This is a genomic window from Catellatospora chokoriensis (genome assembly GCF_011297315.1).
Classification (GTDB): Bacteria; Actinomycetota; Actinomycetes; order Mycobacteriales; family Micromonosporaceae; genus Catellatospora; species Catellatospora citrea.
Genome location: NZ_JAAOTI010000001.1, coordinates 283,739 through 340,465, shown reverse-complemented (window position 1 = coordinate 340,465; position 56,727 = coordinate 283,739). Strand labels below are relative to the sequence as shown.

General features: G+C 73.0%; 51 protein-coding genes (2 of these 51 only partly in view). 19 read left to right on the top strand and 32 right to left on the bottom strand.

The window, feature by feature from the left end:
• On the bottom strand, positions 1-738 hold the 5' portion of the coding sequence (locus tag HAV39_RS01500; RefSeq protein WP_191837317.1) for a LysR family transcriptional regulator. It extends 162 nt beyond the left edge of the window; only the first 738 of its 900 coding nucleotides appear in the window; the start codon lies at positions 736-738; its stop codon lies off the left edge, out of view.
• A gap of 70 nt (positions 739-808) precedes the next feature.
• Here HAV39_RS01500 and HAV39_RS01495 point away from each other — a divergent pair, with 70 nt between their 5' ends.
• Entirely contained in the window at positions 809-1,681 is an 873-nt protein-coding gene (locus HAV39_RS01495; RefSeq protein ID WP_191837316.1) for a 4-hydroxy-tetrahydrodipicolinate synthase family protein, read from the top strand.
• Between the two features lie 106 nt (positions 1,682-1,787).
• Here the strand turns inward: HAV39_RS01495 and HAV39_RS01490 are convergent, their stop codons facing one another.
• Positions 1,788-2,225: a DUF4265 domain-containing protein gene (locus tag HAV39_RS01490; RefSeq protein ID WP_191837315.1), complete on the bottom strand. Its 438-nt coding sequence runs from the start codon at positions 2,223-2,225 to the stop codon at positions 1,788-1,790.
• A gap of 156 nt (positions 2,226-2,381) precedes the next feature.
• Between HAV39_RS01490 and HAV39_RS01485 the strand changes: the two genes are divergently transcribed.
• Together HAV39_RS01485 and HAV39_RS01480 are read left to right on the top strand one after the other, a co-directional pair.
• Positions 2,382-4,280 (top strand): M4 family metallopeptidase, encoded by a 1,899-nt coding sequence (locus HAV39_RS01485; RefSeq protein WP_191837314.1) that lies wholly within the window; start codon positions 2,382-2,384, stop codon positions 4,278-4,280.
• An 85-nt stretch (positions 4,281-4,365) separates the two neighbouring features.
• On the top strand, positions 4,366-4,803 hold the full coding sequence (locus HAV39_RS01480; RefSeq protein ID WP_191837313.1) for a Calx-beta domain-containing protein: 438 nt from the start codon (positions 4,366-4,368) through the stop codon (positions 4,801-4,803).
• An 11-nt stretch (positions 4,804-4,814) separates the two neighbouring features.
• Here the strand turns inward: HAV39_RS01480 and HAV39_RS01475 are convergent, their stop codons facing one another.
• The 7 genes from HAV39_RS01475 to HAV39_RS01445 all read right to left on the bottom strand — a co-directional run bounded on the left by HAV39_RS01475 (position 4,815) and on the right by HAV39_RS01445 (position 18,479).
• Positions 4,815-7,946 carry an AfsR/SARP family transcriptional regulator gene (locus tag HAV39_RS01475; protein ID WP_203736467.1) on the bottom strand — a complete coding sequence of 1,044 codons (3,132 nt, stop codon included), beginning with the start codon at positions 7,944-7,946 and terminating at the stop codon, positions 4,815-4,817.
• 151 nt (positions 7,947-8,097) lie between these two features.
• On the bottom strand, positions 8,098-8,370 hold the full coding sequence (locus HAV39_RS01470) for a hypothetical protein (protein WP_191837312.1): 273 nt from the start codon (positions 8,368-8,370) through the stop codon (positions 8,098-8,100).
• 135 nt (positions 8,371-8,505) lie between these two features.
• Positions 8,506-8,922 (bottom strand): permease-like cell division protein FtsX, encoded by a 417-nt coding sequence (locus HAV39_RS01465; RefSeq protein ID WP_191837311.1) that lies wholly within the window; start codon positions 8,920-8,922, stop codon positions 8,506-8,508.
• 179 nt (positions 8,923-9,101) lie between these two features.
• A complete protein-coding gene (locus tag HAV39_RS01460; RefSeq protein WP_191837310.1) occupies positions 9,102-11,420 on the bottom strand; it encodes a HelD family protein in 2,319 nt (772 codons plus the stop codon).
• A gap of 116 nt (positions 11,421-11,536) precedes the next feature.
• Positions 11,537-12,277: a VOC family protein gene (locus HAV39_RS01455; RefSeq protein ID WP_191837309.1), complete on the bottom strand. Its 741-nt coding sequence runs from the start codon at positions 12,275-12,277 to the stop codon at positions 11,537-11,539.
• 132 nt (positions 12,278-12,409) lie between these two features.
• On the bottom strand, positions 12,410-13,444 hold the full coding sequence (locus tag HAV39_RS01450) for a hypothetical protein (RefSeq protein ID WP_191837308.1): 1,035 nt from the start codon (positions 13,442-13,444) through the stop codon (positions 12,410-12,412).
• 106 nt (positions 13,445-13,550) lie between these two features.
• Positions 13,551-18,479, bottom strand: a complete 4,929-nt coding sequence (locus HAV39_RS01445; RefSeq protein ID WP_191837307.1) for a ThuA domain-containing protein — start codon at positions 18,477-18,479, stop codon at positions 13,551-13,553.
• 264 nt (positions 18,480-18,743) lie between these two features.
• On the opposite strand from HAV39_RS01445, the gene HAV39_RS01440 reads away from it, so the two are divergent.
• Positions 18,744-19,607, top strand: a complete 864-nt coding sequence (locus HAV39_RS01440; RefSeq protein WP_203736469.1) for an amidohydrolase family protein — start codon at positions 18,744-18,746, stop codon at positions 19,605-19,607.
• Positions 19,608-19,662: 55 nt separating this feature from the next.
• Here the strand turns inward: HAV39_RS01440 and HAV39_RS01435 are convergent, their stop codons facing one another.
• Complete coding sequence (locus HAV39_RS01435; RefSeq protein ID WP_191837306.1) at positions 19,663-21,000, bottom strand: glycosyltransferase family 4 protein; 1,338 nt, start codon at positions 20,998-21,000, stop codon at positions 19,663-19,665.
• A 181-nt stretch (positions 21,001-21,181) separates the two neighbouring features.
• Between HAV39_RS01435 and HAV39_RS01430 the strand changes: the two genes are divergently transcribed.
• A complete protein-coding gene (locus tag HAV39_RS01430) occupies positions 21,182-22,729 on the top strand; it encodes a glycosyltransferase family 2 protein (protein ID WP_191837305.1) in 1,548 nt (515 codons plus the stop codon).
• 235 nt (positions 22,730-22,964) lie between these two features.
• The gene (locus HAV39_RS01425; RefSeq protein ID WP_191837304.1) at positions 22,965-23,714 is read left to right on the top strand and encodes a phosphotransferase; all 750 of its coding nucleotides are present in this window, start codon (positions 22,965-22,967) and stop codon (positions 23,712-23,714) included.
• 26 nt (positions 23,715-23,740) lie between these two features.
• Here the strand turns inward: HAV39_RS01425 and HAV39_RS01420 are convergent, their stop codons facing one another.
• Entirely contained in the window at positions 23,741-24,223 is a 483-nt protein-coding gene (locus HAV39_RS01420) for a hypothetical protein (RefSeq protein ID WP_191837303.1), read from the bottom strand.
• Positions 24,224-24,255: 32 nt separating this feature from the next.
• A complete protein-coding gene (locus HAV39_RS01415; RefSeq protein ID WP_191837302.1) occupies positions 24,256-25,203 on the bottom strand; it encodes an NAD-dependent epimerase/dehydratase family protein in 948 nt (315 codons plus the stop codon).
• A gap of 95 nt (positions 25,204-25,298) precedes the next feature.
• Between HAV39_RS01415 and HAV39_RS01410 the strand changes: the two genes are divergently transcribed.
• The 3 genes from HAV39_RS01410 (at position 25,299) to HAV39_RS01400 (ending at position 28,869) form a co-directional block, all read left to right on the top strand.
• The gene (locus HAV39_RS01410; protein ID WP_191837301.1) at positions 25,299-25,952 is read left to right on the top strand and encodes a PadR family transcriptional regulator; all 654 of its coding nucleotides are present in this window, start codon (positions 25,299-25,301) and stop codon (positions 25,950-25,952) included.
• Between the two features lie 187 nt (positions 25,953-26,139).
• On the top strand, positions 26,140-27,351 hold the full coding sequence (locus HAV39_RS01405) for an FAD-dependent monooxygenase (protein ID WP_191837300.1): 1,212 nt from the start codon (positions 26,140-26,142) through the stop codon (positions 27,349-27,351).
• 459 nt (positions 27,352-27,810) lie between these two features.
• The gene (locus tag HAV39_RS01400) at positions 27,811-28,869 is read left to right on the top strand and encodes a glycoside hydrolase family protein (protein WP_239120806.1); all 1,059 of its coding nucleotides are present in this window, start codon (positions 27,811-27,813) and stop codon (positions 28,867-28,869) included.
• A gap of 13 nt (positions 28,870-28,882) precedes the next feature.
• Here the strand turns inward: HAV39_RS01400 and HAV39_RS01395 are convergent, their stop codons facing one another.
• The 6 genes from HAV39_RS01395 to HAV39_RS01370 form a co-directional block, all read right to left on the bottom strand.
• A complete protein-coding gene (locus HAV39_RS01395) occupies positions 28,883-30,130 on the bottom strand; it encodes a pyridoxal phosphate-dependent aminotransferase (protein ID WP_239120807.1) in 1,248 nt (415 codons plus the stop codon).
• A 152-nt stretch (positions 30,131-30,282) separates the two neighbouring features.
• Positions 30,283-30,570 carry a DUF3040 domain-containing protein gene (locus HAV39_RS01390; protein ID WP_191837299.1) on the bottom strand — a complete coding sequence of 96 codons (288 nt, stop codon included), beginning with the start codon at positions 30,568-30,570 and terminating at the stop codon, positions 30,283-30,285.
• A gap of 109 nt (positions 30,571-30,679) precedes the next feature.
• Entirely contained in the window at positions 30,680-31,279 is a 600-nt protein-coding gene (locus HAV39_RS01385; protein WP_191837298.1) for a phosphoribosylanthranilate isomerase, read from the bottom strand.
• A 12-nt stretch (positions 31,280-31,291) separates the two neighbouring features.
• Positions 31,292-32,122: an alpha/beta fold hydrolase gene (locus HAV39_RS01380; protein ID WP_191837297.1), complete on the bottom strand. Its 831-nt coding sequence runs from the start codon at positions 32,120-32,122 to the stop codon at positions 31,292-31,294.
• Between the two features lie 60 nt (positions 32,123-32,182).
• On the bottom strand, positions 32,183-32,986 hold the full coding sequence (locus tag HAV39_RS01375; RefSeq protein ID WP_191837532.1) for an ABC transporter permease: 804 nt from the start codon (positions 32,984-32,986) through the stop codon (positions 32,183-32,185).
• Between the two features lie 127 nt (positions 32,987-33,113).
• Entirely contained in the window at positions 33,114-34,472 is a 1,359-nt protein-coding gene (locus tag HAV39_RS01370) for a metal-dependent hydrolase family protein (protein ID WP_191837296.1), read from the bottom strand.
• Between the two features lie 107 nt (positions 34,473-34,579).
• Between HAV39_RS01370 and HAV39_RS01365 the strand changes: the two genes are divergently transcribed.
• Together HAV39_RS01365 and HAV39_RS01360 are read left to right on the top strand one after the other, a co-directional pair.
• Positions 34,580-34,999 (top strand): DUF4259 domain-containing protein, encoded by a 420-nt coding sequence (locus HAV39_RS01365; protein WP_191837295.1) that lies wholly within the window; start codon positions 34,580-34,582, stop codon positions 34,997-34,999.
• Positions 35,000-35,038: 39 nt separating this feature from the next.
• Entirely contained in the window at positions 35,039-35,932 is an 894-nt protein-coding gene (locus tag HAV39_RS01360; RefSeq protein WP_191837294.1) for a phosphotransferase family protein, read from the top strand.
• A 74-nt stretch (positions 35,933-36,006) separates the two neighbouring features.
• On the opposite strand, the gene HAV39_RS01355 is transcribed toward HAV39_RS01360, so the two are convergent.
• Positions 36,007-37,236 (bottom strand): SGNH/GDSL hydrolase family protein, encoded by a 1,230-nt coding sequence (locus HAV39_RS01355; protein WP_191837531.1) that lies wholly within the window; start codon positions 37,234-37,236, stop codon positions 36,007-36,009.
• Between the two features lie 183 nt (positions 37,237-37,419).
• Here HAV39_RS01355 and hemC point away from each other — a divergent pair, with 183 nt between their 5' ends.
• Positions 37,420-38,343: a hydroxymethylbilane synthase gene (gene hemC / locus HAV39_RS01350; RefSeq protein ID WP_203736475.1), complete on the top strand. Its 924-nt coding sequence runs from the start codon at positions 37,420-37,422 to the stop codon at positions 38,341-38,343.
• 145 nt (positions 38,344-38,488) lie between these two features.
• Here the strand turns inward: hemC and HAV39_RS01345 are convergent, their stop codons facing one another.
• Positions 38,489-39,421 (bottom strand): aminoglycoside phosphotransferase/kinase family protein, encoded by a 933-nt coding sequence (locus HAV39_RS01345; protein WP_191837292.1) that lies wholly within the window; start codon positions 39,419-39,421, stop codon positions 38,489-38,491.
• A gap of 42 nt (positions 39,422-39,463) precedes the next feature.
• Complete coding sequence (locus tag HAV39_RS01340; protein ID WP_191837291.1) at positions 39,464-39,934, bottom strand: GNAT family N-acetyltransferase; 471 nt, start codon at positions 39,932-39,934, stop codon at positions 39,464-39,466.
• A gap of 57 nt (positions 39,935-39,991) precedes the next feature.
• Between HAV39_RS01340 and HAV39_RS01335 the strand changes: the two genes are divergently transcribed.
• The gene (locus HAV39_RS01335) at positions 39,992-40,165 is read left to right on the top strand and encodes a nucleotidyltransferase domain-containing protein (protein ID WP_191837290.1); all 174 of its coding nucleotides are present in this window, start codon (positions 39,992-39,994) and stop codon (positions 40,163-40,165) included.
• A gap of 97 nt (positions 40,166-40,262) precedes the next feature.
• Here HAV39_RS01335 and HAV39_RS01330 read toward each other — a convergent pair whose 3' ends face one another.
• Together HAV39_RS01330 and HAV39_RS01325 are read right to left on the bottom strand one after the other, a co-directional pair.
• Complete coding sequence (locus HAV39_RS01330; RefSeq protein ID WP_191837289.1) at positions 40,263-40,667, bottom strand: SRPBCC family protein; 405 nt, start codon at positions 40,665-40,667, stop codon at positions 40,263-40,265.
• Complete coding sequence (locus HAV39_RS01325; RefSeq protein ID WP_191837288.1) at positions 40,664-40,975, bottom strand: metalloregulator ArsR/SmtB family transcription factor; 312 nt, start codon at positions 40,973-40,975, stop codon at positions 40,664-40,666. Before HAV39_RS01325 ends, HAV39_RS01330 begins: the two co-directional genes overlap by 4 nt.
• Before the next feature lie 125 nt (positions 40,976-41,100).
• Between HAV39_RS01325 and HAV39_RS01320 the strand changes: the two genes are divergently transcribed.
• The 3 genes from HAV39_RS01320 to HAV39_RS01310 all read left to right on the top strand — a co-directional run bounded on the left by HAV39_RS01320 (position 41,101) and on the right by HAV39_RS01310 (position 45,375).
• Positions 41,101-43,479: a glycoside hydrolase family 3 C-terminal domain-containing protein gene (locus tag HAV39_RS01320; protein WP_191837287.1), complete on the top strand. Its 2,379-nt coding sequence runs from the start codon at positions 41,101-41,103 to the stop codon at positions 43,477-43,479.
• Positions 43,476-44,465 carry a LacI family DNA-binding transcriptional regulator gene (locus tag HAV39_RS01315; protein WP_191837286.1) on the top strand — a complete coding sequence of 330 codons (990 nt, stop codon included), beginning with the start codon at positions 43,476-43,478 and terminating at the stop codon, positions 44,463-44,465. The genes HAV39_RS01320 and HAV39_RS01315 overlap by 4 nt, the downstream gene beginning before the upstream one ends.
• 277 nt (positions 44,466-44,742) lie before the next feature.
• Positions 44,743-45,375, top strand: a complete 633-nt coding sequence (locus HAV39_RS01310) for an HNH endonuclease family protein (protein ID WP_120320616.1) — start codon at positions 44,743-44,745, stop codon at positions 45,373-45,375.
• Between the two features lie 76 nt (positions 45,376-45,451).
• Here HAV39_RS01310 and HAV39_RS01305 read toward each other — a convergent pair whose 3' ends face one another.
• The 3 genes from HAV39_RS01305 to HAV39_RS01295 all read right to left on the bottom strand — a co-directional run bounded on the left by HAV39_RS01305 (position 45,452) and on the right by HAV39_RS01295 (position 46,812).
• The gene (locus HAV39_RS01305; RefSeq protein ID WP_191837285.1) at positions 45,452-45,973 is read right to left on the bottom strand and encodes a hypothetical protein; all 522 of its coding nucleotides are present in this window, start codon (positions 45,971-45,973) and stop codon (positions 45,452-45,454) included.
• A 107-nt stretch (positions 45,974-46,080) separates the two neighbouring features.
• Positions 46,081-46,599 carry an SET domain-containing protein gene (locus tag HAV39_RS01300; protein ID WP_203736480.1) on the bottom strand — a complete coding sequence of 173 codons (519 nt, stop codon included), beginning with the start codon at positions 46,597-46,599 and terminating at the stop codon, positions 46,081-46,083.
• A 24-nt stretch (positions 46,600-46,623) separates the two neighbouring features.
• On the bottom strand, positions 46,624-46,812 hold the full coding sequence (locus HAV39_RS01295; RefSeq protein WP_191837283.1) for a hypothetical protein: 189 nt from the start codon (positions 46,810-46,812) through the stop codon (positions 46,624-46,626).
• 287 nt (positions 46,813-47,099) lie between these two features.
• On the opposite strand from HAV39_RS01295, the gene HAV39_RS01290 reads away from it, so the two are divergent.
• Entirely contained in the window at positions 47,100-48,386 is a 1,287-nt protein-coding gene (locus HAV39_RS01290) for an enolase C-terminal domain-like protein (protein ID WP_239120808.1), read from the top strand.
• Entirely contained in the window at positions 48,383-49,435 is a 1,053-nt protein-coding gene (locus HAV39_RS01285) for a Gfo/Idh/MocA family protein (RefSeq protein WP_203736482.1), read from the top strand. Before HAV39_RS01290 ends, HAV39_RS01285 begins: the two co-directional genes overlap by 4 nt.
• A 6-nt stretch (positions 49,436-49,441) precedes the next feature.
• Here HAV39_RS01285 and HAV39_RS01280 read toward each other — a convergent pair whose 3' ends face one another.
• The 3 genes from HAV39_RS01280 to HAV39_RS01270 all read right to left on the bottom strand — a co-directional run bounded on the left by HAV39_RS01280 (position 49,442) and on the right by HAV39_RS01270 (position 52,906).
• Complete coding sequence (locus HAV39_RS01280; protein WP_191837281.1) at positions 49,442-50,338, bottom strand: RNA polymerase sigma-70 factor; 897 nt, start codon at positions 50,336-50,338, stop codon at positions 49,442-49,444.
• A 12-nt stretch (positions 50,339-50,350) separates the two neighbouring features.
• A complete protein-coding gene (locus HAV39_RS01275; protein ID WP_191837280.1) occupies positions 50,351-51,550 on the bottom strand; it encodes an NAD(P)/FAD-dependent oxidoreductase in 1,200 nt (399 codons plus the stop codon).
• Between the two features lie 288 nt (positions 51,551-51,838).
• A complete protein-coding gene (locus tag HAV39_RS01270) occupies positions 51,839-52,906 on the bottom strand; it encodes a glycerophosphodiester phosphodiesterase family protein (protein ID WP_191837279.1) in 1,068 nt (355 codons plus the stop codon).
• 233 nt (positions 52,907-53,139) lie between these two features.
• On the opposite strand from HAV39_RS01270, the gene HAV39_RS01265 reads away from it, so the two are divergent.
• On the top strand, positions 53,140-53,856 hold the full coding sequence (locus tag HAV39_RS01265) for a hypothetical protein (protein WP_191837278.1): 717 nt from the start codon (positions 53,140-53,142) through the stop codon (positions 53,854-53,856).
• Here HAV39_RS01265 and HAV39_RS01260 read toward each other — a convergent pair.
• The 3 genes in view from HAV39_RS01260 to HAV39_RS01250 are tightly spaced (at most 57 nt apart) and all read right to left on the bottom strand, a layout consistent with a single transcriptional unit that may run on beyond the window.
• Positions 53,846-54,652, bottom strand: coding sequence for an ABC transporter ATP-binding protein (locus HAV39_RS01260; RefSeq protein ID WP_191837277.1), 807 nt, complete (start codon positions 54,650-54,652; stop codon positions 53,846-53,848). The genes HAV39_RS01265 and HAV39_RS01260 overlap by 11 nt on opposite strands.
• Positions 54,653-54,709: 57 nt before the next feature.
• Positions 54,710-55,840: a FecCD family ABC transporter permease gene (locus tag HAV39_RS01255; protein ID WP_203736484.1), complete on the bottom strand. Its 1,131-nt coding sequence runs from the start codon at positions 55,838-55,840 to the stop codon at positions 54,710-54,712.
• A gap of 5 nt (positions 55,841-55,845) precedes the next feature.
• Positions 55,846-56,727 carry the 3' portion of a FecCD family ABC transporter permease gene (locus HAV39_RS01250; RefSeq protein ID WP_191837276.1) on the bottom strand. The gene runs 150 nt beyond the window's last position, so the window shows 882 of its 1,032 coding nt (coding positions 151-1,032); the start codon falls outside the window, past its right edge — the gene reads right to left on this strand; the stop codon is at positions 55,846-55,848.

The window sequence follows — 56,727 nt, the reverse complement described above, 5'->3', positions numbered from 1 at the left end:
GAGCTGCGGCACCAGCGCCACGCCCTGCCCGGCCGCGACCAGCGCCAGCACGGCGGTGAAGTCGTCGGCGTGGTGACGCGCCCGCAGCGGGTGCCCCGCGGCCTGGCAGACGCGGATCGCGACGGTGTGGCACAGCGTGCCCGGCGTGCCGACGATCCAGTCGGCGTCGCGGGCCGCGTGCACCGGGTCGTCGCCGACCGGGAAGTCGTCGGGCACCGCGAGGTACACCGTCTCGTCGAGCAGCGGGGTGGAGTCGACGGTCGGGTCGGGCGCGACCGGGGCGAGGTCGTAGTCGTGCAGCAGCGCCACGTCGAGGCGGCGTTCGCGCAGCGCGTCGGGCATCGCGACCGGGTCCAGCTCGGTGACCGTCAGGTCCAGCGCGGGATGGTCGCGGGCGAGCGCGACCAGCGCGGCGGGCAGCAGCGTGCGCACCGCGGTCGGGAACGCGCCGATGCGCACCGTGCCGTGCAGGCCGGTGCGGGCCGCGGCCAGCGTCGCCGACGCGGCCTCCAGCGCGGCGAGCACGGTCTCGGTGTGGCGTACCAGCGCGGTGCCGGCCGGGGTGAGGGTGACCCCGCGGCCGGTGCGTTCGATCAGCGGCACGCCGGCCTCGCGTTGCAGCGTGGCCAGCTGCTGCGAGACCGCGGACGGGGAGTAGGTGTGCGCCTCGGCGACCGCCGCGATCGTGCCCAGCCGGGCCAGGTCGCGCAGCAGCCGGAGCCTGCGGACATCAAGCATCAGGTCAGCTTACGGGTTGCGTCAGGAACCGGAACTGGTCCTTCCGGAAGGGTTTCGGCAGCATGAAGGCATGACTTCGTTGCATGGCCTGTACATCCCGCTGGTCACCCCGTTCGACGCCGACGGCTCGGTCGCCCTCGCCGCGCTGGAGCGGCTCGCCCACCAGGTGCTCGACGACGGGGCGACCGGCCTCGTGGCGCTCGGCACCACCGGCGAGCCCGGCTCGCTCACCGAGTCCGAGAGGCAGTCCGTGGTCGACACCGCCGCCCGGGTGTGTCGGGAGCGGTCGGCCCCGCTGATCGTCGGCGCGGCCACCGCCGAGGCGCTCGCCGGCCTGGCCGCGATCCCGGAGGCCGTGGCGGCGCTGACCGTCGTGCCGCCGTTCGTGCGCCCCGGCGAGGCGGGTGTGCTCGCCCACTTCACCCGGCTCGCCGCGGCGAGCCCGGTGCCGCTGGTCGTCTACGACATCCCGTACCGCACCGGGCAGTACCTGACCGCGGGCGCGCTGCGCGGGCTGGCCGCGATCCCGAACGTGGCCGGGGTGAAGTACGCCGGGGGCGGCATCAACGACGACACCGTGGCGCTGATGGCCGACCCGCCGGCAGGCTTCGCCGTGCTCGGCGGCGACGACACGTTCATCTCGCCGCTGCTGGCGCTGGGCGCGCACGGCGGCATCCTGTCCTCGGCGCACCTGGCCACCGCCCAGTTCGCCGAGCTGATCCGGCTGTGGCAGGCCGGTGACGCGACCCGGGCCCGGGCGCTCGGGCACCGGCTAGCGCCACTGTCCAAGGCGCTGTTCGCCGAGCCCAACCCCACGGTGGTCAAGGCCGCGCTGCACGCGCAGGGCCGCATCCCGACCCCGGCGGTACGCCTCCCGCTGCTCGACGCCCACCCCGACAGCACCGCCGCAGCGCTCAAGCAGCTCGCCGAGGTCGGCGGCTGACCCCTCGACGATCACGTCCTGCAGTTTCGGGGAAACTGCACGAACAACTGCAGCAGTGCCTGCAGTTTCCCCGAAACTGCAGGCACCGTTCCGGTCCGGGCTTGGGTCAGGGTGTGCCGAACTGCCATTCCATGCCGGGGATGTGCTGGCCGGCCTCGGCCATGATCGCCTCGATGTGCTCCCGGCCCGCTGAGGACGGGACGGTGGCGACGGCGAACTGCCGCTGCGGCGGGGCCTCGACGTAACCGCCGACGGACTCGAAGGCCTTGGCCAGCCACGCCATGGCGTGCTCGTCGAGCGGCGGGTCGGCGTACACCTGCACGGCCTCGTTCGGGCCGCGGCGCACCACCTGGAAGCCGCTCGCCTGCAGCACCAGCACGTCCCCGGCGGCCGCCCCCGTCACCAGGCCGGGGCTGCCGAGCAGCTCCGCCAGCCCGCCCGGCAGCGCCTTGGCGGGCAGCACCTCGGTGATGAGCTGGCCGTCCGGCTCCACGGTGGTGAGCCGGACGTGGCCGACCTGGTCGGAGTCGCTTGCCTCGGTCATGGCGAGGATCATGCCAGCCGCCCCGCGCGGAGGTAACCCCCGATCGCTGCAGCTTCCTGCACCCGAGCGGACCTGCCGCACAACCCTTCCACAACCGCGTGACAGCCGCGCCCGCGTATCCCTGTGGCCATGGCTGACAGGGAAGGGAAGGTCGTCATGAGACGGATCTCCATGGCGCTCGCGGCGGTGCTGCTGTGCGGCGGCGCCGTCGCGCTGACCGCGCCGGCGCAGGCCGCCGGATCGCCCGAGGACGCGGCGATCGCCCGCGCGCAGGAGCTGATCAGGCTCAACCCCGCGGCGGTACGGGCCGCCGACGGTGACCGCTACGAGGTGATCCGGGCCGCGGTCACCCGGACCGGCTCCGCGCACGTCCGGTTCAACCGGCTGTTCCAGGGCCTGCCGGTGGTGGGCGGGGACTTCGTGGTGCACGTGGCGCCGGACGGAGCCCTCGACGGGGTGTCCGTGTCGCTGGACGCGCCGGTCGCCGCGGCGACCGAGCCGAAGGTCACCGCGGCTCAGGCCGTGACCACGGCCCGGGACGCCCTGCGGGCGACCGAGGTCGGCACGCCGCAGCTGATCGTCGACGGGGTCGGCGGCACGGGCCGGCTGGCCTGGCGGCTGCCGGTGACGGTCGCGACCGGGGAGGCGGAGGCGGTCGTCGACGCCGTCGAGCCCCGGGTGCTGCGCACCCAGGCGCTGGAACACACGGCCACCGGCACCGGGCACAGCGTGTACGGCGGACAGGTGCCGCTGAACACCACCCAGACGATCTTCGACTACAAGATGATCGACCCGCTGCGCGGCAACTCGAAGACCTGCGACATGCAGCACACCACGGCGGGGCCGTGCGTGACCTTCGCCGACGTCAACAACATCTGGGGCAACGGCGACCCGGCACACAACCAGAGCGCGGCCGTGGACGTGCACTACGGCTCGGCCAACACCTGGGACTTCTACCTCAACGTGCTGGGCAGGCACGGCATCTTCGACGACGGCGTCGGCACCACCTCGCAGGTCCACCGCGGCGTCGACTGGGCCAACGCCAGCTGGAGCTCGACGCAGAAGGTGATGCGCTACGGCGACGGCAGCAACGGACTGCGGCCGCTGGTGTCGCTGGACGTGGTCGCGCACGAGATGTCGCACGGCGTCACCCAGGCCGTCGGCGGCCTGATCTATAGCGGGGAGTCCGGCGGCCTCAACGAGGGCACCAGCGACATCCTCGGCACGATGGCCGAGTTCTACGCGAACAACGCCGTGGACACGCCGGACTACCTGCTCGGCGAGGAGATCGACATCTTCGGCACCGGCGATCCGCTGCGCTACATGTACCAGCCGTCGCTGGACGGGATCTCCAAGGACTGCTGGTACAACGGCATCGCCAACCTGGACCCGCACTTCTCCTCCGGTGTGGCCAACCACTTCTTCTTCCTGGCGGCTGAGGGCAGCGGGAACACGCCGTACGGCGCCAGCCCCACCTGCAACGGCTCGTCCGTCGTCGGTATCGGCCGCGACCGCGCCACGCAGATCTGGTACCACGCGCTGGCCAACTACTTCACCAGCGACGAGACGTTCGCCGAGGCCCGCGCGGACACCCTCGCCGCCACCGCGGACCTCTACGGCAAGTGCGGCAGCACCTACCGGACCGTGGCGATGGCGTGGGCGGCGGTCGGCGTCGGCACCTACAGCTACCCGTGGAAGCTGTGCATCCCCAAGTGGAACCTGGTCTGGGAGGAGTGGCCGCAGCCGCCGATCCTGGACCCGGGCCCGATCAAGTGGATCACCAAGGTCCAGGAGAAGGGCACCCTCGAGGTCGCCGAGGTGGCCGTCAACCTGACCCACCCGCGCCGCGGTGACCTGCGCCTGGAGCTGGTCTCCCCGGCCGGCCGGTCCTACCTGCTCAAGGCCCCCGACGCCAAGGACCGCGCCGCGGACCTGGCCGACGTCTACCAGGTGCGCCTGGGCGGGGTCGCCGAGGCCGGGGAGTGGACGCTCGTCGTCGAGGACGTCGTCAAGGGCGAGCAGAGCCACCTGCGCGGCTGGAGCCTGCTCTACTAGCCCCGCTCGTGCCTGGCCGCCGGTCGCAGGGCCGGTGGCCAGGCACACAACCTTTCCACAACCCGGCCCGCCTACCGTGCGGGCCATGACTCGTATCGCACGCTGGCTCAGCGCTTCAGCCCTGGCTCTCCTCGCGACGATCGTGCTGCTGCCGCAGCCCGCGTCCGCAGCCGCCGGCAACCTGCCATGCGGATCGGACTGTCTGGCGCAGAGCCTGGACGCGGTCTGCTGGGAGAAGGAATGGTGCGCCGTCAAGGTCGTGGTGAAGGGCACCGTGCCGGCGGCGGGTTTCGTGCTGTCGTACCGCACCGCTGACGGGACCGCGTCCGCCCCCGGCGATTATGTCGCGGTGCCCTCCGGGGAGTTGTCGGTGACCGGGGAGGGCGTCACCCAGCTGCGGGTGTTCGTCGCAGGCGACGCGGTGCGGGAACGGGACGAGACCTTCGCCGTCGAGTTCGTCGACCGGGAGGGCCGCGTGCTCGGCACGTCCACGGTCACCGTCCGCGACCCCGCCGCGTACTAGGGCCGCGCCGGTCAGGCGAAGGTGTCGGCCAGCGCCTCTGCTTCGGCAGGGGCGTTGGCCTTGCGGAACAGGTCGACGGCGAGCTGCCACTGCGTACGGGCCTCGGCGGGGTCGCCGCCACGGCGGGCGAGTTCGCCGAGGTCCCGGGCGATGCAGGCGGCCTCGAAGTGGTCGGGTGCGCGGCTGCGCAGGGCCTGCGCCAGGCGCAGGTAGCCGGCGGCGGCCACCGGGTCGTCGCGTTCCAGGTGGGTCCGGCCGAGGTTGGCCAGCGCGGTCGCCTCCAGGTGCCGGTCGGCGATCTCCCGGCTGAGTTCCAGGGCCTGGCCGAACTCGTCCAGCGCCGCCCGGTGGTCGCCGCCGCGCAGGTGCACGGTGCCGATGGTGTTGCGGGTGTCGGCCTCGTGGCGGCGGTCGCCGCGGTGACGGCGTACGGCCAGGGCCTGGCGCAGGTGGTCCAGCGCGGCGTCCAGGTCGCCCAGCGCCGCGTGGGCCTGGCCCAGGCCGCTCAGCGCCGCCGCCTCCAGCCGGGCGTTGCCCAGCTCCCGGGCGGCGGGCAGGGCCCGGGCCAGGTACTCCAGGCTCAGCTCGGCCCGTCCCATCCGGACGTACGCGTCGCCGATGTTGTTGAGACCCAGCGCCACCCCGAGCGCGCTGCCGATCGACGTGTGCAGGGCCAGCGCCTGCTGGTACGCCTCCACGGCCTCGTCGTGGCGGCGCAGCCCGGCGTTGGCCACGGCGATGTTGTTGTGCACATGGCCCTCGCCGCGCGTGTCGCCGCACCGGCGGGTCAGTGCCAGCGCATGCTGCAGCACGTCGAGCGCCTCGTCGAAGCGCCGCGTCATGATCAGGGCGACGCCCAGACCGCTGCGCATCAGCCCCTCCGCGCCGGGATCCCCGCAGCGGGCCGCGGCGGCGACACCCAGGCGGCACAGCTCGACCCGGTCCGCCCAGTGCCCGCGCGAGTCGAAGAACCCGGTCAGCAGGTAGGTCAGCTGCCAGGCCGCGGTGTGGTGCCCGTGCTCGGCGGCGTGCCGGACGACCGCCAGCATGCCCGCCCGTTCACCGTCGAGGAACGCCAAAGCGGCGACCGGGTCGTCAGCGAACGGCAGCTGCGCCGGCGGGTGTGCGGGCGCGGCCCGGACCCGGTCGCGGCCCGGGTCGACGAGCCGGTTCGCGGCGTCGGCGACGGCCAGGTGCCAGTCCACGATGCGGGCTAGGGTCTCGTCGCGGGCCGCGGCGGTCTCGTCGGCGGCCGCGCACTCGCGGGCGTAGAGGCGCAGCAGGTCGTGGCAGCGGTAACGGTCCGGGGCGACCTCGCCGACCAGATGCGCCGACACCAGCTCGGCGAGCACCCGCCGCGCCGCGGGCAGGGTCAGGTCGGCGGCCGCGGCCGCCAGGTGCCCGGTGAACGTGGCGCCCGGGTGCAGGCCGAGCAGCCGGAACAGCCGCGCCGCCGGGGCGGGCAGCGCCCGGTACGCCGAGCCGAACACGGTGCGCACACTGCGGCTGTCGCCGGGCACGGACAGCTCGTCGAGCCGGTCGTCGTCGACCAGCTCCGCGGTCAGCTCGGCCAGGGTGCGGCCGGGACGGGCGGCGAGCTTCGCGGCGGCGATGCGCAGCGCCAGCGGCATCCCGCCGCACAGCCCGGCCAGCTCGACCGCGGCGGCGGGCTCGCGGTCCACCCTGGCCCGGCCGAGCACCTGCGCCAGCAGCGCGACCGCCGCGTGCCGGTCGAGGGCGTCCAGCGCCACCGCGTGCACCGCGTGGTGCACGGCCAGCGCGGTCGGCCGGCTGCGGCTGGTGACCAGCAGCAGGCTCGCCGCGGTCGGCGGCACCAGCGGCAGCACCTGGTCCGGCCCGGCCGCGTTGTCGAGCACCACCAGCATCCGACGCTCGCTCAGCAGCGTCCGGTAGAGCGCGGCCCGGGCGGGCAGCTCGGCGGGGATGCGCCCGGCCGGCACGCCCAGGCTGGCCAGCACCTGTGCCAGCGCCTGCGTGGGCGGCAGCGCGGTGGCCGGGTCGTGCCCGCCGAGGTCGACGTACAGCTGGCCGTCGGGGAACCGGGGCACGACGGTGTGCGCCCACCGGACGGCGAGCGCGGTCTTGCCCATGCCGCCCGGACCGGCCACGAAGCCGATGCGCGGCTGCGGCCCGTCCTGCGCCAGCAGCCGGTCCAGCGCGGACAGCTCCTCGTCGCGGCCGATGAAGTGCCCCGCGGGCGCGGGCAGCTCGGCCGGCACCGGCTCGGCGTTCGGCGCGGCCTGCCCGACGAGCGCGGACGCAGGGGTGTGCCCGGCGAGCTCCGACGTCGCGGGTGGATCCGCGACCGCCGGCGTGGCCGGGTGCAGCGCCGGGTCCTCGCGCAGGATCGCGGTGTGCAGCCGTTGCAGATCGGGCCCCGGGTCGGTGCCGAGCTCGTCGGCGAGGTGGGCGCGCAGCCGCCGGTACGCGTCGAGTGCCTCCGCCGGCCGCCCGCACCGGTACAGCGCCAGCATGGACAGCCCGACCAGGCGCTCGCGGTGCGGGTGGCCGACCAGCAGCCGCTCCAGCTCGCCGACGGCGGTGCGGTGGCGGCCGAGCCGCAGCTCGGCCTCCCACAGGTCCTCCTCGGCGCACAACCGCACCTCGTTGAGCCGCGCCGCCTCCGCGGCGGCCCAGCCGGTGGGCTCGCCGTCGGCCAGCGCGTCGCCGCGCCACAGCGCGAGCCCTTCGCGCAGCTCGCGGGCCGCGGCCTCGGGGACGCTGTCACCGAGGTGGCGGCGGGCCGAGGCCACCTTGGACTCGAACAGGTGGGCGTCGACCTCGAGCGCGGGGATGTCGAGCAGGTATCCGGCGTGCCGGGTGTGCAGCGCCGCGGGCAGGCCGCAGGCGTCCAGCGCCTGGCGTACCCGGGCGATGTGGCTGTGCAGCGTCTTCACCGCGGTGCGGGGCGGGTCCCAGCCCCAGAGCGCGTCGATGAGGCGGGACTGGTGCACGACGGTGCCGGCGTGCACGGCCAGCACCGCGAGCAGGGCCCGCTGGCGCGCGCCGGACAGCACGGCCGGGCCGTCGAGCCCGGCCGCCTCGATGGGCCCGAGGATGCGCACCCCGGCGTGGCACGCGTGCGGGGGTGCGGTCGCCGGGCGGGCGCCGGTGGCGTTCATCGCCGACTCCCTTCCGACGCGACGCCGTCCGGGCAGGGCGTGACGTCACGTCGCCCCCAGGTTGGCAAAGCATCCGCCGGATGGGCTCCGGTCTGTCGCCATACCGTCGGTTGGGGAGGGGATCGGAGGCCCTGTCGGGGGTGGACGCCGGTCAGGCGGTCCAGCCGAGCCAGGCCTCCCCGGCGCTGACGAACCCGAGCCAGACGGACACCGCCACGACCGGGACCAGCGGCACCAGGAACGGCCGGGTGCGCCACAGCCGGATCGCGACCACCAGCAGCGCGGTCCAGATCACCATCAGCACGATCAGTCCCCACAACGGCGTGACCAGGCCGCTGGAGAGATAGAAGGGGAACAGGACGAGCTGCGCGAGGATGCCGAGCGCCCCTACGACCTTGGCCGGGACAGAGGGCGAGTCCGCCATGGTGACCTCCACGATGGCCGCGGACCTGCGCCGCGCCCACCGGCAGCGTCGCAGAAGACGGCAAGGCTGTACATTCGCCACCCGGCGGGCGGCCCGCGTCGGCCCGGCACGCCGATGGTCGCAGGGTCGGGGCGGTCAGCCCGGCGGCGGGGAGTCGGCGTCGCGGCCGACGTGGTCGAGTCCTGCCAGGGGCTGGGCCGCCGCCACGAAACCGTCGACGTCGGCTCCCGCGGCGAGCGTCGCCGTGAAGGACTCGGGCAGGTCGGCGGCGCTGATCGAGCCGACCAGCTCGGCCGAGTCGCGGTAGGCCTCCCGGAACCTGGCCAGCGCCTGCTCGCGGCTCTCGAACGTGAACGAGGCGACCTCCGGCCGGGTCCGCAGCCATGACTCGATCGCGGTGCGCTGCGGCGCGGTCGCGTCCATGGCCAGCTCCAGACGGACCACGGTCGCCTGCGGGGCGGGTCGCGGCACGGGGGCCTGGCCCGCGGGCGCGCCACAGCCCGTCGCCGCGAGCAGGGCGACGACGACGAGCGCTACCCAGCGCGATCCCATCGTCGCAGTCTACGGCCCACGGACCGTCCACATCGACCCATCTCACTAACCCGCACCCGCCAAGCGGGACCGGACAGAAGGAAGGGCACCTTCACAACGCTCCGCGTTGTGGAAGGTGCCCTTCCTGACCTGGCCCGGACGGGCTCGGCCGCGGGATGACGGACCCGCGGCGACGCGGGTCAGAGGTCCAGGTCGCCGTGGTGCAGCACGGTCAGGCGCTGGGTGGGGCGGGTGATCGCCACGTACAGGTCGCTGTGCCCGCGCGGGGACTCGGCCACGATGCCGCCCGGGTCGGCGATGACGACCGCGTCGAACTCGAGCCCCTTTGCCTGGCGTACGGTCAGCACCACCACCGGATCGGTCAGCTCGGTCTGCTCGCCGACCCGCGCCTGCGGCAGCGCGGCGGTGACCACCGCGCCCAGCTCGTCGATCCGGCCCGCCGGCACGAGCACGCCGAGCGTGCCGTCGCCCAGCGCGGCGACCTCGCGGCGCACCTCTTCGGCCAGCCGTGCCGCCAGCTCCGCCGGGCCGACCTCCGTCAGCTGCGGAGCCTGGCCGGTGTGGCGCACCGAACGCGGCGGCTCCAGCATCGGGTCGATCGACTTGAGCACCTGCCCGGCCAGGTCCATGATCTCGGCGGGCGTGCGGTAGTTGACCGTGAGCTGGGTCTGCCGCCAGCGGTCGGCGACGTACGGATGCAGCACCGCGTCCCAGGAGGAGGTGCCGGCCGGGTCGCCGGTCTGGGCGACGTCGCCGACGATGGTCATCGACCGGCTCGGGCAGCGGCGCATCAGCAGCCGCCAGGCCATCGGCGACAGCTCCTGCGCCTCGTCCACGATGACGTGCCCGAACGCCCAGCGGCGGTCGGCGGCGGCCCGCTCCGCGGCGGTCAGCCGCCGCTCGTCCTCCTGCCGCTCGCCGAGTTCCAGCGCGCCGAGCACATCGGCGGCGGTCAGGATCTCCGGGTCGAGCTCGTCCTCCAGGTCGATGGAGCGGGAGCCGTGCAGGATCTCCAGCGCGCCCTCGGCGTACGCCAGCCGCTGCCGCCGCCGGCGCTCGGCCAGCTCCTCGGCGTCACGGTCGTCCTCGCCCAGCAGCTCGGCGGCCTCGTCGAGCAGCGGCGCGTCGGCCGGGGTCCACCCGGCGTCGCGGCTGCGGCGCAGCAGGGCCCGCTCGGCGTCGGTGAGCACGGCCGCGGCCGTGGCGAGGCGCGCCTCGCTCGCGTACAGGTCGGACAGCAGCCGCTGCGGGGTCAGCACCGGCCACAGCCAGTCCAGCACCGTCTGCACGTTCGGGTCGGCCTGCAGCTCCCGGCGCAGCTCGGCGAGGTCCGCCTCGTCGAGCAGCTGCGGGTCGCCGGGGGCGTCGTCGCCGCCGAGCGGGTCGTCGGCGTACGGGTCGGTGCCGATCCGGTCGGCGAGCTGCATCGACAGCGCGTGGATCATCTCGACGTCGAACAGCGGCCGGGCCAGGTTGTGCGGCTTGCCGCTGCGCCGGGCCACCTCGCGGGCGGCCTCACAGGCGGCCCGGTCGAGGACCAGGGGTTCCCGGTCGAACTCGACCTCCACCGTGTCGTCGGGCACCTGCTGCCGGTCGCGCACCGCTGCGGCCAGCACCTCGGCCATCACGGCGCGGCCCTTGACCTCGGCGGTCTCGTCGGGCTCGACGCCGGTGGCGGTGACGCCGGGGAACAGCCCGCCGACCGTGCGCAGCACCACGCCGGTCTCGGCCAGCGACGGCAGCACCTGCGAGATGTACTTCAGGAACGTGGTGTTCGGGCCGACCACGAGCACCGCCCGCGTGGACAGCTCCTTGCGGTACGTGTACAGCAGGTACGCCGCGCGGTGCAGCGCGACCGCGGTCTTGCCGGTGCCGGGGCCGCCCTGCACCACCATGATGCCGTTGAGGTCGGCGCGGATGATGTGGTCCTGCTCGGCCTGGATGGTCTCGACGATGTCGCGCATGCGGCCGGTGCGGCCCGCGTCCATCGCGGCGAACAGCGCGGCCTCGCTGGTCAACCCCTCGTGGTGGGGCGCGGTCGCGGCGGCGTCGGCCAGGTCGAGCACCTCGTCGTCGAGCGCGGTGACGGTGCGCTCGGCGGTGCGGATGTGCCGGCGACGCCGCACGCCCTGCGGCGAGGCGGCCGTGGCCAGGTAGAACGGCCGGGACGCGGGCGCGCGCCAGTCCACCAGCAGCGGCTCGTACTCGGCGGTCTCGTCGAAGATGCCGATGCGCCCGATGTAGCGCGCGCCCTCCTCGACCAGGTCGAGCCGGCCGAAGCAGAGGCCGCTCTCGACCGCGCCCAGGGAGGCCCGCTGTTCGGTGTAGAGGGCGACCGTCGACTCGCGCTGCGAGCGTTCCTGCTGGGTGCCGCCCGTCTGCAGCAGCGCCTGCGACAGCCGGTGCTCGGCCTGCTCGCGCAGGTTGTCGAGGCGGCGGTAGAGGTCGGTGACGTACTCCTGCTCGCGGTGAATCTCGTCGGCGGCGTCGCTTGACAAACCTGGCTCCTTCGTGTCTATACTGAAGCCCGAACGGACGCATTCAGCGTGCCGTTCTTTTTTGTGCTCGAATCGCCAAAGATACCGCACCGGCGAGCCACGGCGCAGCCGGGTGATCACTTTCCGGGCAGGCCGCCCGTCTGCGGGTCACGCGCGGTCAGGCAGTAGACGCCCCCGGCCGGGTCGCTCATGACGACCCAGCGCGCGCCGTCTGCCACGTGGGTCGCCCCGCACTTGACGTGCCAGGCCCGCACGCCCTCGACGTCCGAGCAGGCCAGGTCCAGGTGCGCCGAGGTCGGCCGCTCCTGCTGGAGCCGCTGGATCAGGATGCGCACCGGCAGTTCGGCGGGCGGCGCTACGACGTGGAACTCCGGCCGCGAGCCGAACGAGGAGTCCCAGCCGGTCAGCTCGCCCCAGAAGGCCACCTCGGCGTCGTAGCCGGCCGGGCCGACGTCGATGCAGACCTGGTCCAGGCGGCTGAGCGCGCCGTCGGGCGTGGTGTGCGCCATCGGGCGGCGGAACTCGTCATGCCAGGGCACCGCGCAGAACAGCAGCCCGCCGGGCGAGCGCAGCACCTGGTGGCCCAGGTCGGCGACGTGTGTCGCGCCCAGCTCCACCGCGCGGGCCGCCAGCGCCGCCGGGTCGTCGACGCTCAGATCGAGGTGCGCGCCGCCGCCCTCGTGCACGGCCTGGAGCTTGACGCACGCGTCGGCGCCGATCGGCAGCAGCGTCGCGAACTCGCCGTGCTCGCCCCGGCGCGCGGTCAGGTGCGTGCCGGTCACCCGGGACCAGAACGACGCCGCCTCGGTGAACACGTCAGCGGGCCGGTCGATGAACGCGTACGTCCAGCGGATCACTTCAACTCCTCGCCGTGTCGATCTGCCGAGCGTATAGGCGTGGCAGGCTGCGGGAGCCGCACGACGCGGCGGAGTCCGTCACGAGCACCCGCATCGATGGTAAGGCCGCGGCGGGCGCCGGGCGCCGGCAGATCACCCGGCTGCGGCGGGGCTCCCCGGCGGTCCGGCCTGGACGGCGCGCAGCGCCCCGGGCAGCGCGGTCACGGCCAGGGTGAGCAGCGACATCGCGACCCCGAGCACCGTCACCAGCAGGGGCGCCGAGATGTCGGTGTCCGCGCCGTTGACCGGAGGGTTGCCGGCCAGGCTGGTCAGCACGCTTCCCACGACCATGCCGCCGATGATCAGCACGGCGAACGAGGCGACGGCGCAGACGGCGCCGAGCACGGTCATGCCGACCAGCCCGGCGACGCTGCGGACCCGCGGTGCCGCCACCGCGACCAGCGCCGCGACGACGGCGATCAGCAGGGCGTACGAGTAGACGAACCGGTACTCGCCGACCGCGACGAACACGCCGGCCGCGACGGCGACCAGCCCGAAGCCGAGCGTGGCACCAGCCCGTGCCGCAGGTCGGCCGACCGTGGTGGCCGCGAGCACGGCGAACAGCACCGACACCACGATCTTGAGCGCGGTCAGCTCGGCCTCGGCCCGGATCTGCGCCGGCGTGGTCTGCTCGACCCAGGGGGTGACGACGAGCAGCGAGGTCACCGCGAGCAGCGCCAGGGTGCCGGCCACCACGTGCCGGACCGCAGGGCCGCCGGTGTCCGCACGGGACAGGCGGGACGCGAGGAACGCGGCGGTGGCGACGTATGCCGTGGCGGCGCTCGCCAGCACGATCGCCGTGCCGGTGCCGTGCACGTCGAACCGGTCGAGCAGCACGTCGGCGGTGAGCCAGCCGCCCGCGGCGACGACCGCCGTGGCGACGGCGCGTGATGCCGTCCGGCAGAGCACGAGAATCCCGGCGACCGCCAGCAGGATGGCAAGGTGGCGCAGCTCGCGGGGCCAGTAGGTGTTGTTCTCGGCGGTCTGCTGCACCGCCACGCCGGCCTCGTCGTACCACACGCCGGAAGGCTCCATGATCGGCTGGTAAACCGCGGAGCTGATGGCCCACGTCACGGCCCCGACCAGACCGGCCAGCCCGCCCACGGCGGCACGCCAGGAGATACGCATCGTCACATCGTGAACCATCCGAGAGCGGAAGGAAACCACTCCCGGACAGCGACGACCGTGCCGGTGGCGCCGGGCAGCCCGCCCAGCGCCACCGGCACGGACGGGGCTAGCTCATCACCCCGATGACCTGGAAGTCCGACAGCTGAGCCGCGGGCCAACCGGTGTTCGCGGTGAAGGTCAGCCGGACGTGGCGGGCCGTCGTGTTCGCGGGCAGGGTGATCGTCACCGTGTTGCCCGCCGGGTTGAACTGGTACGCCGCCGAGCCCACGATCGTGCTGAACGTGGACCCGTCGGCGCTGCCCAGCACCGACAGCGTCTGGGTGCGCGCACCCCACGCCGACGGCAGCTTCAGCACGATCGAGCTGAGCGAGGCGCTGCCGCCCAGATCCACCGTGATCGACTGCGGGAACGTGTTGTTGGGGCTCTCCCAGTACGAGTTGGCGTCACCGTCGACCGCGTTGCCCGGCACGTAGTTCTGCACGTGCCCGGCGGTCACCGGCCTGCCCAGCGCCAGATTGGAGCTGGTCGCTGTGGTCCCGGTGCCGGTCAGCCCGACCGACAGCGACGGGTTGGACGCGCTGCTGGCCACGGTCAGCGTGCCGGTCTTCGTTCCCGCCGAGGTGGGCGCGAAGGCGACCGTGACCGTGCAGCTCGCCCCCGGTGCCAGGGCCGACCCGCAGCCGTTGGCCGACAGGCTGAACCCGGTGCCGGACACCGCCACCGACGAGATCGAGGCGGTGGTGCCGCCGGTGTTGCTGATCTGCGTCGTACGGGTGATCGTGCTGCCGACGTTCGTGTTCGGGAACGCGATCGACGTCGGGTTGGCCGCCAGCGTCGCCGGGGTCTGCACGGTGGTGCCGGTGCCGGTCAGGCCGACCGTCAGCGACGGGTTGCTGGCGTTGCTGGTCACGGTCAGCGTGCCGGTCTTCGCCCCGGCCGAGGTCGGGCTGAAGGTGACCGTGACCGTGCAGGACGCCCCGGCGTTCAGGGTGCCGACGCAGCCGCTCGCGGCGAACTGGCTCGACGCGGACACCGCCGAGATGACCGCCGCGGTGCCGCCGGTGTTGGTGATGGTCACCGCCGAGCCGCCGCTGGTCGTACCCACGTTCTGGTTGCCGAAGGCGACCGAGGTGGGGTTCGCGGCCAGCGTCGCCGGGCCGGGCTGCCCGCCGCCGCCGAAGATCTGCAGCTCGGCGACCTGCCCGGCGGGCCAGCCGGTGTTCGCGGTGATGGTCACCCGCAGGTAGCGCACCGAGGCCGCGGTGAACGCGGCGGTCGCCGTGTTGCCGGTGGCCGGGTCGAACAGGTAGCCCGCCGACGCCTTCAGCGTGCTGAAGTTGGTCCCGTCGGTGCTACCGGTGATCGACAGCGTCTGGGTGCGGGCACCCCACGCCGACGGCGGCGGCAGCTTGAGCGTCACCGAGCCGACCTGCTTGGCACTGCCCAGGTCGGCCTGCAGCCACTGCGGGAACGCGTTGTTGCTGGACTCCCAGTAGCTGCCGGTGTTGTCGTCGTTGGCGGCCGAGGCGGGGAACCCGCCGTTGCTGCTGCTGGCCGACATCGCCGCGCCGATCGCGAGGTTGGTGGTGCTGCTGACCCCGGTGCCGGTCAGCGCGGCCGTCAGCGGTGACGCGGTGGTCGAGTTGGCCACCGACAGGGTGCCGTTCTGCGCGCCGGCCGAGGTCGGCGCGAAGCGCACGCTCACCGTGCAGGACGCCCCGGCGGCCAGCGAGCTGCCGCAGGTGTTCGTCTGGGTGTACTGGCCGGAGACGGTGATCGCGCTGATGCTCGCCGCCGCCGTGCCCGGGTTGCTGACCGTGACGGTCTGCGCCGCCGAGGTGGTGCCGACGTTCGCCGAGCCGAAGGCCAGACTGCCGGGGGTGATCTGCAGCTGCGACCCGTCGGCCACGCCCTGGCCGACGAAGTCGACCCAGTTCACGTTGAAGATCGAACCCTGGCCGGTGTCGCCGACCGGGTTCTTCGCGACCAGGTAGAGCGGGCCGGTGGTGGTGCTCGCCGACAGGGTGGCGGTGGCATCGACATAGGTCTGCCAGCCGCCCGTGCCGCCGAAGGTGGCGGTGCCGACCAGCGGGCCGTCCGGCGCCCCGGTGCGGACCTCGATCCGGCCGCCGGCGCCGGGGGAGGCGACCCGGAAGCGCGCCGAGGTGATGTTGCGCAGGTTCACCGGGGTGTACGACCAGTAGTCGCCGTCCTCGATGAAGCCGATGTTCTGGAAGCCGCCCGCGGTGTCCGTGGTCGCCTCCCGCTGCACGCCCGGGTCGCCGCCGCCGATCGCGCCCGGCGCCCGGCCGGTGCTGTTGAAGAACTCGGCCTGCTTGTGCTTGGGCTGCAGCTTGATCGTGGCCCGGCCGGTCTGCGGCGCGGCGCCGCCCCCGCCCAGGTCGGTGTAGCTGGCCTCGATCACGGCGAAGATGTCCGCGTCGTCACCGTGGCCGGTGCCCATCGAGGTCTGGATCACCCCGGTGCACCCGGTGTACCCCTGCAGTGGGTGCGCGTGCGCGTCGTGACCCAGGTAGTACTGCACGTTGACCCGCGAGCAGTTGATCGTGCCGTCCTCCGGGTCGGTCACCGTCACGGTGAAGCGCACCTGGTCGCCCCAGGCGAACAAGCCGCCGTCGGCCGGGGCGGTCAGCGTGACCGTCGGAGCGGTGTTGCCCACGGTGATCGGCACGTTGGCCACCGCGGTACGCCCGCCGGGGTCACGCACGGTGAGCTGGGCGTTGAAGTTGCCCGCCGTCGAGTACGTGTGCGACGGGTTGGCCGCGGTCGACGTGCCGCCGTCGCCGAACGTCCACGCGTACGTGATCGGCTGCCCCGCCGGGTCGCGCGACCCGGCGCTGGAGAACTGCACCGTGAGCGGCACCCCGCCCGAGGTCGGGTTGCCCGAGGCGACCGCGATCGGGTTCTGGTCCCCGGCGATGTAGTCGATCCGGTAGACGCCCGAGTCGGCGTTGTTGCCGCCGAAGCCGGTGCCCCACTCGATCAGGTACATCGCGCCGTCCGGCCCGAACTCCAGGTCCATCGGCCGCAGGAAGCTCATCGAGCCGAACAGCTGGTTGATGTCGACCAGCGACCGGCCGTTCGGGGTGACCTGCATCGTGTACAGCTTGTTCTGGTTCCACTCCCCGAAGATCGCCTTGCCGTCGAAGTACTGCGGCCACTTGCGGTCCGACGTCGAGGCGGCGTTGTACCGGTAGACCGGCCCGCCCATCGGCGCGCCGCCGCCGCCGATCTCCGGGAACAGCGGGTTGCCGCCGTAGTCGTAGTCGACCGTGGCGGGCTGCGCGGCCGGCAGGTTGGTCAGGCCGGTGTTGTTCGGCGAGTTGTTCACCGGAGCCGCGCAGCTGTACTTCGCGCCCGACGGCCCGGACGGGAACGTGTAGTCGTTGTACGCGTAGTTCGCGCCGATGCAGTACGGCCAGCCGTAGTTGCCCGCCTGCCCGACGATGTTCCACTCCACGGTGCCCTCGGGACCGCGGTTGGGGTCGGTCGCGCCCGCGTCGGGGCCGTAGTCGGCGACGTACAGCGTGTTGGTCGCCGGGTCGGTGCCGATCCGGAACGGGTTGCGAAAGCCCATCGCGTAGATCTCGGGCCGGGTCAGCGCGGTGCCCGGCGGGAACAGGTTGCCGCTCGGGATGGTGTACGTCCCGTCGGCCTGCGGCCTGATCCGCAGCACCTTGCCGCGCAGGTCGTTGGTGTTGCCCGAGCTCTTCTGCGAGTCGAAGTCGGACCGGCCCGACCGCTCGTCCAGCGGCGCGAAGCCGTTGGACTCGAACGGGTTGGTGTTGTCGCCGGTCGCCAGGTAGAGGTTGCCCGCCGCGTCGAAGGTCATCGAGCCGCCCGCGTGGCAGCAGGTGTTGCGCTGCGTGGCGACCTGGACCAGCACCTTCTCGGTCGACGTGCTGATCGTGTCACCGGAGACGGTGAACCGCGACAGCTGGTTGCGGGCCGAGCCGGTGGTGGGGGAGTAGTACAGGTAGATGAAGCCGTTGCTCGCGAACCCGGGGTCCAGGCGCATGCCGAGCAGGCCGTCCTCGTTGCCGGTGAACACCGGCAGGGTCAGCGCCGTCACCGTGGTGCCCGTGCTCGGCTTGATGATCTGCACGCGGCCGTCGCGCTCGATGTAGAAGACCCGGCCGTCGGCGGCCACGTCCAGTTCCATCGGGTTGCTGGTGTTGCTGTCCAGGGCGACCTTCTGGAAGCTGGCCGTGCTGGTGGCGGTGCAGTCGCCCGCGACCTGGCCCGCGGCCGTGCGGATGCCGCCGAGCAGGTGGTTGAGGAAGTTCGCGTCGCTGTACGCCGCCGCGGTGTGCCCGAGCGCGGTGTACCAGGACCGGCCCCCGTCGTACGGCTTGCACCAGGCGACCGGGTGGTCCGCGCCCATCGCGGAGCTGCCGGGGGTGTAGCTGCGCTCGTCGAGGCTCGCCAGCACGTGCGCATTCGTCCGAGGATTCGTCTGGAACGAGTACCACTCGTCGAACCGCGACCACAGCGGCGGCAGGCCCGCCGTGGACGGGTGCGCCGGGTCCTCGACCTTCACCGTGGCGGTCTGCTCGGCCGGGTGGCTGGAGAAGTACGCGCCGACCAGGCTGCCGTACCAGGACCAGCCGTATTCGGTGTCGGAGGCGGCGTGCACGCCCGCGAAGCCGCCGCCCGCGCGGATGTAGCGCTCGAAGGCGGCCTGCTGGGTGGCGTCGAGCACGTCGCCGGTGGTCGACAGGAACACCACCGCGGCGTATTTGGCCAGGTTGGTGTCGTTGAACGCGGTGGCGTCCTCGGTGGCGTCGACGGTGAAGCCGTTGGCGGTGCCGAGGTTGCGGATGGCGGTGACGCCGGTCGGGATCGAGTCGTGGCGGAACCCGGCGGTCTTGGAGAAGACCAGCACGGAGAACGGGGCCGCGTCGGCGCGCTGCGGCACGGCGAGCAGGCCCGCGGCCGCGGCCAGCACGACTACGGCCAGCAGGCGCAACAGCCTGGACAGGGGTGGATGCAGGGTCGATGACGCGAGGGGCATGGACGGTCTCCTCGTCGGGGACGGACGGCGGAAACCCCTGGCGCGGGTGAGCGGCCCCGGAGGGGAGCGGTGCGGCGGAGCAGGGTGCGGCAGAGCCGTTGCGGCGCATGGATTGCACCGATGTTTCGGGGCAGTCACAAATTTGCACCCATGACGCTGATGCTGTCAACGCATGGCGCAAAATTTGCACGTGCCACGTCGAGATCCTGGAGTAACCGCGCGTGTCCGCCGGGTCCGCGGCGATCCGGCCGATACCGTCGGCCGGTGAGGCCGATCATGGACTGCAACGTGCATCTGTGGGATCAGCGCGACGACCCGGTGGGCTGGCTCGCCGACCGCACCGCGGTGCGGGACCTGCTCGGCAACTACGACTCGCTGCCCGAGGTCTACACGCTGGCCGACTACCGCGCCGAGACCGCCGCGCACCCGGTGAACGGCGTGGTCTGGTCCGACGCGGGCAGCGCGGACCCGCTGCACGCCGCAGCCTGGGTCCAGCGCCAGGCCGACGCCGCCGACCTGGACGTGCTGCTGGTGACCCTGGGCGACCCCGCCTCGCCGGGCTGGCCCGCGTTCCTGCGCTCCTTCGCCGAGCTGCCCGCCGCCACCGGGGTGCGCATCCGGCTCGTCAGCGGGCTGGGCGGCGGCACGGCCCTGGCCGGGGACGCCCTGGCCAACCTGCGGCTGCTGGCCGAGCACAACCTCACGCTCACCGTCGAGGCCGCCGCCGACCAGCTCGGCGAGGTCGCGCGGCTGGCCCGCGAGCTGCCCCGGGTCCGCGTGGTGCTGGACCACTTCGGCTGGCCCGCCGACCTCACCACCGCCGGTTCACGCGCGCACGCGGCGCGGCTGGCCGAGGTGGCCGCCGCGCCGAACACCGCCACCCGCATCGACGCGCTCGGCACCGTGTTCGGCGACTGGACCGCCGACCGGGTGCGCCCCTGGCTGCTGGCGGCCGTGGACGCGTTCGGCCCGAGCCGGTGCATGCTCGGCTCGGACCTGCCCATCGAGCGGCTGCGCGGCGGCTTCGACCACCTCTACGACGCCTACGAGCAGGTCTTCGCCGAGTGCACCGAACCCGAACGCGGCGACCTGTGGCACGGCACGGCCCGCCGCTGGTACGGCGACTGAGACACGACACGGGCGGCGTCCCCGAGGGAGCGCCGCCCGTGTCGCGTGATCTCGGTCAGTGGCCGGGCAGCAGCGAGGAGTAGACGCGCTCCAGCACGTCGGCCTGGTGCTGCCAGGTCCAGCCGTCGAGCAGGCCGGGCTTGTCGTAGACGGCCCGGTAGCGCTCCGGGTCGGCGAGCACGGCCTTCGCGGCCCGGACGAAGTCGGCCACGTCGTCGGCGCGGAACACCTCGCCCTGGCCGGAGCTGCGCACGGTCGCGGCGAGGGTGCGCACGTCACTGCCCACGATCGGCAGGCGGGCGTGGGAGTACTCGAAGAACTTGGTCGCCAGCGACATCTCGTGGTTGAGGTGGTGGCGGATCGGCATGACGCCGAGGTCGGCCGTGGCCAGCAGCGGCACGACCAGGTCGTGCTGGACGTAGCCCATCAGGTGGATCCGGTCGGCGACGCCCAGCTCGGCGGCCCGCGCCTTGAGTGTCGTCGCGTACGGCCCGTCCGGCTGGTTGATGATCATCGCGACGTGCAGGCCGGGCAGCTGGGGCAGCCCTTCGACGACCAGGCCCAGGCCGCGCTGCGGCGACGCCGCCCCGCTGTAGACCATCAGCGGCACGTCCGGGCCGATGCCGCACAGCTCGCGCAGCGTCGGGGCGTCGGCCGGGCCGGGATCGTGGCTGACCTCGGGCGCGTTGAGCACCACCGCAGGGGTCACCGGCAGCTTGTGGTCGCGCTGCAGCCGGGCCGCGATCTCGTCGGACACGGTGATCACCGCGTCGGCGACCGGGGCGTACTCGCGCTCGTAGGCCAGGTGCGCGGGCAGCCAGCGGGCGTGGTCGCGATACGGGATCACGCCGGGCAGGTACTCGTGCGCGTCCCAGACCAGCTTGACGTCGCGTCCCCGGGCCCGGCCGCGCTGCACCGCGCGGGCCCCCACACCCAGCATCCGGAAGTCGTTGGCGTGCACGAGGTCGGGATCGAGCTCGTCGATGACCTTGCCGAACGCGGCCTCGAAGCTCCACAGCTGCGGCTCCAGCCGCCGCCAGGACCTGTCGCCGAGCTTGCGCTGCCAGTACCAGACCAGGGCCACGTCGACCGGGCGGCGGGCGTGCTTGACCGCACCGGGCATCGCCGTCCGCACGCGGCGCAGCGCCGCCTTGGCACCCCCGCCACCGCCGACACCGCCGGTGCCCGCGCCGCCGCCGACCACGACCAGCCGCACCAGCGCGCCGCCGAGCTGCCACTCCTGCGGCTCGTTCGTCGGGGAGCGGCCGATCAGCGTCACGTCCCAGCCCGCCTCGGCCGCGGAGATCGCCTGCTTCTGCACCCGCGAGTCGCCGTGGACCCCGGTGTCGACGATCATGACCACACGACCACGGCCGCGACGTTCGACTCCCATGGTCCGCCTCTCTGGGTGATGCCGGTGCCTGGGCGGATCGCAGCCTACTGGACCGCCGGCGCGCGTCCGCTCCTGATCTACGCGTGCTGCCGGCTTATTGTTACCGTAGTCGCCAGCAAGCCGCACCCGGGTGTCTCCCACGCCGACCCCGGCACCCCTGCCGAGAGCTGGAGGCACATACGTGACCCCTGTCGACGTGAGTGTCATCGTCCCGGTCTACAACACGATGCCCTATCTCCGGCGCTGCATGGACTCGCTGGTGGGGCAGACCCTCGGGCTGAACCGCATGGAGATCATCGCGGTGGACGACGGCTCGACCGACGGCAGCGCCGCGGAGCTGGCCCGCTTCGCCGACCGTTACCCCGGCAGCGTCAAGGTGGTCCGCCAGCCCAACTCGGGCGGCCCGGCCGGCCCCTGCAACCACGGCCTGCGGCTGGCCACCGGCCGGTTCGTCTTCTTCGTCGGCGCCGATGACTACCTGGGCCCCGAGGCGCTGGAGCGTTTGGTCGACGCCGCCGACCGGTACGGCTCCGAGGTCGTGCTCGGCAAGACCGTCGGCGTCAACAGCCGCTTCATCTACCAGCAGGTCTTCGCCCGCAACGAGGCGGACATCAGCTTCGCCGGGTCCGGGCTGCCCTGGTCGCTGGCCAACATCAAGCTGTTCTCCCGCGACCTGATCGAGCGGCACGGCATCCGCTACCCCGAGGACATGCCGATCGGCAGCGACTTCCCGTTCACGCTGGAGGCCTGCTTCCGGGCCGCGCGCATCTCCGTCGTCGCCGACTACGACTGCTACTACGCGGTGCGCCGGCTCAACGCCCAGAACGTCACCCACCTCAGCAACGCCGCCGACCGGCTCTACTGCATGCGCCGCCTGATGGAGTTCACCGTCGGGCTGATGCCGCCCGGCAAGGACCGCGACGCCGTGCTGTCCCGGCTGTTCGCGCTCGAGGTCGCCGTCGTGCTGCGCGACGACCTGATCAATGTCGACCGCTCCGTGCAGGAGGCGGTGCACGCCTGCGTACGCGAGCTCGCCGACCGGCACCTGACCGCCGAGACCGGCGCGGAGCTGGAGGTCGAGACCCGGCTGCGCATCGGCGTCGTGCAGGCCGGCGACGTCGACGACCTGCTCGCCGTGATCCGCCAGGACGTGCAGCACGGCATCGCCCCGATCGTCGTCGAGGGCGACCGCTGGTACGCGGCCTACCCCGGATTCCGTACCCCCGGCTCGTCGATGCCGGACGAGGTCTTCGAGGTCACCGCGCAGGCGGCCGGCTGGGCCGCGAAGCTCGACGCCACCCAGGCGGTGTGGCGGCGCCGCGCCGACGGCGCGACGGTGCTGGCCATCTCCGCCCGCAGCCCGCTGCCGGACCTGGCCGCGCAGGGCGAGATCCGGGTCCAGGCCGAGGACCTGACCGCACCGGTCCAAGTCACCGAGAGCCGCCCGGCGACCGTGGTGCAGGCCGAGTTCGCCGTCGCCGACGTGGTCAACGCCAGCGCCGTCAGCGGGCAGCGCCGCTCGGTGCGGGTGAGCGTGCACGCCCGCGGGCAGGAAGGCTCCGCGCCGCTCCGTGCCGCCGGCCTGCGCCTGCCGCGGCCCCTCATCTGGCGTCGCGGCCTGCGGGTGTACGCGATCACCCCGGCCAAGGACCCGTCCGGCCGCCTCATGATCTCCGTCGTCCCGATGACCCCCGGCCGCATCCTGGCCCGCCTCACCCGCCGCCGCTGACCGCCCACGTCACCCGCCACGCCTAGCGTGCGCCGCGTCGGGCGTGCGCCGCGTCGGGCGTGCGCGACCCCGTCAAGATCGTCCGACTTGCCGGGCAATCGGGCGTATCTTGAGCGCGCATTCGCCCATCCGCCTGGCAAGTCGCGCGATCTTGACGGGGCGGTGCGGTGCGCGGGCGCGTCGGGCGGCCGGGAATGCGCTTGCGGTCGTCGGAGGCGCTGCCGAGGATCATGGTGTGCGGGAGAGCGAAGAGGCGCTGGTCGGGAACGTGACCGCGGGTGTGGTGCGGGTCGGGGAGACGGTGCGGCGGCCTGCCGGGCCGTGGACGGCGGGCGTGGACGCGTTCCTGTGGCACCTGGAGCGAGCGGGGTTCACCGGCGCGCCCCGGGCACTCGGCCGTGACGAGCAGGGCCGCCAGATGCTGGAGTACGTGTCAGGTGAGATCAGCGACGCGACCGGGACCTTTACGGTCGCGGAGCTGGCCGAGATCGGCCGGATGCAACGCGAGCTGCACGACGCGGCGGCGGCCTTCGTCCCCGATCCCGGGACCCGGTGGGAGACGCCGATCCCGCCCGACCGGGCCGAGCTGGTCTGCCACAACGACGTCGCGCCGTGGAACCTGGTGCGCGCCGACCGCGGCTGGGTGCTGATCGACTGGGACGGGGCGGCGCCGAGCTCACGGCTGTGGGACCTGGCGTACGCGGCGCAGAGCATGGCCGGCATGAGCCCGCGCCGCGACCCGGCGGAGTCGGCCGCCCGGCTGCGCGCCTACACCGACGGCTACGGCCTCGACCCCGCACAGGGCCCGGAACTGGCCGTGCTGCTCGGCCGCCGGGCGCGGGCCATGTACGACCTGCTGGAGACCGGAGCCCGGGAGGACCGGCAACCCTGGGCGCGGATCTTCACGGAGGACGGCCCGTACTGGCGCGACACCGCTGCCTACCTGGACACCCACGCCGTGCTCTGGGCGGAAGCGCTTTCCTGATCGAGATGTCTCCGCGTGCCGGCGAATCATGTTCGTCGGTAGCCGGATTCCCACGGCGGTGAGTATCGGCGCAGATACCCGTGGGCGCGCGGCAGCGGGTCTTGCCAGTACTGGTGGGGCATGCGGGAGTGGTGCTCCGCGCAGAAGGCGGCGAGGTCGGCCGTGATCCTGACACGATCGAGTGGGCGGCCCTCGAAGTCTTGATTGACCGTGAACAGCTGCGACTCGGGGTTCCACCCGGAGTGGTCGAACGCCCAGTCGTTCCAGGTCGCGTAGACGTGGAAGACCTGCGGCTCGGCGGCGAGGCGTAGGCCGGTGAGCTCGATCGATTTGTCAGGGTGTGACTCCCGGCAGACCCAGGCCAGGATGTGGCAGGCTCCGGCCGCGAAGAATGCCTGGTCCGACCGTTCCCAGGAGACTTGCTGATCGGCGCGTTCGAGCGGTGTCCGGCGATACTTTCCTGCCGCAGTCGCCTTCGCGACGCGATCCTGGTCGACCGATGGCGTCATGGGATCTTCGGGGGGCTCGGTAGGCCGCATCCTCACATCATCGCCTCAAGCCGAGGGCCGAGGCCCTCGGCCGCCAGCGGTCCCGCGGTGGTGGTCAGCCAGGCCCAGGTGTCGGCGACGGTCTGCTCGACAGGGCGGCAGCGCAGCCCGGTCGCGTGTGCGCGCTCGGCGTCGGTCTCGTGCAGTCCGCGTACGTCGCTGTCCTGCGGCACCCAGATCGGCAGGTCCGACCAGGGGCGCACGCCGGCCGCCAGGACCGCGGCGGGCGGCACCCAGCGCAGCCGGGCACGCGAGCCGCTTGCCTCGGCGCACGCCGACAGCAGCGCCCCCATCGTGGTGTGACCCGGCCGGCTGACCACGTTGTAGGCCCCGCCGAGGTTCGCGTGTGCCGCGTCGAGCAGCCAGCAGGCGAGATCTCGGACGTCGATGCACTGAAGCCCCAGTTCGGGCGGTCCGGGGACGGGGACCTCGCCGCTGCGGGCGAGCCGCCGCAGCCACCAGACGAGCCGTTCGGGCTGCTCGTGCGGGCCGAGCACCAGGCCGGGCCGGGCGATCAGAGCCCGGTCGCCGTACGTCGCCCGGACCACGTGCTCGGCGGCCGCCTTGTACGCGCCGAAGCTGTCGACGTCGGCGGACACCAGCGGGGACAGCTCGGTGAGTCCTTGGGTGGACAGATCCCGGTAGACCGACCGGCTCGACACGTGGACGTACCGGCCGCAGGCGGGTTCCAGGACGGCGGAACTGCGGGCGACGACCTGTGGCGGGCCGTCCCAGGTGTCGATGACCGCGTCCCAGGCGCGGTCGGCGAGCGGCGCGAGGTCGCCCGGCTGCGTCCGGTCGCCGTGCACGGCCGTCACGCCGGCCGGCGGGGCGCCCGACACTCCCCGGTGGAACGCGGTGACCTGCCAGCCGCGGCCGACGGCGTCGGTGGCGAGCGCTCGGCCGAGGAAACGGGTGCCGCCGAGGATCAGCAGTCGCATACGCGGCAGGTTAGCGGTCGGCGAGAGGTGGCGCGGCCCTTGCTCGGGTGCGTATACTCGGAAACGAGTAATCAAGACGAAGGGTGGCGACGGGCGTGGCGAAGCGGCGCAAGGTCGGCAATCTGATGGCGTTGGCCGTGCTGTCCGCGCTCGTCCAGCGGCCCATGCACCCGTACCAGATGGCCTCGGTCCTGCGTGAGTACGGCAAGGACCAGAACATGAAGATCAAGTGGGGTTCGCTCTACACGGTCGTGCAGAACCTGGAGAAGCACGGCCTGATCGAGGCCACCGAGAGCACGCGCCAGGGCGGCCGCCCGGAGCGGACCGTCTACGGCATCACCGCCGCGGGCCGGGCCGAGCTGACCGACTGGGTGCGCGAGCTGCTGGCCACGCCCGAGCAGGAGCAGTCCCGGTTCACGGCCGCGCTGTCGGTCATGGCGGTGCTGTCGCCCGCCGAGTCGGCCGGCCTGCTCGCGCAGCGGCTCACCGCGCTGGAGAAAGGGCTCGCCGCACGGCGCGCGGCCCTGGCCGAGGCCGCCCGCGAGGTCCCGCGGCTGTTCCTCGTTGAGGAGGAGTACGAGCTGGCCGTCGCCGAGGCCGAGGTCGGCTTCGTGCGCGGGCTGCTCGGCGAGCTGACCTCGGGAACGTTCCCGGGCCTGGCGGACTGGCAGGTCTTCAGCGAGACCGGGGTCGTGTCACCGGAGCTCGCCGAGCTGATGGAGAGGGGCCTGCACCCGCAGCAACCCTGAAAACGGTCCCCGGCGGCGTGCGCCAACACGCCACCGGAGACCTCAACCCTCGCACCGCACCGCAGGGGCCCGGCCACGAGAGGTGGCAACCAAAGGATAGCCGGGTTCCCCCTGCCGGTTCGGTGTGCACCGATCCGAACCCGAGCCGGTCGACCGACCGGCCGGCTATCCCTGGGGAGAGACAGTCATGACGAAGGTGAAGACCGCACTGGTCGTGGGCGGCGGCATCGCCGGCCCGGTGGCCGCGATGGCCCTGCAACAGGCGGGCATCGAAGCACGCCTGTACGAGGCGTACGGCAGCACCGCCGAGAACGTCGGCGGGGGACTGAGCATCGCCCCCAACGGCTTGGCTGCGCTTAAGGTAATCGGCGCGGACGAGGTGGTGCGCGCGATCGGCCTGCCCATGTCCAGCATCGTGATCCACAGTTGGACCGGCAAGCGGCTGGCCGAGTTCGGCGGGCCGAGCGGCATGGAACCGCAGCGGTTCGTGATGCGCCCCGACCTCTACCGGGCGCTGTACGGCGAAGCCGCCCGCCGCGGCATCGCCGTCGAGCACGGCAAACGCCTGGTCTCCGCCGAGCACCTGGGCTCGCCGACGGCACCCTCGGGCGTGCGCGCCCACTTCGCGGACGGCACCGCCGCCGAGGCCGACGTCCTGATCGGCGCGGACGGCATCCGCTCCACGGTGCGTACGGTCATCGACCCGTCCGCGCCCCAGCCCCGCTACACCGGCCTGCTCGGCTTCGGCGGCTGGTCGACCGGCACCGGCCTGCCGAGCACCGGCGACGCGATGTACATGATGTTCGGCAAGCGCGCGTTCTTCGGCTACCAGGTGTTCGACGACGGGCGCTGCGGCTGGTTCGCCAACCTGCCGCACCCGCAGCCGATGTCCTGGTCGCAGGCCAACCGGACCAGCCCGCAGGATTGGATGCGGCAGCTCGTCGAGGCGTTCGCCGACGACCGGATGCCGGTGCTCGACATCCTGCGGGCGTCCGACGAGTCCGAGTTCGTCGCGATCGGCGGCATGGAGGACATCCCGCGCGTGCCGCACTGGCACCGTGGCCGGATGGTGTTGGTCGGCGACGCCGCACACGCCACATCGCCGTCGTCGGGCCAGGGCGCCTCGATGGCCGCGGAGAGCGCGGTGCAGCTCGCCCGATGCCTGCGCGACCTGCCCGCCGAGCAGGCGTTCATGGCTTATGAGCGGCTGCGCCGGGAGCGGGTCGAGCGCATCATCGCGGCGGCGGCCCGCACCAACAGCGACAAGGCCGCGGGCCCGGTGGCCCGGGTGCTGCGCGACGCGCTGCTGCCCACGGCGATGAAGCTGCTGGCCAAGCCGGAGAAGATGGCCTGGCAGTTCGACCACCGCATCGACTGGGCGGCCCGCGTCACGGCGTGATGCCATGCCGGTGATTCTCGGTCACCGCCCGAATACATACCCGCCAAGCGCATTTGCTCTGCACCCAAAGCCTTGCTCTGCACCCACCGGCGCAACAGTCCACGTGCTCGCCCCGTTGCGTATGTGGGTGCAGAGCAAGCAAATGGGTGCAGAGCAAATGCGCTGGAGAGGCATTCCGAGGCGGGGCCGCCGTTTGCGCCGAGGCGGACTCGGGAGATCCGCGTCGTTTCGGCGGCGGCACACCCGGTGTCGGCAAGCCACGGCCACGGCTTTGCCGCCGTGGCGGTGGCGGTGCGACGGTAACGTCGGCGTCGACCCAGCAGCCTAGGACGCCGTAGGGCTCGTGTCCCGCGGCACCGGCTGCTTGCTGCGCCCGGTCGACGGCCCGGGGGCTGTTCGTCCACGGCAGTCAGTGCCCTGCCTCGCCGCGTTCATCCACGGCGGCTAGGGTGTCCGCTCGTGGACGAGACCTCGCAGCGGCAACCCGGCAGGCACGTTCGGCGCGACCACCGCAAGCGGTGGCTGGCGGTGGCGCTGGCGGTGGCGGTCCTGATCGGAGGCTCCTACGCGGCGGTGCGGCTGTGGAGCGGCGAACAGCCGAGCGCGGCGGCCGGTCCGGGGGAGCCTGCGGCGGTGACGGAGGGCGCGCCGGATCCGGCGGGGTCCGGTGCCGCGTCGGCGGGGCCGTCGGCGAGCGCGTCCGCCACCCCGCGGCCTTCGGCGTCGCCGAGTACCAAGGCGTCGACGAGTCCGCAGGCTCAGCCCGGCGGCCCGGCGAAGACGTCGGCCAAGAAGGGCGTCAGCGTCTGGAACTTCGGCGGGCTGAAGGCGGCGCTGACCGACGTGCGGGCGAGCTGGTACTACAACTGGTCCGCGGGTCCGAGCAAGGACGCGGGCACCAGCGCCGCCTTCGTGCCGATGATCTGGGGCGAGAAGTCGGTGACCGACGCCGAGCTGGCGCGGGCGAAGAAGTCGGGCCACGTGCTGCTGGGCTTCAACGAGCCCGACTTCGCCAGCCAGGCCAACATGACCGTCGAACGCGCCCTGGAGCTGTGGCCGCGGCTGCAGGCGACCGGCCTGCGGCTGGGCAGCCCGGCAGTCGCCGTCGGCGCGGACAAGGCGGGTGGCTGGCTGGACCGGTTCCTCAGCGGGGCCAAGGCGCGGGGCTACCGGGTCGACTTCATCACCCTGCACTGGTACGGGGCGGACTTCTCCGCGGCCGCGGTCGGGCACCTGAAGAACTACCTGCAGGCGGTGTACCAGCGCTACCGCATGCCGATCTGGGTCACCGAGTACGCGCTGATCAAGTGGGGGGCGAACGGGGCGGTGTACCCGAGCGACGCGCAGCAGGCCGCGTTCGTCACCGGCTCGACGAAGCTGATGCAGGGCCTGTCCTACGTGGAACGTTACGCGTGGTTCGCGCTGCCCTGGCCGACCGAGGGCCACCAGGGCACCGCGCTCTACCGCGACGGCGACAGCCCGACCGCGGCCGGCCAGGCGTACCGCGCGGCGGGCTAGTCTCTGGCGGGTGTCATTGGCGGTAGGTTTCCAGGAACCGGCCCAACCGCCCGATCGCGTCGTCCATCACGTCGGTCGGCGCGAGGAACACCAGGCGCAGGTGGTCGGGAGTCGGGAAGTTGAATCCGGTGCCGTGTGAGAGCAGCAGGTGCTGTTGATTCAGCAGATCGATGACCAGCTGCTGATCATCTCTGATCTTGTGCACCGCGGGGTCCAGCCGCGCGAACAGATAGAGGGCTCCATCGGGCTTCGTGCACTCCACCCCTGGGATGTCGGTGAGTTTGCTCCAGGCGCTCTCGCGCTGATCGTGCAGGCGCCCGCCGGGACGGACGAGAGAAGTGATGCTCTGGTAGCCGCCCAGTGCCGTCTGGATGGCGAACTGCGCCGGCACGTTGGGGCACAGGCGCATGTTGGCCAGCAGCTGCAGGCCTTCCAGATACTCTTCGGCGCCGACGGCCGGACCGGTGACGACGAGCCATCCGGAGCGGAAGCCGGCCGCTCGGTAGGTCTTCGACAGGCCGCCCATCGTCAGGATCAGCAGGTCGGGTGCAAGTACCGCGGCGTGGTGATGCACCGCGCCGTCATAGATGATCTTTTCATAGATCTCGTCACACAGCACGAGCAACTGGTGCCGACGCGCGATGTCCAGCAGCCCGAGTAGGGTTTCCTCGGAGTAGACGGCACCTGTCGGGTTGTTCGGGTTGATGATCACCAGGGCGCGCGTGCGGTCGGTGATCAGTGATGCGAGATGCTCGAGGTCGGGTGCCCAGCCCGCGGACTCCTCGCAGCGGTAATGCATGGCACGTCCACCGCAGAGGTTCACCGCACCGGTCCACAGCGGGTAGTCCGGAGACGGGATCAGCACCTCATCACCCGGATTGAGCAGCGCCTGCATCGACATGACGATGAGCTCGGAGACGCCGTTGCCAAGGAACACGTCATCGGGCCCGACATCGCGGACCCCCCGCTCCTGGTAGTACTGGGCGACCGCGAGGCGGGCGGAGTGGATCCCGCGGGCATCGCTGTAGCCCTGCGCGGCGTCGATGTTCTGCATCATGTCCCGCACGATCGGCTCGGGGGTGTTCAGGCCCCACGGTGCCGGGTTGCCCAGATTCAGTTTCAGGATGCGATGCCCGGCGGACTCGAGTTCCTGCGCCCTGCGTAGGACCGGACCGCGGATGTCGTACCGGACGTTCTTAAGGCGACTGGCTTGCGGCAACAAGGAGAACACGATCCTTTGCTCTGGGTCACGCGCGGCCACGGCCGCCACATGCGGCGACTGCTGTCGCGGTGCCGGCGGACGTTGCGGCGACCCTGGATTTTATCTGTCGGCGGGTGATCCTGGCCTGCCGACAGTCCGTGCACTCCGACAGGACCGACGCCCACGGCCGTGATCAGGACCCCGGCGGCACGTCAGTCGGTCGGGTCGGCGAAGCCGTCGCCGACCGCGGCCAGCGCCAGCACCGCGCCCAGCGCGGCGAGGAAGCCGCCGCCCGGAGCACCCGTCGCGAACAGGAACACGGCCAGCGCGAACCCGGTGAGGCTCAGCGCGATCCGCAGCCCGGACCGGCGCCGCTTGCGGTATTCGGCAGGCGGGCGGGGTTCGCCGGCGCCGAGGCCGAGCGCGAAGTGCGGGTCCTCCGCGCGGGTGCGCTCGGCCAGCTCCGCCAGCCGGCTTTCCTCGTCCGGGCCGAGTGCCACCTGACCTCACCTCATCCCGTCGACCGGATGCTCGCGCCGCCGGCGGCCGCAACGCGCCGGGGGTCACCGACCATCATGGTCACGGCGGGCAACCTCCGGGTCCGGCCGATCAGCCCGCTTTGCGTACGGCAGCGACGAACTCCCTGATCAGATCCTCGCTCTTGACGCCGCGGGCCGACTCGACGCCGCTGGACACGTCCACGCCGCCCGCCCCGGACTGCGCGATCGCGTCGGCGACCGTGTCGACGCTCAGCCCGCCCGCGAGGATCCAGCCCTCGCCCAGGCCACGCTCGCGCAGCAGCGCGTAGTCCCATGCCCCGCCCGAGCCCGGCTCGGGCGCGTCGACCAGCAGCAGGTCCTCGCCGTACGCGCCGATGCGCAGGTCCGGGGCTTGGTAGCTGGCCGCCCGGACCAGGGTCAGGCCGAGGTCGGCGACGGCGGCGAAGTCGGCCCGGGAGTAGTCGCCGTGCAGCTGCAGCGCCCGCAGGCCGGTGTCGCGGACCAGCTCCCGGACGGTCGCGACGTCCACCCCGGCGACGACCGCGACGGTGAGCACGTGCGGCGGGACCGCCGCGGCCAGGCGGCGCGCGGTGTCCGGGGTCACCTGGCGCGGGCTTCGGGTCAGCACGAAGCCGACCGCGTCCGCGCCCGCGTCGACGGCGGCGGCGACTGTCTCGGCAGTGGACAGTCCGCAGATCTTCACGAACACGGGGACCTCCGGTCAGGCTTGCGTGGCGATGCGGGCCAGGATCTCGCGGGCCGTGGCGTCGGGCGCCTCGTCCGGGATCCAGTGGCTGACCCCGGGCAGGGTGACGAAACGGTAGTCGCCGGAGACGTAGTCGGCGCAGCTCTCGGCCGCCTTCGGCCCGATCGCCCAGTCGCCGTCGCTCCACAGGAACGTGGTCGGCACCGCGACCCGGCCGGCCGGGGTGAAGCCCGAGCCCAGCGTCAGCGCGCGGTACCAGTTCAGGCCGCCGGTGAGCCGGGCGCGATCCAGCATCGGGGCGACGAAGCGCTCGACCCGCTCGGCGGGCACACCGGTGAAGATCTCCCGCAGCCGCCGGCCGTCGTGCTCCAACAGCAGGTCCTCGGCCTTGCCCTCCTGCTGGAACAGTCCGATGTAGGCCGAGCGCTGCTGCTGGTCGGGGTCGGTGGCGATGGTCTTGGCGAAGGCCACCGGATGCGGTACGGAGACGGCGGTGAGGGTGCGCACCCGGTCGGCGTGCGCGGCGGCCAGGTGCCAGGCGACCACGGCGCCCCAGTCGTGGCCGACCACGTGGGCCCGCGCCACGCCCAGCGCGTCGAGCACCGCGAGCGCGTCGGCGACGCACTCGCCCATGGCGTAGTCGGCGACGGCGGTGGGGCGGGCGCCGGGGGAGTAGCCGCGCTGGTCGAACGCGTAGGTGCGGACACCGGCGTCGTGCAGGCGGTCGGCGACCAGCTCCCACTCGCCTGCGTGCTGCGGGAAGCCGTGCAGCAGCAGGGCCACCGGCCCGTCCGCCGGGCCGCCCGCGTGGAGGTCGAACACCAGGTCCCGTGCCGCGATCTGCATACGGGCCAGCCTAGTACGGAATCGTGTTCGCCGATCATGTGGCGGCGGCGACTGTGCCGGTCAGGGGCTGCTGATCCAGCGGTCGCGCAGGCTTGCCAGGATGGTGACCGAGACCACGAGCAGGATGAGGCTGAGCACGATCGCCGCTTCCAGGTCCGTCTCCAGGGCCAGGTACACGGCGAGGGGCATGGTCTGCGTACGCCCGGGGAAGTTGCCGGCGAAGGTGATCGTCGCGCCGAACTCGCCCAGCGCCCGCGCCCAGCAGAGCACCGCGCCCGCGGCGATGCCGGGCGCGACCAGGGGCAGGGTGACCCGGCGGAAGGTGGTCCAGCGGCCGGCCCCCAGCGTCGCGGCGGCCTCCTCGTAGCGGGTGTCCGCGCCGCGCAGCGCGCCCTCCACCGCGATGACGAGGAACGGCATCGCCACGAACGCCTCGGCGACGACGACGCCGGCGGTGGTGAACGGCAGCGTGAAGCCGAACGTCTCGTCGAGCCACGACCCGATCAGGCCGCGGCGGCCGAACAGCAGCAGCAGGGCCACGCCGCCGACGACGGGCGGCAGCACCAGCGGCACGGTGATCAGCGCGCGGGCCAGCCGCCGCCCGGGGAACTCGACCCGGGCCAGCAGCCAGGCCAGGGGCACGCCGAGCAGGATGCAGCAGACGGTGGCCAGCGAGGCGGTGAGCAGCGACAGCCGTAGCGCGGCGAGGATCGCGGGCTCGGCCAGATGCTGTGGCAGCTCCCGCCACGGGGTCCGCAGCAGCAGCGCGACCAGCGGCAGCACGAGGAACGCCAGCCCCAGCCCGGCGGGCAGGACGAGGAAGACCGGGATGCGCCGGGGGCCGCGCCGACGCGGCGGGGACATCGCCGTGCCCGGGTGGTGGATCTCGTCGACGGCCATGGGCCCAGACTACGGATCCTGGCACCCGGCCGCGGTCGGCACGGCCTCGGCGGTCCGGATGGGCAGGTAGGCATGGACGGCGCGTTGGCGGTCAGGGCAGGGTGTTCCGGACCGGCACGCCGTCCTTCATGATCACCCGGAGGTTGCCGGGGTCGGCGAGCACGGCCAGGTCGGCCAGTGGGTCGCCGTCGACGAGCAGCAGATCCGCGTACGCGCCCGCCCGCACCACGCCCAGCGGGGCCGGATAGGGGTCGCGCGGCCCGGACATGGCCAGCAGTGCCGCGTTCTCCGACGTCGCCATGCGCAGCACCTCGGCGGGGGAGAACCAGCGGCCCAGTTTCGCCAGCTGCGCGCCCTGGCGGGTGGCCAGCCCGGCGTCGAAGAGGGTGTCGGTGCCCCAGGCCAGCCGCACCCCGTGCTCGCGGGCCAGCCGGTATGCGGTCTCGGTGCCGTCGGTGACCGCGAGCTGCTTGGCCCGCCCGGCCGGATCGGGGATCGGGATGGCGTCGCTGTCGTCGAGGAACGGCTGCATCGACCACCACACGCCCCGCTCGGCCATCAGCGCGGCGGTCTCGTCGTCGAGCAGGTGCCCGTGCTCGACGCAGCGCACCCCGGCCCGGACTGCCTGCTGCACCGACGCCGGGGTGTACGCGTGCACCATCACGTACGTGCCCCAGTGCCCGGCCGCCTCCACCGCGGCCGCCAGCTCCGCGAACGTGTACTGGGTGACGTCGATCGGGTCGTACGGCGACGCGACGCCGCCGCCGGCCATCACCTTGATCTGGCTCGCGCCGCGCATCAGCTGCTCGCGCGTCGCCCGCAGCACCGCGTCGACGCCGTCGGCGATGGCCGCGGTGCCGGTGCGTTCCACCATGGTCAGCGGCGCACCGGGCTCGCGGGGCACCTCCAGCAGTGACCGGAAGTCGCCGTGCCCGGCGGTCTGGCTGATGAACGCGCCGCTCGGGTAGATGCGCGGGCCGGTGACGATCCCCTCGTCGATGGCCCGTTTGAGCGCGAACACCGGGCCGCCCGCGTCGCGCACCGTGGTGAACCCGCGCAGCAGGGTCCGTTCCGCCTCCCGGCCGGCGATCAGTTGGAGGTAGCCCGGGTCGGCGGTGGCGAGCACCGGCAGCGACACGGCGGCCATCATGGCGTGCCAGTGCGCGTCGATCAGGCCTGGCATCAGGACCCGTCCGCCGCCGTCGACGATCGTGACGGCTCGCTGCCCGCCGGGTGGGCGGTCCGCTGCGCCGCTCGGTTCGATGGTCCCGCCCGCCGGGTCGTCGCCCGTGCGGGCCGGGGTGGCGCCGGCCTCGGCCCGCGCGCCGACCCGGGTGATGAGGCTGCCGGTGACGGTGACCGTCGTGGGCGGGGACAGCGTCGGGCCCACCCCGTCGAACACCCGGACGTCGCGGAACTCGGTCACCTCGGTCGCCTGATCACGTGCCATCTGTCGAGTGTCCCGGCCGTGGCCGCACCCGCGTGGCCGAACAGGCCGGACACGCTTTGTCGCATGCGGCCGGTACCGTCCCGCTGCGCCCTGCGGAGGAGGCACTGGTGGGCACATGGGACTCGGGTCCATTCGACAACGACGGCGCCGCCGACTGGTGCGGCGACCTGGACGAGGCCGATCCGGCCGAGCGGCTCGGCATGGTCCGGCAGACCCTCGCCGCCGCGGCCGACCATGCCGGATACCTCGACGACCGGCTCGGGGTGCGGGCCGTCGCGGCGGCGGCGGTCATCGTGTCGCAGCGGCCCGGCGCGGAGCCGCTGACCTCGCCGTATGCGCCGGACTTCCTGCTCGAAGGGGGGTCGCTGGTGGTCCCCGAGGACGTCGCGGCGCTCGCGGTGCGGGCCCTGGACCGGGTCGTCGGCGACGACTCGGAGTGGCGTGAGCTGTGGGAGGACACCGGCGACCCGGCGGACGCGCTGGCGGCCGTCGGCGACCTGCGCACCGCGCTCACGGCCGCGCCGTAGCGGTCCCGTCGCGGTCGATGCGCTCGGTAGGGTGAGGGCGTGTCCGGTCGCCACCCCACCGCCGACGTCCGCGACGTCATCGCCGCTCACCTGCCTGGCCACCGGATCCGTTCGGTGGTCGAGCTCGGCTCGGGCCTGGACAACGTGGCGTACGAGGTCGACGGCGAGCTGGTCGTGCGGTTCAGCCGCGAGCCCGACCCCGTGGTGCGGGCCGCGCTGGTCGAGCGAGAAGCGCGGCTGCTTGCCGCCGTCGCCGAGGTCTGCCCGGTGCCGGTGCCCGAACCGGTGTTCACGGCCCCGGAGCAGGGCTGCCTCGGGTACGCCAGACTTCCCGGTGTGCCGCTGGCGGAGCTGCCCCGGCAGCAGTGGTCGGCGCACGGCACGTCGATCGCGGCGGTGCTGGGCGGGCTGCTCGACGCCCTGCAGACCACGCCGGTCGAGCGGTGGGCCGGCCTGGTGGATGTCGATGACCAGCCGTCGGCCGAGTGGCTCGGGGAGGCCGCGGAGTATTACCGGTCGGTCGCCGGGCACGTGCCGGTGGCGCACCGCCGCGCGGTGGCGGCGTTCCTGGACTCGCCGCCGCCGGACGCGGGCCGGGGTCTCGTGTTCTCCCACAACGACCTGGGCATCGAGCACGTGCTCGTCGACCCGGCCGGGTGGACGGTGACCGGTGTCATCGACTGGAGCGACGCCGCGCTGGTGGATCCGGCGTACGACTTCGGGCTGGTGTACCGGGACCTGGGACCGGACGCGCTGCGGGCCGCCCTGGGCCGGTGCCGCAGGGACGCCGCCGACATCGCGGCGCTCGCCGAACGCGCGGTCTTCTACGCCCGGTGCAGCGTCTTCGAGGATCTCGCCTACGGCGTCGAGACGGGCCGGGACGGCTACGTCGGCCGGTGCCACGCCGCGATGCGCTGGCTGTTCCCGGCGTAGCAGGTCAACGGCCCACTGATGTCAGGAAGGGCACCTTCCGCTACGTATGGCGATGGGAAGGTGCCCTTCCTTCGTCACTGGAACGTGAGGGTGCCGTTGGGGTTGCGGATGCAGGCGATGGTGCGGTTGGCGGTGGTGGCGGCAGCGGACAGGCACTGGCCGAGGACGGCGTGGCCGGCGGCGTTCGGGTGCCAGGACTCCTGGCAGGTCTGGAAGTAGGTCACGCAGGCGTTGGCCATGCGCTGGATGGCGATCTTGTCGTATCCGGACAGGCTGGTGATGTGCGTGCCGGTGGGGCCGTCCATCACCCGCACCGGGGTGGCCAGCGCGCCGGTCGGGCTGTTCGCGTTCTCGCAGAGCCGGGCGCCGTCGAAGGCGCGCTGCACGTTGAGGTAGACCAGGTCCGCGCCGGGGAACTCGGCGGTCAGGTTGGCGTGGGAGTTGCGCACCACGACGCCGAGGTTGGCCGAGAAGCGGTGGCCGGGGGCGAGGCTCGCGCGGTGGATCGGGCAGCCGGCCGCGTACCGCTCGGCGCCCAGGTCGCGGAACTTGTCCCGGTCGTCCTCCCGGCCGTCCTGCTCGATGAACGAGGAGTACACGTCCGTCGGCAGTGGGTTGGTGTAGTCCTGGAACACGATGCGGTGCTGGCCGTCGGCGTCGATCTGGTCCAAAGTGGTGATCAGCTGGCGGAGCGCGTTGGTGGTCTCCGTGGTGGCCGCGGCGACCTCGGCCGCGCTGGCCAGGTCGGCGTCGGTGCACGGCTCCTGCGGCACCGGGCCGTTGATATAGGCCCAGAATTCCCACCAGCCGGTCCACGCGTCGGCGATGAAGCGGTTGGCGCACAGCGTCGCCACGTCGCCGAAGGTGAACGAGCTGTTGTTGGAGCCGAGGCCGACGAGCACCAGGTCGATGTCGTGGGTCTGCGCCACGGCCCGCAGCTGGTCGAGCTGCGCGGCGACCTGCCGGCCGCTGGTGCGGGTGTTCGAGGCGGCGGCGATGTCGTACGGCTGGCCGCCCGAGCAGGCCAGGTTGAACCGGGCGGAGATGCCCGACAGCGCGGCCTTGTTCAGCGACGCGTTGGCCGAACGGTGGCAGAAGTAGGCGTTGGCGTTCGCCGCCGACCAGCCGGGGAAGCCCTGGGCGACCCCGTTGACGTCGACGACGGTGGTGTACGCGCCCGCGCCTTCGCCGCTGATGAAGCTGTCACCGATGGCGACGGCCGCCGTGGGCAGGGCGGCCGTGGCGGGGGCGGCGGCTACCGCGAACGCGGCCCAGCCGAGCGCGACGGCGGCGGCGCCCGCCATCGCCTTGCGAAGTCTCAGCACTGAGCTTCCTCTCCGAAGTGGAATGTGAGAACGGTTCGCGAGATCAGATCACGGTCGGCGAAGTACGTCAATGCCACCGTTAACGACGGAGAAAACCTTCCGCACGACACGCCTGGATCGCTTCACGGCCTGTTCATGTCGGCTGGCCGTAGGGTTCCTCAGGTGACGACGACCGTCCGCCTCGGCACCCGGGGCAGCACCATGGCCCTGGCGCAGGCCCGCCACGTCGCCCGCGAGCTGGAGTCCGCGCACGCGGGCCTCGCGGTGCGGATCGTGCCCGTGTCCACCCACGGCGACCGCTGGACCGGCAGCCTCGCCACGGCGGGCGGCAAGGGCGCGTTCACCAGCGAGATCGACGCCCTGCTGCAGGCCGGTGACATCGACCTGGCGGTGCACTGCCTCAAGGACATCCCCGGCGACGTCGCGCTGCCCGAAGGGATCTGCATCGCGGCCCACCTGCCGCGCGACGACCCCCGCGACGCGCTGATCAGCCGCGACGGCCTGCGGCTCGACCAGCTCGCCCGCGACGCGGTCGTCGGCACCAGTGCGGTACGCCGCCAGGCGCAGCTCCAGCGGGCCCGCCCCGACCTGCGGGTCAAGCCGATCCGCGGCAACGTGGACAGCCGCATCGCGCGCCTGGACTCCGGCGACGTCGACGCCATCGTGGTCGCCGCGTGCGGGCTGCACCGCATCGGTCAGGCGCACCGCATCACCCAGCTGCTGGACGCCGAACTGATGGGCCCGGCCGTCGGCGCGGGCACGATCGTGGTCACCACGCGGACGTCCGGGCAGGCGTACACCCTCGTCATGGCATTGGACGAGCCGGACAGCCGGGATGCGAGCCTGGCCGAGCGGGCGCTGCTGCACCGGTTCGGGGCCGGCTGCAACAGCGCCGTCAGCGGGCACGCGAGCGTCGAGCGGGACACGGTGACGCTGCGCGCCGCCGTCTACGCCCCGGAGGGCGACCGCATGCTGTCGACCGTCGTAGCGGGCGACCGCACGGTCGCGCCCCTGCTCGGTCGGCAGGCCGCCGACGAGCTGCTGGCCCTCGGCGCCCGCAAACTACTCGACCCCTACCTGCGCTGACCGGCCGAGGCGCGTCAGCGCCGCTGCGGTGGAGGCGTCGGCACCGCGGCCTCGCCGTCCGGGCCGGGTGAAGCCGCCGCTGATCCGATGCCGGGCGGGCATGGCCGTGCCATTCGCGCGGCCGGCCCGGCTGCTCCGGCGCGGCTCAGGCACCCGCGCGGCGCAGTCTCTCCTCGGCGTCGTCGGGTGACAGCCACTGGCGGTCGCCCAGCGCGAGCTTCTTCGCATCGAAGGCATCGACCCACAGTCCCGCTGCCCAGCTCGCCTGCACCTGTTCGGCGCTCCACCGGAGACCGGCCGCGTGCTGGTATGCCTCGACGAAGGCAGCGGATTCGTCCACCGTGGCGGCGCGGTGCACCGCGCCCGCAGGCCAGACCGCGGCGGCCAGCCCCACGATCACCGGCTCTGGCGCGCTGATCACGCTGTCCCAGTCGTGCACCGCCCACGGCTGTCCGTCGCGCCAGCGCAGATTCTGTGCACACCAGTCGCCGTGCCCGACGACCGTGGGCCCGGCCGGCAGGTCGCGCAGGCGCTGCCGCACCCGGCGGGCGACGTCGTCCAGCCATACGCTGCCGGGCTGGGCGTTGAGGTCGGCGTCGCGGTCGTCGGGCGGCGGCCAGACACCGGCGTGCTCGTGGTCCCAGGCCGTCCACGGCGGATGCGGCGCGAGCACGCCCGCCACCTGCGGCCTCGGCGCCCGCCGGATCAGGTCGGCGAGCAGCGTGGCGTAGCGCTCGACCGCGTCGCCGCCGACCGCGAGCACCTCGCCGCCAGGCACGAGGACCTCGGCGTGTGCCGCGTAACCGCCGAACGGGACCGGGCCCAGCAGCGGGCGAGGGCAGGGGAATCCCGCATGCCAGAGCGCCTGCTGCACGGCGGTGCACACGGCCAGCCGAGCCGCGGCCGGGCGCACCTTCACGACCACCTCGCGGTCGTCCTTGAGCCGCACGCCGACGACGGTCGACAGGTGAGTGGCGGTGAACAGGGTCTCGGAGACGCCGGAAGCGAGCCAGCGCAGGCACCACGCGTCGAGTTCGGCGTCGGCGACGGCGGGCGGAGCGGGCATCGAGTGCGCCATGGCCGGGCACGTTAGCACCCGGTGCGCAGGTGCGCCGTCCCCTCAACCGGTGATGTGCAGCCTCGCCACGACCTCGGTGTCCTCGGTCTCGCCGGTCTCGGTGAAGCCGAGGCCCGCGTAGCAGCGCCGGGCGGCGGTGTTGGCCGGCTCGTACGACAGCGCGAAGCTGCTGATCCCGTGCTCGGTGGACAGCAGTCCGAGCGCGGCGCGCACCGCGGCCCGGCCGTAGCCCCGGCCCTGCCGGGCGGCGTCGATGATGATCCCGCCGAGCCAGGCCGCCCCGTCGGCGGGGTCGACGGTCCACATGAGGAAACCGACGACGTCGCCCTCGGCGTCGAGCACCGCCAGCGGCTGCCAGCCCGCCTCGCCGTAGTGGCACAACGCCAGGTAGTAGGCGGGCGCGGCGACCCAGTCCGACTGCGACTCGGCGACGGTGAGCGCGGTGACGGCGCGCCAATTGACGGCGTCGACGGGCGCGAGGCGGACGGGAACAGGCGTGACAGGGGTGGTCATGTCGGGCATCATGCCAGGTCAGACGAGTGTCTATGGCCATGGGACCGGAGTGCGGGAATGCCGGACGTGATGGATTTCTGCCAGCACGTCGTTGCCGGGCTGACCGGGCGCGGGCGGCTGCTCGGTGAGCCGGTCGTGCTGGTCGGCAGCCGCGCGCGGGGCACCGCGACGGTGGAGTCCGACGTGGATCTCCTGGTGCTGGGACACGGCCCGGAGCACCTGGAGGTCTGACGGCCCGCCCTTTTGCCGCAACTCTTAAAGAGTCGTGGCCTGCCGGTTGTGCCGAAGGCGCGCCTCTTTAAGAGTTGCGGCAAAAGGGGGGTGGGCGTCAGGTCGCGAGGACGGATTCGATGCGGCGGAGGAGGCCGGGCCAGCCGCGGGACATGCCCTCGAAGGCGGTGCGGCCCAGCGGGGAGTCGAGGTCCAGGCCCGCCTGCTCGAAGAACAGCCGGGTGCCGGTGCCCTCGGGCTCCAGGCGGAAGGTGATGATGTTGTCCAGCGAGCCGGTGGCGAAGCTGTAGCTCAGCAGCTTCTCGGGCTCGACCGCCAGCACCTCGCAGGGCTGCTCCCCCCAGCTGCCCATGTCGAGGGTGAAGCGGTGGCCGACCACGGGCCGCACGTCGCCCGCGGCCCACCACTTCGCGTGCAGCTCGGGATCGGTCAGTGCCTGCCACACCCGCGCGGGCGGGTGGCTGAGGAACTGGTCGCAGCGGATGACACCTGGTTCGGTCAAGAGAATTCCTCGTCGAGTACGTCGCGCAGCGACTTGAGCCGCTCGCGCCAGAAGTGTTCGTAGGGATGCAGCCACTGCCCGACCTCGGCCAGGGGCTGCGCTTGCAGGTGGTAGTACCGGTGGCGGCCGCGCGGCTCCTCGCGCACCAGGCCCGCGCCGCGCAGCACCTGCAGGTGCTCCGAGACCGCGGGCCGGCTGAGCGAGAACTGCCCGGCGAGCTCGCCGGCCGCGCGCGGGCTCTCCCGCAGCGAGTCGAGCAGCTGTCGGCGTACCGGATTGGCCAATGCGCTGAACACGTCAGTGGTCACGGTCGGTGACAATACGTCGGAGAATCCCGACGTGTCAACTTTCTCCGACACGTCGCGGCCTTGACGGCGGTGGTTACGCGCGTAACCATCACCGTTGGCCGGTGACCACGAGATGGGGAGCGCGCATGACGGCGACGGCGGATACCGATCAGCTCGTGGCGTCGATGACCCTCGCGGAGAAGGCGGCGCTGTGCGCCGGGCGCGACTTCTGGTCCCTGTACGGCGTGCCCCGGCTCGGCGTCCCCGAGATCCTCGTCGCCGACGGCCCGCACGGGCTGCGCAAGGAGCTCAGCACCGAGCAGGTGCAGCTGGGCGCCAGCGTGCCCGCCACCTGCTTCCCGACCTCGGCGGGCATGGCCTCGACCTGGGACCCGGCGCTGATCGAGCAGGTCGGCCGGGCGCTGGGCGAGCAGGCCCGGGCCGAGGGCGTCAGCGTGCTGCTCGGCCCCGGCGTCAACATCAAGCGCACCCCGCTGTGCGGGCGCAACTTCGAGTACTTCAGCGAGGACCCGCTGCTGGCGGGGCGGATGGGCGCGGCCTGGATCCGCGGCGTGCAGAGCCAGGGCGTGGGCGCCTCGCTCAAGCACTTCGCTGCCAACAACCAGGAGCACCGCCGGTTCAGCGTCGACGCGCTGGTCGACGAGCGGGCACTGCGCGAGGTGTACCTCGCCGCGTTCGAGGCCGCGATCGCCGGTGGCGCGCCGTGGACGGTGATGTGCGCCTACAACCGGCTCAACGGCGTCTACGCCGCCGAGCACGGGTGGCTGCTGACCCGGGTGCTGCGCGAGCAGTGGGGCTTCGACGGCATCGTGGTCTCCGACTGGGGTGCGGTCAACGAACGGGTCGACGGCCTGGCCGCCGGGCTCGACCTGGAGATGCCCGGCTTCGGCGGCCACCATGACCAGCACATCGTCGACGCGGTCGACAGCGGGCTGCTGCCCGTCGACGTGCTCGACCGGACCGTCGGCCGTTTCCTCACGCTGATCGGGCGCACCGCGCAGGCCCGCGTGGGCGGGCACACCTACGACCGCGACGCCCACCACGCGCTGGCCGGGCGGGTCGCCGCCGAGGGCACGGTGCTGCTCAAGAACGGCGGCGGGCTGCTGCCGCTGGCGTCCGGCGGGCGGATCGCGGTCATCGGCACGTTCGCCCAGCAGCCCCGCTTCCAGGGCGCGGGCAGCTCGCACATCAACCCGCACCGCCTCGACGACGCGTACGCCCGGCTGTCCGAACTGGCCGAGGTGACCTACGCCGCCGGCTACCGGCGCGACTCCGACGAGACCGACGACGCGCTGCTCGCCGAGGCGGTCGAGGCGGCACGGGCCGCCGACACCGTGCTGCTGTACGTCGGCCTCACCGAGAGCTACGAGACCGAGGGCCTCGACCGCACCCACCTGCGCCTGCCCGCGAGCCATGATGCGCTCGTCGCCGCTGTCGCCGCGGCCAACCCGCGGACCGTTGTGGTGCTCCACAACGGCGCGCCCGTGGAGATGCCCTGGCACGCCGACGTGCCCGCGATCGTCGAGGCCTACCTCGGCGGGCAGGCCGGCGGCAGCGCCGTCGCCGACGTGCTGTTCGGTCGGTGCGAACCGGGCGGGCGGCTGGCCGAGACGTTCCCGCACCGCTGGGCCGACAACCCGGTGCACGCCCTGGCCAACGGCCCGCGGCAGGCCGAATACCGGGAGAGCGTCTACGTCGGCTACCGCTACTACGACACTGCGGGCGCCGACGTGCTGTTCCCGTTCGGACACGGGCTGAGCTACACGTCATTCGCCTTCGCGGACGTCACCGCGACCGGCACCGGCCCGGTCGAGGTCACCGTCACCGTCACCAACACCGGCGAGCGCACCGGCAGCGAAGTGGTCCAGGTGTACGTGCACCACCCGGCCGCCACCGGGGCGCGCCCCGACCAGGAACTCCAGGGCTTCGCCAAGGTGCGCCTCGCACCGGGGGAGTCGCGCGCCGTCACGATCAGCCTCGACCGGCGCGCCTTCGCCTGGTATGACGTCACCGGCGCACGCTGGGCCGTCACCGGCGGCCGGTATGAGATCCGCGTCGGCGCGTCGTCCCGTGACATCCGCGCCACCACCACGGTCGAGGTGACCGGCGACGGCGTGGCCGCCCCGGCCTACCCGGTGCCCGCCGCCGGACGGCAGTGGGACCGGGACCGCTTCGTCGCCGTCCTCGGCCGCCCGCTGCCCGACAACACCGCGGACTCGCCCGGCGCGTTCACGCTGAACACCCCCCTCCACGACATGCGCAGCTCACCGGTGACCCGGCTGCTGCAGGCCTCCGCCCGCCGGCAGGCCCGCGGCCTCGTCAAGGACCCGAAGAGCCCGATGGCGCTGCTCATCGGCGCGATGCTGGACGAGTCACCACTGCGCCTGCTGTCGATGATGAGTCGCGGCAAGGTCGGCCGCCCGCTCCAGGAAGGGCTGCTCGACCTGGTCAACGGGCGCTGGCTGCGCGGCCTGCGCCGGCTCGCCCGGGCCCGGCGGCGATGACCGGTCGCCGCCCGACCAGCGCCGACGTGGCCCGAGAAGCCGGGGTGTCCCGGGCGACGGTGAGTTACGTGCTCAACGACGCGCCGGGCGAGCGCATCGCCCAGCCGACCCGGGAACGGGTGCTCGCCGCCGCCGCGCGCCTGGGCTACGCCCCGTCACTGGCCGGACGGACGCTGGCCAACGGGCAGAGCGACATCGTGCTGCTCGCCATGCCCGATGCGCCGTCCGGGGAGCTGACCTCACGATTCGTCGACGCGGTCACCCGTTCGCTGGCCGCGCAGGGCCTGACCCTGGTCGTCCACTTCGATGTGCCGTCCGCGCCCCGGCTGCCGCGCCTGGCCGCGATGCTGTCGGTGCGTGCCGTGCTCAGCCTGTTCCCGCTGCGCGACGCCGACAACGCCGCCCTGCGGCGGACGGGCATCCGCGTCGTACCGGCCGGCACCGCGTCCGACGGGCTCGCCACCTCCGCACTGCTGCGCAGGCAGGGCCGGATGCAGGTCGAGCACCTCGTCGCGGCGGGACACACCCGGCTCGCGTACGCGCTGCCCGCCGACCCGCGCCTGTCCGTCTTCGCCGACCCCCGCCACGACGGCGTACGCCAGTCCTGCGCCGAGCGCGACCTGCCGATGCCGGTGACCTTCACCGTGCCCGACGACCCGTCCGCCGTCGTCCCCGCCGTACGCACCCTGCTCGCCGCCGCACCCCAGGTCACCGCGATCTGCGCGTACAACGACGAGGTGGCCCTGGCGATCCTGCACGGCCTGCGCGAACTCGCCGTGCCCGTGCCCACCCGCATGGCCCTCATCGGCGTCGACGGCATCCCCCTGTCCGCCTACAGCGCCCCACCCCTCACCACCGTCACCGTGGCCCCCGCCGCGACCGCCCGCCACCTGGCCCGCGCCGCCGTCGCCCGCCTCGCCGGCGACCGCCCCACCCCCGTCCCCATCGAAGACGTCCTCCACCTCACCGTCCGAGCCACCACCTGAAGGAAGGGCACCTTCACATCGCTCTGCGTAGAGGAAGGTGCCCTTCTTAACGCCACACGCCGCTGACCTGCGCGGCATGACGTGTTCCCCGTGGTGGTCCGATGCCGACCGGCCGTGCGGCGGCACAGCGGGGGCGGTGCTTTCACAAGATATTCATGCCGTCGTTCGGCTGCGGTCTGGATCAACAGCCACACATTTGAGATGGTCCATCTGTCGTCGTCGTGACCCCAGCCGGACCCCCACCGGCCGCGGCGACGGACAGTCGGGAGACCCTCCAATGTCCCGTGTCCTGAAGGCGTTGGCCGCCACCGCGGCCGCCCTGGCCATGTCGTTCACCCTCACCGCGACACCGGCCCACGCCACCCCGCCCAACATCCCCTCCTACAGCACCGCCGTGAGCCGCCTCGCGGCGCTGACCGTCACGGCCGAGTCGCACGGCTCCACGTACAACCGCGACCTGTTCCCGCACTGGATCACGATCACCGGCGCCTGCAACACCCGCGAGCAGGTCCTCAAGCGCGACGGCGTCGGCGTCGTGGTCAACAGCAGCTGCGCCGCGACCTCCGGGTCCTGGTACAGCCCGTACGACGGCGCCACCTGGACCGCCGCCTCCGACGTCGACATCGACCACATGGTCCCGCTGGCCGAGGCGTGGGCGTCCGGCGCGTGGGCGTGGACGACCGCGCAGCGCCAGACCTACGCCAACGACCTCGGCGGGCCTGAGCTGTGGGCGGTCACCGACAACGTGAACCAGTCCAAGGGCGACAAGGACCCGGCGGAGTGGCAGCCGTCGCTGTCTTCGTTCCGCTGCACCTACGCCCGCGCCTGGATCCAGGTGAAGTGGTACTACAGCCTCACTGTCGACAGCGCGGAGAAGTCGGCCCTCAACGGCATGCTCGCCACCTGCTGATCGTCACGCAGCTCGGCAGTCCCCGGCCGCGGGCGGCGTCCGCCGGCGGCCGGGATCCGTCACGGCCGGAGCCCGCTCACGATCCTGCCCAGACACCGTGCGGCGCTTCGATCTGATCCGGCCGGACGTGGAACTCGTCGCGTCCGTCCTCACTCGCCACGCCGTCGATCGCCGTCGACACGACGAGCTGGCGCCCGCTGCTGGTCAGCGCGAACCCGCGCACCCAGCATCTGATGTGGCCGGGCGCGGGCAGCGGCGCGGCCGAGGTGAGGTCCTCGAAGAAGATCGGAATCTTGCCGACGAAGGTGGCGGCCCTTCCGTCGGCGTCGACCAGGCGCACCCGTACCTGGCCGGGCCAGTCGTCGTCGATGAGCTCGACAGCCTCGACCTTCAGCAGCGACCAGCTCGGCGCCGACCCTCGCGCGACCCGCGCGGCGTACTCGCGCTCGGCGCTGCGGCGCTGCAGCGCGCCGCCGAGTCCCACCGCGTAGCCGAGACCCGCCAGGGCGAGAAAGGCGCTGCCGGCGCGCTCGGCGGCCACCAGCGGCACCACGGTCGCGCTGCCGAACGCGGCGACCCCGAGGCACCACGCCCACAACGGGACTCCTCGCAAGCGGGCGGATCTGCGGGTCCTCGACGTCATGCGGGCCTTTATACCGGCCGGGTGCACGGTCGCGCGGGCATCGTGCGGCGCGGGACTCGTCGTCAGGACGCTCGGATGCGGTCGAGCAGCAGCGGAATCCCATGGTTGCCGTAGCGTTCGCGCAGGTCCGGCAGTTGCCAGTCGTAGCCGGTGAGCACACCGCGGCAGCGCGCGGTGCCGCAGGCGCAGTCCATGCGGAAGTCCGCCACCGCCGTGCTCGTGCCGTAGTCGTTGGTGAGTTCCTCACCGGCTGCGATGTCGCGCCTGGCAGCGAGCGTGCAGGCGTCGACCCACCACAGGTTCGGGTCGCAGCTGTGGTTGCCGCACCCGTTGGGCTGGCGTGGCGGCAGCACCAGGTGCAGGTCGTCGGCGACGCTGACGGTGTCGACGTAGCGCTGCTCGCGGGCCGCCCGCGCGAACAGCTCCCGTAGCTCCGCCTCGCTGACGAGGCGCCCGCCCAGCCGGGACACGACGGTCCCGGCCGGGAGGGCGGCGCGCGCGAACAGGCCCTTGCCGGCGATCGGGGAAGTGCCGACCTCGACGTCGGTGTGCAGCCAGCAGTCCGCTGCGGGCGCGGCCACGCGATTCATCGGGTACGCCGGTGGTCAGCCGGTCGGTGTGCCGACGTGCTGCCGGACCACCTCGGGAGTCGCCGGTGTGACCACAGCCAGGATCTGTTCGTTGACCGCGCCGCGGAGCAGCGCCACCTGGCCTCCGACGTCGGAGAACCGGCGGTTGTTGCGGAACGCCTCGCTCTCGAGGGCGGTCAACCGCTGTTCATGTGTCTGACTCACCTTTCGTCCTCCCCGTGTCAGCTGCCGGGTGGTCCGAGCCGGCCGGCGTGCCCTTCGCTCGATATTCTCCATCGACTAAGTCGTGCTCGCCACGACACGGACGTGCCAGGCCGAATCGTGACCTGCCGTTCGACTCGAACGGGTGATTACCTCCAGCGGCGCACCGAGTCGTCCCCACCCGTGGACCCGATCTTGCGGAATGCCCTGCTGCGGGTAGGGTCGCGATGATCCCTGCCGGACGGCGTCCGCTCACGTAGCTCCGGCCTATGACGCACGTGAGGACAGCCATGTCACAGGAGCAGACGACGGACCCGCCGGCCGTGATGGAGGAGACGCAGGCGCCGTGGGCGGCGCGGGACGGTCTGCGGATCACCGGCGTACGCGCGATCGTCACCGCCCCCGAGGGCCTGCCCCTGGTCGTCGTCCGCGTCGACACCAGCGACCCCGGCCTGTACGGCTACGGCTGCGCCACGTTCACGCAGCGCTTCCACGCCGTCGTGGCGGCCGTCGACCAGCACGTCGGCCCGATGCTGATCGGGCGGCACCCGGCCGACATCGAGGACATCACCCGCATGGTCCACCTGTCGTCGTACTGGCGGGGCGGCCCGGTCCTCAACAGCGCACTGTCCGGGGTGGACCAGGCGCTGTGGGACATCGCCGGCAAGCGTGCCGGGATGCCGGTGTACGAGCTGCTCGGCGGCCGGGTGCGCGCCGCCGCCGACACGTACCTGCACGCCGCGGGCGCGACGATCGAGCAGACCCTGGAGCACGCGCGGGAGATCCTCGACTCAGGCTACCGGCACGTCCGCCTCCAGGCCGGCGGCCCGGGCCTGGGCACCTACGGCGCACCCGGCACGCCCGGCGGCTACCCCGACGCGCCCTACCCGGACGGCTGGGACGTGCAGCAGTACCTGCGCGACACCCCGAAGCTGTTCGCCGCGGCCCGCGAGGTGCTCGGCGAGACCCCGAACCTGATGCACGACGTGCACCACCGGCTCACCGTGAAGCAGGCCGTGGCCCTGGCCCGCGCGCTGGAGCCGTACCGGCTGTTCTTCCTGGAGGACCCGATCCCGCTGGAGCTGTACGACCGCCTGCCGGAGCTGCGCGCCGCCGCACCGATGCCGATCGCGGTCGGCGAGCAGGTGGCCTCCGTCGCCGACGCGGCCCGGCTGGTCACCGGCGGCGGGGTGGACCTGCTGCGGCTGCACATCTCCGCGATCGGCGGCCTCACCCCGGCCCGCAAGCTGGTCGCGCTGTGCGAGCTGACCGGGGTCGGCACGGCCTGGCACGCGCCCGCGGACGTGTCGCCGATCGGCGCGGCCCGCAACGTGGCCCTGGACGTGAGCAGCCCGGCGTTCTCGATCCAGGAGGGCCACCTGTGGCCCGACCCGGTGCGCGAGGTGTTCCCAGGCACGCTCGACCCGCGCGGCGGTTACCTGTTCCCGAACGACGCCCCCGGCTGGGGCATCGAGGTCGACGAGAAGGCGGCGGCCAAGTACCCGGCCGTCACCCACCTGCACGAACGATGGTCGGCCCGGGTACGCCGGCCCGACGGGGGGATCGAGGCGCCGTGACCACACTCGCGATCGTCGGCACCGGCAACATCGCCGCCGGCTACCTGACCGACCTGCGCACCTATCCGGGCATCGAGGTCGTCGGCGGTTACGACAGCGACCCGGCGCGGTCCGCGGCGTTCGGGGCCGCGCACGACCTGCCGATCTACGGCAGCCTCGACGAGCTGCTCGGCGACGAGAAGGTCGACGTGGTGGTCAACCTGACGCCGCTGTCGGCGCACGTGCCGGTCACCCGGGCGGCGCTGCGCGCGGGCAAGCACGTGTTCAGTGAGAAGCCGCTCGCGCCGACGGCGCACGAGGCGCGGTCGCTGATCGCCGAGGCGGCCGCGCACGGGCTGCGGCTGGGCTGCGCGCCGTTCACGTACCTGGGGGAGGCGATCCAGACCGCGTGGAAGCTGGTCCGCGACGACGCCGTCGGGCCGATCAAGCTGGTGTACGCCGAGGTCAACCACGACCGGATCGAGTCCTGGCATCCGGCTCCGCAGGGGCCGTACCGGGCCGGGCCGCTGTTCGACGTGGGCGTCTATTCGCTGACGGCGCTGACCGCGATGCTCGGCCCGGCCCGCAAGGTCTGGGCGTACGGCACGATCCTCAAGCCGGACCGGGTCACCCTGTCCGGCGAGATGTTCTCCCCGCAGGCCCCCGACTTCTCCGTCGTCGTGCTGGAGCTGGCCGGCGGCGCGACGGTGCGCCTGACCGCGAACTTCTACGTCGGCGCGGGCACCCGCCAGTCCGGCATCGAGCTGCACGGCGAGCGCGGCTCGATCCACATCGCCGACTGGACCAACTTCGACTCCGAGATCCGCGTCGGGCTGCCCCCGGAGCCGGTCGCGCTGCTCGGCGACCCCTACCGGGGCATCCCGTGGGGCCGCGGCATCGCCGAGTTCGTCGCCGCGATCAACGAGGGCCGCCCGCACCGCTGCTCGGCCGAGCACGCCGCCCACATCGTCGACATCCTCGCCGCCGCCGCGCAGTCCCAGCGGACCGGAGCCCCGGTCGAGGTCTCGTCGGGGTTCCCGTCGCCGCTGCCCATGCCCTGGGCGGCCTGAAAGGGGTCAGTGCAAGGCCAGCGGCGTCTCGCACTCGATGCGGGACAGCTTCTCCGGGTTGCGGACGTAGTAGATGCCGGTGACGCGGGCATCCTCGATCCGCAGCGCGGCGACGCCGTCGATCTCCCCGTCGAGGCGGAACACGAGCGCGGGGCCGCCGTTGATGACGGTCGGTTCGGTGGTGAGGGTGCCGCCGACCTTCTGCATGCTGCCGACGAACAGGCGGATCGCCTTCTCCGCCCCGAAGACCGGCTGCAGCGCGGCCTGTTTGAGACCACCGCCGTCGCTGACCACGACCACGTCCGGTGCGAGCACCTGGAGCAGGCCCTGCAGGTCGCTGGTCTCGACGGCGCGCTGGAACGCGTCCAGCGCGGCCCGCCGCTCGCCCGCGGAGACGACCTTGCGGGGACGGCGGGCGTCGACGTGCTGCCGCGCGCGGTGCGCGATCTGGCGTACGGCCGCCGGGCTCTTGTCGACTGCCGCGGCGATCTCGTCGTAGCTGACCTCGAACGCCTCACGCAGCACGAAGACGGCACGCTCGGTCGGCGAGAGCGTTTCGAGGACGAGCATCATCGCCATCGACACGCTCTCGGCCAGCTCGGCGTCCTCGGCGGTGTCCGGCGCGGTGCGCAGCGGCTCGGGCAGCCAGGGTCCGACGTAGGACTCCCTGCGCCGCTGCATGGTGCGCAAGCGGTTGAGCGACTGGCGGGTGGTGATCCGGATCAGGTAGGCGCGCTGGTCGCGTACCTGATCCAGATCGACCTTGACCCACCGCAGCCAGGTCTCCTGCAGCACGTCCTCCGCGTCGGCCGCCGATCCGAGGATCTCGTAGGCCACGGTGAAGAGCAGGTTCCGGTGCTCGACGAAGGCCTCGGTCGCCTGGTCACCGGTGTGGTCGGTCATCTCGGCACCTCCTCAGGCCCGCCGGGCGGCGGCACGTGCCTCACCGGCCTTGACGCGCAGCGCCGCCCGCCGGCTGGGGTCCTTGAACCAGAGGTTGAGCGAGCCCGGTTTGCGGGCCTCGTGGGTCATCTGCCAGACGGTGCTCTTGCACACGCCCTCCTTGAGCATCGCCATGGGCTTGCCGCCCAGCAGGTACACCTTGGTCACAGTGTCGTCCTTCTTCGCGTACTGGACGACTCCGGCGCGGCGGCCCAGGCTGATGCACTGGCCGAAGAGGCCGACGTTGAAGTCGGCGGGCCGCTTGCCGGCGATCCGGCTCAGCACCGTGTCGGCGGCCTGCGGGGCGATCTGCATCGCGGACTGGCAGCTCATCCGCACCGGCAGGTCCGACGGCGCCGCCGAGTCCCCGGCCGCGATGATGCGTACGTCGTCGAGGCTCGTGAGCGTCTCGTCGGTGCGCAGGCGGCCCAGGGCGTCGGTGCTCAGCCCGCTGCGGGCGGCCAGGTCCGGCACGCCGAATCCGGCGGTCCAGATGGTCACGGCGCTCGGCAGCTCGCGGCCGTCGGCGAGCAGGACCGATTCACCGGTCACGCCCGTCACGGTGGTGCCGGCGCCTTCGAGCACGGTCACGCCGAGGCTGGTGAGCTTTTCGGCCACCGCCCGCCGGGCACGGGGGTGCAGGTAGGCCCCGAACACCCGGCCACAGACGAGGGTGACCTTCCGGCCCTGCTCTGCCAGCTCGGAAGCGGTCTCGATGCCGGTCGAGCCGCCGCCGACCACGGTCAGCGCGGCCGAGGACGGGGCGGCGTCGACGACCGGCCGCAGCCGCTGTGCCTCCTCCAGGGTGGAGATCGGGTAGGCGTGCTCGGCCGCGCCGGGCACACTCGGGGCGGCCGAGCCGCTCCCCACGGCGTAGATCAGGTAGTCGTAGTCGAGGGTGTCGCCACTCGCCAAGGTCACGCTGCGCCCGGCCGCGTCGATCCGGGTCGCGGTGTCGACGACCAGCCGGATGCGGGGGGCCAGAATCCGCTGGTAGTCCACGAGCGCGTCGTCGGATCCGGTGACGAGCTGGTGCAGGCGGATCCGCTCGACGAACGCCGGGCGCGGGTTGATCAGGGTCACCGCCACGTCGTCGCGCTGCGTCAGACGGTTCGCCGCCACCACGCCGGCGTATCCGCCGCCGACCACGATGACCTTGGTGTTCTCAGCCATGGACCTCTCCTTCGTCTTCAAGGTGCGGCCTCAAGACACCGCGCGCTCGGCGGTTTGTGACATCAGTGAGTCGGATCACTCGCCGAACACCGGGCGAGCAAGATCATCTGTTGGCCGCAAGGGACCAGGCGGCAGCCATCGCCCGGTGGGCCGAGATCGACACGACGATCGGCCCCCATCCGAACGAGTGTTCGGATGGGGGCCGACTGTGCCGCCTGACGTCGGTGCAGGTCGGCGGACCGGCGACGGGCGGGCGGGGAGGAGGTCGTCCGCCCGTCGCCCAGCTTGTCAGCGTGCCTTGTACGCCTTGGGCAGCTTCATGCCGCGCTCGGCCATCAGCTCGCGCACCCGGTTCGGGTAGTCGGTGATGATGCCGTCGACGCCCATGTCCATGAGCGCGGCGACGGTGGGCATGTCGTCGCAGGTCCACGGGATGATCTTCAGCCCGCGGGCGTGCGCCCGGTCGACCATGGCCTTGTCGGGGTAGAACCGGAAGCCCGGGTCGCCGATCTTGCCGTTCTGCGGGAACCCGTAGTTGGGCGACAGCGCGGTGACGCCCTCGATCGACGCGGCCGCGGCCACGAAGTCGCCGCCGAAGTCGTCGGCGTCGATGCCGCCCAGCCACGGCGACGCGCCCGGCTGGCCGACCTGCAGGAAGTCGTAGTTGGTCAGCGCCACCAGCGGCCACTTCGGCGCGAGGCGGTGCATCGCCATCAGCGCACCCCAGTCGAACGACTGGATGCTGACCTGCTTCTCGATGCCCGAACGGTGGATCTCCTCGAACACCCGCCGCACGAACAGCTCACGAGGCGCGGTCTGCTCCGGCGCGCCCGCCTCGACCTTGGTCTCGATGTTCAGCGTGACCTGGTGCGCCTGGTAGCGCTTGACCAGGTCCAGCACGTCGCGCAGCTCGGCCATGCGCTGGCCCTTGATCTGCTCCTGCTCGGGGAAGCCCGGCAGCTGCTGGAATCCGCAGTCCATGGTCTTGACCTGGGCAAGCGTCAGATCCTTGACGTACTTGCCGACGTACGGGTACATCGGGTCGCCCGGCGTCACCGGCGCGGTGTCGGCGCACTTCTGCGCGCTGACCTTGCGGTCGTGGGTGACGACGACTTTGGCGTCCTTGGTGATCTGCGTGTCCAGCTCCAGCGTGCTGACCCCGAGGCGCAGCGCCTTGGCGAAGCCTTCGAGGGACTCCTCAGTGGTCATGCCGATGCCGCCGCGGTGGGCCTGCAGGTCGAAGCGCGCGTGCTGGGGGCGCGGCCCGTGGCCGCCGTGCGGCGACGCGAACGCGGCGGTCGGCACGGCGAGCGCCGGCACCACCGCCAGGGCGGCCAGGACGTGACGTAGGGACATGGGGCACCTCGGTTTCTTCAAGATCTACTTACCGACCGACCGTAGGTGCCCGCCCGATACCAGCCGTGACCTGGGCGTGAGGAGCCCGTGAACGTTCGCGGACGCGCCGGTGCCGCCGTGCGATATGGAACACCGGCGAGATCCGGCTCAGTGGATCCCCTGGCGGGACTTCGGGGTCGCGGTGGGGGACGGTCCCGGAGGCAGACCATGCGGTACGCGCCGAGGATCAAGGCGTGAAGAAACCTGCCGCAATCGCGCTGATCGCCGCACCGCTCCTGCTCGCCGCCTACGGGCTCGTCCGCATCGTCGGCAAGTCCGACGGCGTCTACGGGCCGGGCCTGGACTGGCAGGCCGCGCACCTGCTCGCCCTCGCCGGCGTGCTCCTGTTCGTGCCCGGAGTCCTGCACCTGGGCGGGCTGCTGCCACGCGGCCCGTGGCGGACCGGCACGGTCGCCGTGACGCTGTTCGGCCTCGCCGCCATGGCGGTCCAGTTCGGAGCCGACATCTGGTTCGCGCTGCGCGCCGACGACAAGGCCGGTATGCAGGCGCTGTCCGGCGACTTCGGCGACATTCCCGGCGTCGACCTGGTCGTCTACCAGGTCGGGCCGCAGCTGTTCTTCGTCGGCCTGCTGGTGCTGACGATCCTGGCGGCCCGTGCGCGGCGGCTGCCGTGGTGGAGCCCGGTCGTGCTGCTCGTCGGCATCCTCATGCCGCCCGTATCGCTGGACCTGCTGCCGCTGTCGGGCCTGCTGATCCTGGCCGCTCTCTGGCCGGCTGCCCGCGCCACCGCGTCCACCGCCGCCCAGGTCGCCGCCCCACGCGGCCGTGGCGACGGCGGCTCCACGGGCACCCGTGCGGCGGTCGGCCTCAGACCGGCGTCGTTCGGCAGTGGAGTCACGGACAGCAACGACGAGGTGTACGCGGACCCGCCGCCGCGCATCACGCCGTGACGGTCCGGGCGGGGTGGTGCCGGCTCAGCGGGATGACCATCGGGGTGGCGGTGACGGGGTCGGGCACCACCTGGCAGCCCAGCCCGAACACCTCGGTGACCAGCTCCGCCGTCACCACCGCGGCCGGGTCGCCCTCGGCCGCGATCCGCCCGTCGCGCATCACCACGAGATGGTCGGCATACCGGCAGGCCTGGTTGAGGTCGTGCAGCACCATCACCACGGTGCGCCCGTCGCGCCGGTTGAGGTCGGTCACCAGGTCGAGCACGTCGACCTGGTGCGCCAGGTCCAGGTAGGTCGTGGGCTCGTCGAGCAGCAGCACCGGGGTCTGCTGGGCGACGGCCATCGCGATCCAGGCCCGCTGCCGCTGCCCGCCGGACAGCTCGTCGACGGGCCGGTGGGCGAGCTCGGTCATGCCGGTGGCGGCCAGCGCGGCGGCGACGGCCTCCTCGTCGTCGGCGGACCACTGCCGCCACCAGGTCTGGTGTGGCGAGCGGCCCCGGCCGACCAGGTCGAGCACGCTGATGCCCTCGGGCGCTACGGGCGTCTGCGGCAGGATGCCCACCTGACGCGCCACCTGACGGGTCGGCAGCGCATGGATGGCCTGCCCGTCGAGCAGCACCGCACCGTGCGCGGGGCGCATCAGCCGGGCGAGCGCGCGCAGCAGCGTCGACTTGCCGCAGGCGTTGGCCCCGACGACGACCGTGACCCGGCCCTGGGGGATCTGCAGGTCGAGACCGGACACGACGGTCCGGTCGTCGTAGGCGAGAGTCAGGCTCTCGGCCCGGAGTGCCGTCATCGGACCTCCTTGGTGGACTGGCTGCCCGCGGGCGGGGGCGGAAACGAAGAGGTCACGTCAGCCTCCGCTGCCGGCACGGTTGGCGCGGACCAGGAGCCGGAGCAGGAAACCGGCACCGATGGCACCGGTCACCACGCCGACCGGCAGGTCCGTGTCGGGGAGCAGGTGCCGGGCCAGCAGGTCGCTGCCGGACACCAGCAGCACGCCAGTCAGCGCGGACAGCAGGACCGGCGGCGCGGACAGCCTGGCCAGGCGCTGCGCGATCTGCGGCGCGGCCAGCGACACGAACAGCACCGGACCGGTCGCGGCGGTGGCGAACGACACCAGCGCGACGCTGACCAGCAGCAGCAGGCCGCGGGCGAGTTGCACGGGGGTGCCGAGGCCGCGGGCGACGTCGTCGCCGAGCTGCAGGTTGCGGTTCCAGCCGGCCAGCAGCAACGCCGCGGGCAGCAGCACCGCGACGGCGAAACCCAGCGGGCGTACGGCCTCCCAGCCGCGCCCGTTGAGGTTGCCGACCAGCCAGCCGACCGCCTCCTGCGCCTGGTGCATCTTGGCTCGGGTGAGCAGGTAGTCCGTGGCGCTGGTGCACATCCAGGACACGCCGATGCCGACCAGCACGATCCGGAACCCGGTGCTGCCCCGCCGCCAGGCCAGCAGGTAGACGGCGAGCGCGCCGAGCAGCCCGCCGGCCAGGCCCAGGGTGGGTGCGCCGAGGGTGTCGCCGAAGCCGAGCACGATCCCTGCCACGACCGCCGTGGTGGCCCCGGCGTTGATGCCGACCATGTCGGGGCTCGCGAGGGGGTTCCGGGTGATCGCCTGCAGCACCGCCCCGGAGGCCGCGAACGCCGCGCCGACCAGCACGCCGGTGAGCGCGCGGGGCAGCCGCACCTCGTGGACGACGAAGACCGTGCCGCGTGCGCCGGAGCGCCAGAGTGCCGGGACGACGTCGACCAGCGGCACGGGGTAGTCGCCGAGCGCCAGCCCGAGGCAGAACACCCCGAACGCGGCGAGCGCGACGGCGACGCACATGACGACCAGTCGTGGGCGCAGCGGCAGGCCCAGCACCGCCGTCCGCAGGGCGCGCGAGGGCCGGTCCGACTCGGGCGCGGCGGTGGCGACCGGTCGGGCACCGGCCGGTGCGACCGAGTCGGGGGCGGTGGGCGATGCGCCGGGGGTCGGCGGGGTCACGGCGGTCACATCTCGGCCAGGCGTCGGCGGCGGGCCAGCGCGATGAAGAACGGGCCGCCGAGGAACGCCACGACGATGCCGGCCTGGATCTCCTCGGGGCGGGCGACCACCCGGCCGAGCACGTCGGCGGCGATGAGCAGGCTCGGCGCGCCGAGCAGGGTCAGCGCGAGGATGCGCCGGTGGTCGGGGCCGGTGACCATGCGGGCCAGGTGCGGGGTGACCAGTCCGATGAAGACGATCGGCCCGGCCAGTGCGACGGCGGTGCCGGCCAGCGCGGTGATGGCCAGGGTCGCCCGCAGCCGGACCAGGCCGACGCGGCGGCCCAGTGCCGCGGCGACGTCCTCGCCCAGCGCGAGGCTGTTCAGCGCGGGCGCGGTCGCCAGGGCGAGCACCGCGGCGGCGGCCAGCAGCGGGGTCACCTGCCACAGCGTGGTGGCGTCGGCCGAGGTGAGCGACCCGGCCGCCCAGAACCGGAACCGGTCCAGCGCGAGCGGGTTGCGCAGCACGAGGGCGCTGGTGAAGGAGCCGAGCAGGAAGGTCACCGCGATGCCGGCCAGGGCGGTCTTGACGGGGGTCGCGCCGCCGCGGCCGAGGCCGCCGAGCAGGTGGACGCTGACCGCGCCGGCGAGCGCGCCCGCGAACGCGTACCAGATGAGGTTGGTGGGTGCGGTGCTCGCGCCGAACGCCGCCACCGCGACCACGATGGCGAACGAGGCCCCGGCGCTGACCCCGAGCAGGCCCGGGTCGGCGAGCGGGTTGCGGGTCAGGCCCTGCATCAGCGCGCCGGCCAGGCCGAGTGCCGCGCCTACGAGCAGCCCGGTGGCGGTGCGCGGCAGGCGCACGCTCCACACGATCGCCTCGATCTGAGGGTCGACGTGGGCGCGGTC

Bases quoted from the DNA above. Each gene is read 5' to 3' on its own strand.
- HAV39_RS01335 (WP_191837290.1), top strand. From the start codon at position 39,992: ATGCCGGACGTGATGGATTTCTGCCAGCACGTCGTTGCCGGGCTGACC.
- HAV39_RS01275 (WP_191837280.1), bottom strand. From the start codon at position 51,550: ATGGCTGAGAACACCAAGGTCATCGTGGTCGGCGGCGGATACGCCGGC.
- HAV39_RS01380 (WP_191837297.1), bottom strand. From the start codon at position 32,122: ATGCAGATCGCGGCACGGGACCTGGTGTTCGACCTCCACGCGGGCGGC.
- HAV39_RS01490 (WP_191837315.1), bottom strand. From the start codon at position 2,225: ATGACCGAGGCAAGCGACTCCGACCAGGTCGGCCACGTCCGGCTCACC.
- HAV39_RS01420 (WP_191837303.1), bottom strand. From the start codon at position 24,223: ATGACGCCATCGGTCGACCAGGATCGCGTCGCGAAGGCGACTGCGGCA.
- HAV39_RS01320 (WP_191837287.1), top strand. From the start codon at position 41,101: ATGACGGCGACGGCGGATACCGATCAGCTCGTGGCGTCGATGACCCTC.
- HAV39_RS01450 (WP_191837308.1), bottom strand. From the start codon at position 13,444: ATGCGTATCTCCTGGCGTGCCGCCGTGGGCGGGCTGGCCGGTCTGGTC.
- HAV39_RS01445 (WP_191837307.1), bottom strand. From the start codon at position 18,479: ATGCCCCTCGCGTCATCGACCCTGCATCCACCCCTGTCCAGGCTGTTG.
- HAV39_RS01405 (WP_191837300.1), top strand. From the start codon at position 26,140: ATGACGAAGGTGAAGACCGCACTGGTCGTGGGCGGCGGCATCGCCGGC.
- HAV39_RS01475 (WP_203736467.1), bottom strand. From the start codon at position 7,946: ATGAACGCCACCGGCGCCCGCCCGGCGACCGCACCCCCGCACGCGTGC.
- HAV39_RS01345 (WP_191837292.1), bottom strand. From the start codon at position 39,421: ATGGCGCACTCGATGCCCGCTCCGCCCGCCGTCGCCGACGCCGAACTC.
- HAV39_RS01470 (WP_191837312.1), bottom strand. From the start codon at position 8,370: ATGGCGGACTCGCCCTCTGTCCCGGCCAAGGTCGTAGGGGCGCTCGGC.
- HAV39_RS01315 (WP_191837286.1), top strand. From the start codon at position 43,476: ATGACCGGTCGCCGCCCGACCAGCGCCGACGTGGCCCGAGAAGCCGGG.
- HAV39_RS01340 (WP_191837291.1), bottom strand. From the start codon at position 39,934: ATGACCACCCCTGTCACGCCTGTTCCCGTCCGCCTCGCGCCCGTCGAC.
- HAV39_RS01280 (WP_191837281.1), bottom strand. From the start codon at position 50,338: ATGACCGACCACACCGGTGACCAGGCGACCGAGGCCTTCGTCGAGCAC.
- HAV39_RS01465 (WP_191837311.1), bottom strand. From the start codon at position 8,922: ATGGGATCGCGCTGGGTAGCGCTCGTCGTCGTCGCCCTGCTCGCGGCG.
- HAV39_RS01415 (WP_191837302.1), bottom strand. From the start codon at position 25,203: ATGCGACTGCTGATCCTCGGCGGCACCCGTTTCCTCGGCCGAGCGCTC.
- HAV39_RS01270 (WP_191837279.1), bottom strand. From the start codon at position 52,906: ATGTCCCTACGTCACGTCCTGGCCGCCCTGGCGGTGGTGCCGGCGCTC.
- HAV39_RS01260 (WP_191837277.1), bottom strand. From the start codon at position 54,652: ATGACGGCACTCCGGGCCGAGAGCCTGACTCTCGCCTACGACGACCGG.
- HAV39_RS01355 (WP_191837531.1), bottom strand. From the start codon at position 37,236: ATGGCGGGCGCCGCCGCCGTCGCGCTCGGCTGGGCCGCGTTCGCGGTA.
- HAV39_RS01290 (WP_239120808.1), top strand. From the start codon at position 47,100: ATGTCACAGGAGCAGACGACGGACCCGCCGGCCGTGATGGAGGAGACG.
- HAV39_RS01485 (WP_191837314.1), top strand. From the start codon at position 2,382: ATGAGACGGATCTCCATGGCGCTCGCGGCGGTGCTGCTGTGCGGCGGC.
- HAV39_RS01310 (WP_120320616.1), top strand. From the start codon at position 44,743: ATGTCCCGTGTCCTGAAGGCGTTGGCCGCCACCGCGGCCGCCCTGGCC.
- HAV39_RS01375 (WP_191837532.1), bottom strand. From the start codon at position 32,986: ATGTCCCCGCCGCGTCGGCGCGGCCCCCGGCGCATCCCGGTCTTCCTC.
- HAV39_RS01370 (WP_191837296.1), bottom strand. From the start codon at position 34,472: ATGGCACGTGATCAGGCGACCGAGGTGACCGAGTTCCGCGACGTCCGG.
- HAV39_RS01435 (WP_191837306.1), bottom strand. From the start codon at position 21,000: ATGGGAGTCGAACGTCGCGGCCGTGGTCGTGTGGTCATGATCGTCGAC.
- HAV39_RS01480 (WP_191837313.1), top strand. From the start codon at position 4,366: ATGACTCGTATCGCACGCTGGCTCAGCGCTTCAGCCCTGGCTCTCCTC.
- HAV39_RS01495 (WP_191837316.1), top strand. From the start codon at position 809: ATGACTTCGTTGCATGGCCTGTACATCCCGCTGGTCACCCCGTTCGAC.